Origin of the sequence: Pseudomonas sp. Fl5BN2 (assembly GCF_009908205.1) — a bacterium.
GTDB lineage: Bacteria > Pseudomonadota > Gammaproteobacteria > Pseudomonadales > Pseudomonadaceae > Aquipseudomonas.
The window spans coordinates 57672-115342 of the sequence record NZ_JAAARL010000023.1 but is presented as its reverse complement, the minus strand read 5'-3'; the positions used below and the strand labels follow the sequence as shown (position 1 = coordinate 115342).

At 64.7% G+C, this 57671-nt stretch carries 40 protein-coding genes and 4 pseudogenes (2 of these 44 cut by a window edge); 22 read left to right on the top strand and 22 right to left on the bottom strand.

Annotation, left to right across the window (positions count from 1 at the left end; genetic code table 11):
• Positions 1 to 184, bottom strand: the beginning of a protein-coding gene (locus tag GV819_RS26820) for a zinc-binding dehydrogenase (protein WP_306108859.1). The gene continues 896 nt to the left of window position 1, outside the view; the window shows 184 of its 1080 coding nt (coding positions 1–184); the start codon lies at positions 182 to 184; its stop codon lies off the left edge, out of view.
• Between the two features lie 228 nt (positions 185 to 412).
• Here GV819_RS26820 and mrdA point away from each other — a divergent pair, with 228 nt between their 5' ends.
• Positions 413 to 2305 carry a penicillin-binding protein 2 gene (gene mrdA, locus GV819_RS26815; protein WP_161759061.1) on the top strand — a complete coding sequence of 631 codons (1893 nt, stop codon included), beginning with the start codon at positions 413 to 415 and terminating at the stop codon, positions 2303 to 2305.
• A 1-nt stretch (position 2306) separates the two neighbouring features.
• Here mrdA and GV819_RS26810 read toward each other — a convergent pair.
• Positions 2307 to 2680: pseudogene (locus GV819_RS26810) on the bottom strand (LysR family transcriptional regulator substrate-binding protein); the annotation flags it as partial.
• A 316-nt stretch (positions 2681 to 2996) separates the two neighbouring features.
• Between GV819_RS26810 and GV819_RS26805 the strand changes: the two are divergent.
• The 4 genes from GV819_RS26805 to qhpG are packed head-to-tail and all read left to right on the top strand — an operon-like array spanning position 2997 to position 8599.
• Positions 2997 to 4904 (top strand): sigma-54-dependent Fis family transcriptional regulator, encoded by a 1908-nt coding sequence (locus GV819_RS26805; protein ID WP_161759060.1) that lies wholly within the window; start codon positions 2997 to 2999, stop codon positions 4902 to 4904.
• Positions 4904 to 6622 carry an ABC transporter ATP-binding protein gene (locus tag GV819_RS26800; RefSeq protein WP_161759059.1) on the top strand — a complete coding sequence of 573 codons (1719 nt, stop codon included), beginning with the start codon at positions 4904 to 4906 and terminating at the stop codon, positions 6620 to 6622. The genes GV819_RS26805 and GV819_RS26800 overlap by 1 nt, the downstream gene beginning before the upstream one ends.
• The gene (gene qhpE, locus GV819_RS26795; protein ID WP_161759058.1) at positions 6612 to 7295 is read left to right on the top strand and encodes a subtilisin-like serine protease QhpE; all 684 of its coding nucleotides are present in this window, start codon (positions 6612 to 6614) and stop codon (positions 7293 to 7295) included. Before GV819_RS26800 ends, qhpE begins: the two co-directional genes overlap by 11 nt.
• Positions 7280 to 8599 carry a flavin-dependent monooxygenase QhpG gene (qhpG, locus tag GV819_RS26790; RefSeq protein ID WP_161759057.1) on the top strand — a complete coding sequence of 440 codons (1320 nt, stop codon included), beginning with the start codon at positions 7280 to 7282 and terminating at the stop codon, positions 8597 to 8599. Before qhpE ends, qhpG begins: the two co-directional genes overlap by 16 nt.
• Positions 8600 to 8761: 162 nt before the next feature.
• On the opposite strand, the gene GV819_RS26785 is transcribed toward qhpG, so the two are convergent.
• The 3 genes from GV819_RS26785 to GV819_RS26775 form a co-directional block, all read right to left on the bottom strand.
• Positions 8762 to 10669, bottom strand: coding sequence for an amidohydrolase (locus tag GV819_RS26785; RefSeq protein WP_161759056.1), 1908 nt, complete (start codon positions 10667 to 10669; stop codon positions 8762 to 8764).
• 224 nt (positions 10670 to 10893) lie between these two features.
• Complete coding sequence (locus GV819_RS26780) at positions 10894 to 12384, bottom strand: aldehyde dehydrogenase family protein (protein WP_161759055.1); 1491 nt, start codon at positions 12382 to 12384, stop codon at positions 10894 to 10896.
• A 215-nt stretch (positions 12385 to 12599) separates the two neighbouring features.
• The gene (locus GV819_RS26775; protein ID WP_161759054.1) at positions 12600 to 13178 is read right to left on the bottom strand and encodes a DUF4337 domain-containing protein; all 579 of its coding nucleotides are present in this window, start codon (positions 13176 to 13178) and stop codon (positions 12600 to 12602) included.
• Between the two features lie 559 nt (positions 13179 to 13737).
• Between GV819_RS26775 and GV819_RS26770 the strand changes: the two genes are divergently transcribed.
• Both GV819_RS26770 and GV819_RS26765 read left to right on the top strand, forming a co-directional pair.
• Complete coding sequence (locus GV819_RS26770; protein ID WP_161759053.1) at positions 13738 to 14910, top strand: NAD(P)/FAD-dependent oxidoreductase; 1173 nt, start codon at positions 13738 to 13740, stop codon at positions 14908 to 14910.
• Positions 14907 to 15800: a sigma-70 family RNA polymerase sigma factor gene (locus GV819_RS26765; RefSeq protein ID WP_161759052.1), complete on the top strand. Its 894-nt coding sequence runs from the start codon at positions 14907 to 14909 to the stop codon at positions 15798 to 15800. The genes GV819_RS26770 and GV819_RS26765 overlap by 4 nt, the downstream gene beginning before the upstream one ends.
• On the opposite strand, the gene GV819_RS26760 is transcribed toward GV819_RS26765, so the two are convergent.
• Both GV819_RS26760 and GV819_RS26755 read right to left on the bottom strand, forming a co-directional pair.
• Positions 15784 to 16452 (bottom strand): HAD family hydrolase, encoded by a 669-nt coding sequence (locus GV819_RS26760; protein ID WP_161759051.1) that lies wholly within the window; start codon positions 16450 to 16452, stop codon positions 15784 to 15786. The genes GV819_RS26765 and GV819_RS26760 overlap by 17 nt on opposite strands.
• 101 nt (positions 16453 to 16553) lie before the next feature.
• On the bottom strand, positions 16554 to 18209 hold the full coding sequence (locus GV819_RS26755) for a WG repeat-containing protein (protein WP_161759050.1): 1656 nt from the start codon (positions 18207 to 18209) through the stop codon (positions 16554 to 16556).
• 413 nt (positions 18210 to 18622) lie between these two features.
• On the opposite strand from GV819_RS26755, the gene peaA reads away from it, so the two are divergent.
• The 4 genes from peaA to peaD all read left to right on the top strand — a co-directional run bounded on the left by peaA (position 18623) and on the right by peaD (position 23183).
• Complete coding sequence (gene peaA, locus GV819_RS26750; protein WP_161759049.1) at positions 18623 to 20203, top strand: quinohemoprotein amine dehydrogenase subunit alpha; 1581 nt, start codon at positions 18623 to 18625, stop codon at positions 20201 to 20203.
• A gap of 79 nt (positions 20204 to 20282) precedes the next feature.
• Entirely contained in the window at positions 20283 to 21716 is a 1434-nt protein-coding gene (gene peaB, locus GV819_RS26745) for a quinohemoprotein amine dehydrogenase maturation protein (protein WP_161759048.1), read from the top strand.
• 1 nt (position 21717) lies between these two features.
• Positions 21718 to 22041: a quinohemoprotein amine dehydrogenase subunit gamma gene (qhpC, locus tag GV819_RS26740; RefSeq protein WP_025126299.1), complete on the top strand. Its 324-nt coding sequence runs from the start codon at positions 21718 to 21720 to the stop codon at positions 22039 to 22041.
• A gap of 23 nt (positions 22042 to 22064) precedes the next feature.
• Entirely contained in the window at positions 22065 to 23183 is a 1119-nt protein-coding gene (gene peaD, locus GV819_RS26735) for a quinohemoprotein amine dehydrogenase subunit beta (protein WP_161759047.1), read from the top strand.
• Positions 23184 to 23289: 106 nt separating this feature from the next.
• On the opposite strand, the gene GV819_RS26730 is transcribed toward peaD, so the two are convergent.
• The 3 genes and pseudogenes from GV819_RS26730 to GV819_RS26725 all read right to left on the bottom strand — a co-directional run.
• Positions 23290 to 23691 carry a lysozyme inhibitor LprI family protein gene (locus GV819_RS26730; protein ID WP_161759046.1) on the bottom strand — a complete coding sequence of 134 codons (402 nt, stop codon included), beginning with the start codon at positions 23689 to 23691 and terminating at the stop codon, positions 23290 to 23292.
• A 40-nt stretch (positions 23692 to 23731) separates the two neighbouring features.
• On the bottom strand, positions 23732 to 24181 hold the full coding sequence (locus GV819_RS33335) for a GFA family protein (RefSeq protein WP_306108860.1): 450 nt from the start codon (positions 24179 to 24181) through the stop codon (positions 23732 to 23734).
• A gap of 51 nt (positions 24182 to 24232) precedes the next feature.
• Positions 24233 to 25054: pseudogene (locus tag GV819_RS26725) on the bottom strand (ADP-ribosylglycohydrolase family protein); the annotation flags it as partial.
• Positions 25055 to 25209: 155 nt separating this feature from the next.
• Between GV819_RS26725 and GV819_RS26720 the strand changes: the two are divergent.
• Together GV819_RS26720 and GV819_RS26715 are read left to right on the top strand one after the other, a co-directional pair.
• Complete coding sequence (locus tag GV819_RS26720) at positions 25210 to 25668, top strand: SRPBCC family protein (RefSeq protein ID WP_161759044.1); 459 nt, start codon at positions 25210 to 25212, stop codon at positions 25666 to 25668.
• Between the two features lie 112 nt (positions 25669 to 25780).
• Positions 25781 to 26584: an aminoglycoside phosphotransferase family protein gene (locus GV819_RS26715; protein ID WP_161759043.1), complete on the top strand. Its 804-nt coding sequence runs from the start codon at positions 25781 to 25783 to the stop codon at positions 26582 to 26584.
• Between the two features lie 343 nt (positions 26585 to 26927).
• Here GV819_RS26715 and GV819_RS26710 read toward each other — a convergent pair whose 3' ends face one another.
• Positions 26928 to 28253, bottom strand: a complete 1326-nt coding sequence (locus GV819_RS26710; RefSeq protein ID WP_161759042.1) for a PLP-dependent aminotransferase family protein — start codon at positions 28251 to 28253, stop codon at positions 26928 to 26930.
• A gap of 89 nt (positions 28254 to 28342) precedes the next feature.
• Between GV819_RS26710 and GV819_RS26705 the strand changes: the two genes are divergently transcribed.
• From GV819_RS26705 to GV819_RS26695, 3 genes are all read left to right on the top strand, one after another.
• Positions 28343 to 28972 (top strand): LysE family translocator, encoded by a 630-nt coding sequence (locus tag GV819_RS26705; RefSeq protein ID WP_161759041.1) that lies wholly within the window; start codon positions 28343 to 28345, stop codon positions 28970 to 28972.
• Positions 28973 to 28997: 25 nt separating this feature from the next.
• Entirely contained in the window at positions 28998 to 29342 is a 345-nt protein-coding gene (locus GV819_RS26700; protein ID WP_161759040.1) for an antibiotic biosynthesis monooxygenase family protein, read from the top strand.
• A gap of 61 nt (positions 29343 to 29403) precedes the next feature.
• Complete coding sequence (locus GV819_RS26695) at positions 29404 to 29760, top strand: hypothetical protein (RefSeq protein WP_161759039.1); 357 nt, start codon at positions 29404 to 29406, stop codon at positions 29758 to 29760.
• A gap of 23 nt (positions 29761 to 29783) precedes the next feature.
• Here the strand turns inward: GV819_RS26695 and inhA are convergent, their stop codons facing one another.
• Positions 29784 to 30470, bottom strand: a complete 687-nt coding sequence (gene inhA / locus GV819_RS26690) for an isonitrile hydratase (protein ID WP_161759038.1) — start codon at positions 30468 to 30470, stop codon at positions 29784 to 29786.
• A 92-nt stretch (positions 30471 to 30562) separates the two neighbouring features.
• On the opposite strand from inhA, the gene GV819_RS26685 reads away from it, so the two are divergent.
• Positions 30563 to 31549 (top strand): GlxA family transcriptional regulator, encoded by a 987-nt coding sequence (locus GV819_RS26685; protein ID WP_161759037.1) that lies wholly within the window; start codon positions 30563 to 30565, stop codon positions 31547 to 31549.
• 15 nt (positions 31550 to 31564) lie between these two features.
• Here GV819_RS26685 and GV819_RS26680 read toward each other — a convergent pair whose 3' ends face one another.
• From GV819_RS26680 to GV819_RS26640, 9 genes and pseudogenes are all read right to left on the bottom strand, one after another.
• A complete protein-coding gene (locus GV819_RS26680; protein WP_161759036.1) occupies positions 31565 to 34003 on the bottom strand; it encodes an alpha/beta hydrolase in 2439 nt (812 codons plus the stop codon).
• Positions 34004 to 34012: 9 nt separating this feature from the next.
• Positions 34013 to 35455 carry a TIGR01777 family oxidoreductase gene (locus tag GV819_RS26675; RefSeq protein WP_161759035.1) on the bottom strand — a complete coding sequence of 481 codons (1443 nt, stop codon included), beginning with the start codon at positions 35453 to 35455 and terminating at the stop codon, positions 34013 to 34015.
• A 15-nt stretch (positions 35456 to 35470) separates the two neighbouring features.
• On the bottom strand, positions 35471 to 35944 hold the full coding sequence (locus tag GV819_RS26670) for a hypothetical protein (protein ID WP_161759034.1): 474 nt from the start codon (positions 35942 to 35944) through the stop codon (positions 35471 to 35473).
• A 98-nt stretch (positions 35945 to 36042) separates the two neighbouring features.
• A pseudogene (locus GV819_RS26665) lies at positions 36043 to 36177 on the bottom strand (alpha/beta hydrolase); the annotation flags it as partial.
• Between the two features lie 193 nt (positions 36178 to 36370).
• The gene (locus GV819_RS26660; RefSeq protein WP_161759033.1) at positions 36371 to 36751 is read right to left on the bottom strand and encodes a hypothetical protein; all 381 of its coding nucleotides are present in this window, start codon (positions 36749 to 36751) and stop codon (positions 36371 to 36373) included.
• A 102-nt stretch (positions 36752 to 36853) separates the two neighbouring features.
• On the bottom strand, positions 36854 to 37321 hold the full coding sequence (locus tag GV819_RS26655; RefSeq protein WP_161759032.1) for a cysteine hydrolase family protein: 468 nt from the start codon (positions 37319 to 37321) through the stop codon (positions 36854 to 36856).
• Positions 37322 to 37391: 70 nt separating this feature from the next.
• A complete protein-coding gene (locus tag GV819_RS26650; RefSeq protein WP_161759031.1) occupies positions 37392 to 37760 on the bottom strand; it encodes a VOC family protein in 369 nt (122 codons plus the stop codon).
• 165 nt (positions 37761 to 37925) lie between these two features.
• On the bottom strand, positions 37926 to 38117 hold the full coding sequence (locus GV819_RS26645) for a hypothetical protein (RefSeq protein ID WP_161759030.1): 192 nt from the start codon (positions 38115 to 38117) through the stop codon (positions 37926 to 37928).
• A 382-nt stretch (positions 38118 to 38499) separates the two neighbouring features.
• Entirely contained in the window at positions 38500 to 39114 is a 615-nt protein-coding gene (locus GV819_RS26640; protein ID WP_161759029.1) for a TetR/AcrR family transcriptional regulator, read from the bottom strand.
• A gap of 136 nt (positions 39115 to 39250) precedes the next feature.
• Here GV819_RS26640 and GV819_RS26635 point away from each other — a divergent pair, with 136 nt between their 5' ends.
• Positions 39251 to 40441, top strand: a complete 1191-nt coding sequence (locus GV819_RS26635) for an MFS transporter (protein WP_161759028.1) — start codon at positions 39251 to 39253, stop codon at positions 40439 to 40441.
• Between the two features lie 55 nt (positions 40442 to 40496).
• Positions 40497 to 41240: a thioesterase II family protein gene (locus GV819_RS26630; protein ID WP_161759027.1), complete on the top strand. Its 744-nt coding sequence runs from the start codon at positions 40497 to 40499 to the stop codon at positions 41238 to 41240.
• Positions 41241 to 41277: 37 nt separating this feature from the next.
• Here GV819_RS26630 and GV819_RS26625 read toward each other — a convergent pair whose 3' ends face one another.
• Positions 41278 to 42240 (bottom strand): siderophore-interacting protein, encoded by a 963-nt coding sequence (locus GV819_RS26625; protein ID WP_161759026.1) that lies wholly within the window; start codon positions 42238 to 42240, stop codon positions 41278 to 41280.
• Between the two features lie 173 nt (positions 42241 to 42413).
• Between GV819_RS26625 and GV819_RS26620 the strand changes: the two genes are divergently transcribed.
• The 3 genes and pseudogenes from GV819_RS26620 to GV819_RS26615 all read left to right on the top strand — a co-directional run.
• Positions 42414 to 53453, top strand: coding sequence for a non-ribosomal peptide synthetase (locus GV819_RS26620; RefSeq protein WP_161759025.1), 11040 nt, complete (start codon positions 42414 to 42416; stop codon positions 53451 to 53453).
• Positions 53454 to 53456: 3 nt separating this feature from the next.
• Positions 53457 to 54866 (top strand): annotated as a pseudogene (locus tag GV819_RS33865) (condensation domain-containing protein); the annotation flags it as partial.
• Positions 54852 to 57671, top strand: partial view of an amino acid adenylation domain-containing protein gene (locus GV819_RS26615; protein WP_434738443.1) — the start only. The gene runs 4977 nt beyond the window's last position; the window shows 2820 of its 7797 coding nt (coding positions 1–2820); the start codon lies at positions 54852 to 54854; the stop codon falls past the right edge of the window. The pseudogene GV819_RS33865 and the gene GV819_RS26615, both read left to right, overlap by 15 nt.

The following is a 57671-nucleotide window of genomic DNA, read 5'->3' as shown; positions in this document are numbered from 1 at the left end:
CATGAGCCGCAGGCCGTGGCAGCGGTTTGCGAATCAGTTTCAGGCCTTGCAGTCCTTTGCCCTGGGGCCAGCCCCAGGCCGCGTAGTCAGTGGTCATTGTTGATCCTCGTGATATCGGAAGAAATCGTGCAACGGCCCCGGAGTCTTGTGCCAGCCGGTTTCGGGCTAACAGCCGCAGCAACAACAGCCTTCAGTATCCCCAGCCGAGGAGGTATGAAAAACCCGTGAATCGGAACAAGATTTTTGCGTGGAAATCACCAGTGTCGTAATGCGTGGGCGCCATTGATCAGCCGCGATGGAAATCCCCTCAAAGTCAGTAGATGGTTTTTGGTATGGTGCAGCTCTTTTTTAATGGACTTGAGTTCACCCGCACGGATCAGCGTTGACCTCTATGCAACGAGAAGCCGTAGCAATGCCCGAAGCGATTCCGATCAAGGACCATGAGAAAGAAACCCGCCTGGTCAACAAGCGTTTGCTCGCCTGCGCCGTATTGGTGGTGGGCATTACCTGCGCCCTGGTGGCCCGCATGTATTTCCTGCAGGTGGTGGAGTTCGACTATCACTCCACGGTTTCGGAAAACAACCGGGTGCACGTGCTGCCGATCACGCCGACCCGCGGGCTGATCTACGACCGCAACGGCGTAGTCCTGGCGGATAACCGCCCCAGCTTCAACCTGACCGTCACCCGCGAACGGACCACTGATATCAAGGGTGAATTGGATACTGTGGTCGACCTGCTGCACCTGCCCCCGGAAGATCGCAGCCTGTTCGACAAGGAGATGAAGCAGGCTCGTCATCCCTTTGTTCCTGTGACCCTGTTCTATGAACTCACCGAGGAACAGATCGCTGTACTGGCCGTCAACGAATACCGTCTGCCAGGCCTGGATGTCGAGGCCCAGTTCGTCCGCCACTACCCCATGGGCGCGCATTTCGCCCACTCCATCGGCTACGTCGGGCGGATCAACGAGAAAGAGGCCAAGACCCTGGATTCAGTGGAGTACCGCGGCACCCAGTCCATCGGCAAGACGGGCATCGAGAAGTTTTATGAGTCCGAGCTGCACGGTCGCGTCGGCTATGAAGAGGTAGAGACCAACGCTCAGGGCCGAGTCATGCGGGTACTCAAGCACACCGATCCGGTTCCCGGGAAGAACATCGTCCTGAGCCTCGACGTTAAGCTCCAGGAAGCGGCTGAAGAAGCCCTTGGTGATCGTCGCGGCTCAGTGGTAGCCCTCGATCCCGCCACCGGCGAAGTGCTGGCCATGGTCAGCAAACCGAGTTTCGATCCCAACCTGTTCGTCACCGGCATCAGCTTCAAGGAATACGCGGCGTTGCACGATTCCATCGACCGGCCGCTGTTCAACCGGGTCTTGCGTGGCCTTTACGCACCGGGGTCGACGATCAAGCCGGAAGTGGCGATTGCCGGCCTCGACACCGGGGTCGTTACCGCTTCGACCCGAGTCTTCGATCCGGGTTACTACCAACTGCCGGACTTCGATCACAAATACCGCAACTGGAACCACAGCGGCGACGGCTGGGTGGACATGGACGCGGCGATCATGCGCTCCAACGACACCTACTTCTACGACTTGGCCCACAAGCTTGGGATCGATCGTCTGCACGATTACATGGCAATGTTTGGCCTGGGGGAAAAGGTCTCCCTGGACATGTTCGAAGAGTCGGCAGGTCTGATGCCGTCCCAGGCCTGGAAGCGCGCTACGCGTCGCCAGCCTTGGTTCCCGGGGGAAACGGTAATCCTCGGCATCGGTCAGGGCTACATGCAGGTCACGCCGTTGCAACTGGCCCAGGCCACCGCGCTGATCGCCAACAAGGGGATCTGGAACCGCCCGCACCTGGCCAGGACCATCGATGGCGTAGCGCCAGTGGATGAACACCCAATGCCCAACATCCTGCTGAAGAACCCTCATGATTGGGAGCAGGTCAACCACGGCATGCAAATGGTCATGCACGACCCGCGTGGCATTGCCCGCGCCGCCGCCGCCGGCGCGCAGTACCGGATTGCCGGCAAGAGCGGTACCGCCCAGGTAGTGGCGATCAAGCAGGGCGAGCGTTACGACCGCCTCAAGACTCGCGAGCGCAACCGTGACAACGCCCTGTTCGTTGGTTTTGCCCCGGCCGAGCATCCGCAGATCGTGATCTCGGTGATGATCGAGAACGGCGAAGCCGGCGGCCGGGTTGCCGGCCCTGTGGTGCGGCAGATCATGGATGCCTGGCTATTGGACCAGAGCGGTCACCTCAAACCGCAGTACGCAGCCCCGGCCAAGGTTCCGGGCGATCCCCACGTCTGAATCACTTCAATATCAGGCTGTCCGGCATCTGCTCATGAATACCGAGCATGTGCTGGATGCTTTGCAGCAACAGGGCTTCGGCCTGGCTCATCTTCTGCTCGCGGTTCCACAGCAGCTGAAGGTCGAAATCCACCACGCCGTCCTCTGGTGGCAAACGCCACAGCAAGCCTGGATCGACATCCCGACGCACCAGGTGGATCGGCAGGCCGCCAATGCCGAATCCGGCGCAGATCAGTCGATGAATTTCCTCGAAACGGGTCGAGGAGGCGACGATTTTGCCGGTAAAACCCTGCTGGTCGGGAAACAGCGTCAGCGGTGAAAGGTTGCCCCTCAACTGGTGAATCTGACGAAGTGCTCCGTGGCCAACTGTTGCAGGCATGCTCACCTCTGGTCTTAGCTTGGCTAATGTGGTGCAGGCCAGCGCCTAGAAAAAAGCCTGGCGAGCGCTGAGTGAATCGGGAGTCGTACGGCACTTGCCATTTGCTTGACGCTAACGTCAAGATGCTCGAGCGCCGGTCCAGGCTGGCGCAGGTTTTGCTTGCAGGGTAAGAAATGCAGGGTGGCCCGCTGATCCGGGCGGAGCCCTTTACTGCCCTCTGTACCCGGAGTAGACATTGACCACGGCTTGCGTGCCTCGCGCAATCCAAGGGAGTGGAGCGGGTACAGCGGGCGGACCGATTCGGAGCGCTTGATGACTCTTATAAAAACAATAAAGGGTGAGCAGCAACACGAAGCCCGGCTGGCCCGGGAACGGCTCCACCTGGAAGGCGAGATCCCCGACGGGGTCCTGCGTGCGGAAATCGATGCCTCATGGCGACGCAGCCTCAGTCATGGCGTGCACGTTGGCAGTCAACACCAACTGACCCTGGAATCCAGCGCCAGCCTGGAAGTGCTGCTGGCCAGCAACCGCCTGTTGCTGGACGCAGCGACACCGGCCATCGACTACCTGACCCAGCACCAGGGCCAGGACGGGATGATCATCCTGGCCAACGCCGACGCGACCATCCTGGCGATCGAAGGGCGTGCCGACCGGCTCAAGGACAGTGGCGTGCAGGACATCACCCTTGGCGCCTGCTGGAGCGAGGCCACCCGCGGCACCAATGCCCTGGGCACAGCCCTGGTGGAAGCCCGGCCAACCCTGATCGATTGCGGCGAGCATTACCTGGATCGTCTCAGTCATTTCTCCTGCACTTCGGTGCCCATCCAGTGTCCCCAGGGCGAGATCCTCGGGGTCCTCGACCTGACCCGTGAAGGCCCGCTGGGGCGTGCCCAGGACAGCACCGCGCTGCTGGCCATGGCGGTCAGCCAGATCGAGGCCCGGGTGTTCTATGCCTCCTATCCGCAACAGATCGTCCTGGCTTTCCACAGCCGTCGGCAATACCTGGAGTCGCCGTGGCAAGGGCTGCTGGCCTTGAGCCTGGGAGGGCAGGTCCTGGCGGCCAGCGGCCAGGCCTGCCAATTGCTCAACACTCCGCGCGCCGCGTTGGTCGGACGCCGTTGCGAGGAGTTTCTCGGGGTCGACGGCCTGCAGTTGCTGGCGCGCCTGCAGCAAGGCGCAGTGGGCAGCTTGCAGACCGCCAAGGGCGAGCTGTTCTACAAGGCCCTGCGGGCACCACAGCCTTCGTTGAATCTGCACCGTGGGCCGCGCAGTGCGCCGCCCAAAGCCACACCGATGCCACCAGACCTGGAGGCCCTGGCCGGTGGCAACAGCCGTTACGCACGGACCTTGCGCATGGCCCGCCAAGGCTTGGCCAATGGCTTGCCGGTGTTGCTGTTGGGCGAAACCGGAACCGGCAAAGAAGTCCTGGCCCGGGCCCTGCATCGCTCAGGCAGCCGCGCCGAGAAACCCTTTGTCGCGGTCAACTGCGCGGCGATTCCAGAGGGCCTGATCGAGTCGGAGCTGTTCGGCTACCGCGAAGGCGCCTTCACCGGTTCGCGCCGGGGCGGGATGATCGGACGCCTGCAACAGGCCCACGGCGGCACTCTGTTTCTGGATGAGATCGGCGACATGCCGCTGGCCCTGCAAGCGCGGCTGCTGCGGGTGCTGCAGGACCGCAAGGTGGCGCCCCTGGGCGCGGGCGAAGAGCAGGACATCGACGTCGCGCTGATCTGCGCCACCCACCGCGACCTCAAGCAACAAGTGCAGGACAAGGCCTTTCGCGAAGACCTGTTCTACCGGGTCAACGGCATCAGCGTGCTGCTGCCGGCACTGCGCGAGCGCGAGGATCTCGCGACCCTGCTGGACAGACTGCTGAGCAAGCTTGGCGGCGCCGAAGTGGCGATCGCCGAGGACCTGCGCCGGCTGCTGGTGGACTACCACTGGCCGGGCAACATCCGACAACTGGAGATGGTCTTGCGCACCGCCCTGGCCTTGCGCGAAGAGGGTGAAACCCACATCGGCCTCGAGCATCTGCCGGACAGCATGCTCGACGACCTGAATGCCAGCGAGCGGCCACAGACCGGAAGCATTCGCGAGAACGAGCTGGAGTTGATCCGTAGCGCCCTGGACAACCACCAGGGCAACGTATCGGCCGCGGCGGACGCCCTGGGCATCAGCCGCGCGACCCTGTACCGCAAACTCAAACAGTTGCGCTGCTGATGCAGCGCCTGATCACTCGGCTGGTGGACAGCCGCGATCCCCAGGCGCTGAGCGCCGCCCTGGGCTGGCTCTACAGTTTCGTCCGGCCTCATCGCCTGGCCATCGGCGGCTTGTTGGGCCTGTCGGTGTGCGCGTCGTTGCTGGTGTTGGTGCAACCCTGGCTGACCAAGTTGCTGATCGACGATGGCCTGCTGGCCCGAGACTTTTCCAAGCTGGTGTTGATCGCCGGCCTGATGATTTTCGCCGGGTTGCTCGGCACCTTGCTGTCGGGCGTCAACCGCTACCTGCATACACGCTTGTCCGGGCGCATTCTGTTTGCCCTGCGCGATGACCTGTACCGCCACCTGCAACGCCTGTCGCCGAGCTTCTATGGACAGCGGCGGATCGGTGACCTGATGTCGCGCCTGGACGGCGATGTCGCGGAGATCCAGCGCTTCGCCGTGGACTCGCTGTTCTCCGCGGTGTCCAGCGTGATCGGCCTGGTGGTGGCCCTGGCGATGCTCCTGACCCTGTCCTGGAAACTCTCGTTGCTGGCCCTGGTGCTGATTCCCCTGGACGTGCTCTGGCTGCGCTGGATGCGGCGCAAGGTGGAACGTGACGTGCGCCAGTTGCGCGAGCGTTCGGCGGACATGTCGTCGTTCATGGTGGAAACCCTGCCGGTGATGAAATTCATCCAGAGCGCCGGCCAGCAGCAACGCGAAGCCCAGCGCCTGGATCGCCTCGGCCAGGGCTACATGAGCCAGTTGCTCAAGCTGCAAGTCACCGAGTTCTTCACCCAGGCGGTGCCTGGCACCTTGACCTCGCTGTCTCGGGCTTGCGCGTTCCTGATTGGCGGTTACTGGGTGGTGCAGGGCACCTGGCAACTGGGGGCGCTGATTGCCTTTTCCACTTATCTGGGGATGGCCGTGGGGCCGGTGCAGAGTTTGCTGGGGCTGTACGTGGCAATCCAGCGCATGACCGTGAGCCTGGGCCGGGTCATGGAACTGCGGGGCGAAGAGCCGAGCATCAGCGCACCGCAAACGCCGCGGCCGGTGCCGGACAATGGCGAGTTGCACTTCAAGGCAGTGCACTTCAGTCATCCTGGCCGTGCCGTGACCTTGAGCGGCATCGAGGCGCGGATTCCCTATGGCCGCAAAGTGGCCCTGAGTGGCGCTTCGGGTGCCGGTAAAAGCACCTTGATCGACCTGTTGCAGCGCCACCACGATCCTCAATCCGGGCAGGTGCTGTTGGGGGGGATCGATCTGCGAGAGTTGGACCTGGCGCAACTGCGCCACCGGGTGGCGGTAGTCAGCCAGGACATCGTGCTGTTTCGCGGCAGCCTGGCGGACAACCTGGCCTACAGCGTGCCCGATGCCAGCCGCGAAGCGGTGGCCGAAGTGGCGCGTCTGGCGCAGTTGCAAAGTCTCATCGAGTCTCTGCCCGAAGGCCTGGACAGCCCCCTGGGCGAGCGCGGCCAGCAGCTCTCCGGCGGGCAGAAACAACGCATCGCGATTGCCCGTGCCTTGCTCCAGGACCCGATGATCCTGGTGTTGGACGAAGCCACCTCGGCGGTGGATGAGGCCACTGAGCGCGAGGTGATCGAGGCCATCGACCGGCTGTTTGCCGGGCGCACGCGGATTCTCATCAGCCATCGGCCTTCGACTCTGGCCGATGCCGACCAGCGCTTCGAACTGCTGGACGGCGTACTGCACACCGTGGCGGTGGCCCATGAAGCCTGAGTTGCGCATTGGCGTCATCGACAGTGGCCATGCCGCACATCAGCCGGCCAATGCCGGTCGGCGTTTCTTCCTGACGCCGCGAGGGCTGGAGGAGGGTGAGTTGCAGGAGGACGCTCTGGGCCATGGCAGTGCAGTGGTCGAAGCCATCCGCAAGCGGGCACCGGCGGCACGCCTGTGCGTGGCCCAGGTGTTCGACCAGCGCGGGGTCACCAGTGCCCTGCAAGTGGTCGCTGCGCTGTATTGGTTGCTGGAGCAGGGCGTGTGCCTGATCAACCTCAGCCTGGGCCTGCGCCAGGATCGCCAGCTACTGCGTCTGGCCTGCGCCGAAGCTGCCGCTCGCGGCGTATTGCTCTGCGCCTCCAGCCCGGCCCAGGGTGAGCCGGTGTACCCGGCCAGCTATCCCGGGGTGTTGCGAGTGACCGGTGATGCCCGCTGTAGCGCCGATCAATGGTCCTGGCTGGACACCGCGCAAGCGGATTTTGCCGCCTGTGTGCGAGGTTGCGGCCCGGGGCAAGCCGGTGCCAGCCTGGGATGCGCCGCCTTGAGCGGGCATATCGCCGCCTACTTGCAGACACATCCCGGCGCCAGCCATCCGCAGATTCGCCAGTGGCTGCAAGCGCATGCCGCTTACCATGGTCCTGAACGGCGACACCTGTCATGCCAGCGATCCTGATTCTCGGCGCCGGCCCGGCCGGTGCCGCAGTGGCGCTGGGGCTGCGGCGTCTCGATTACCCCGTGACCCTGGTCAGTGACTGGCGGCGTTTTCCGGCCCTGGAAGGCGTCTCGGTACGGGTGCTGGAGGCCCTGCGCGGCGCCGGCCTGGAACAGGCGCTGGTCCAGGCCCTGCAACCTTCCCAGCGGCAAGTGGCGTGGAACGGCCAGGAGCATGCGCAGAACATTGAATACCTGCTGGACCGCCCGGCCTTCGACCGTGGCCTGCGCGACGCCTTGCGCTTGGCTGGAGTGCGGATGATCGAGGGACGGGTGCTGGGCGTGCAGTCCACCGACACTGGGCATCGGGTCCAGGTGGAGGGGCATGAGCAGATCTTCGGCGAGTTTCTGGTGGAGGCCCGCGGGCGCCAGGCTCCTGCGCTCGGCAAAGTGTTGTGTCAGGGCGAGGGCTCAGGCCTGCGCGGGCCGGAAACCGTCAGCCTGCTCAACCGCTGGCAGGGACCGCAAGGCCGTGCGGCCAGCGCCGTGCACAGCCTGGAGGATGGCTGGGCCTGGATGGCCCGGCGAGCGGATGGCCAATGCTATTGGCAGCTTACGGTGGATGTGGCCAGCGCTGATCTGCCGGGCAAGGCGCAGTTGCTGGAGTATTGTCGCCAGCGCCGTCGGAGTTCGCCCCTGGCCGAGGTTTTTTTTGCCGGGGCAGAGGAGCACGATCTGCACCTGCATGCCCGCAGCAGTACGGCGATCCTCAGTCCCCAGGTGTGTGGCGACAATTGGCTGCGGGTCGGCGATGCGGCCATGGCGGTGGACCCGCTGTCGGGCAATGGGATTTTCCAGTCCCTGTCCTCGGCTTTGCAGGCGCCGGCAGTGATCAACACCCTGTTGCAACGGCCGGAGCGCACGGCCCTGGCGCGGCAGTTTCACCGGCAGCGGGTAGAGCAGCTGTTCCTGCGTTTTGCCCGCATCGGCCGGGACTTCTACGCCGACGAACAGCGTTGGCCCGAGCAGCCTTTTTGGCAGGCCCGCCGGCAATGGCCGGACCAGCGGCCGGCGCACAATACGCTGGATTTCTCTGCCCTGCGCATCGAGCGCGCCCCGGTACTGCGCGATGGCCTGGTGGATGAAGTTGAGGTGGTGATTACCCCTGACCAGCCGTTGGGTGTCTGGCATGTGCAAGGTGTTGAGCTGGCGCCTGTGCTGCGTCGGTTGCAGCAACATTCGTCCCACGCAGCCTTGTCAGGCCTGGACGAAGAACAGGGCAGGGCGGTGCGCGGCTGGTTGCTGGGGCAGGGCTATCGGCCATGAGGGCGCGGGGCGGGTTTAGCGCGAGCAGTCTTGCGTCGATCCTTCTTCACGGCGCCGGTCGGGCTTGTTCGCGATCCGCACAGCGCTCATCCAGAGCGTGTCGTCCCGATTTGAAGCTGCAAGCCGAGGCCCAGACAGGCCCCGGCTTAGGATGGCTAGCGGTCAGCTACCGGGATTGAGGTACACCCGCTGGCCGCCTTTCCAGGTTTCGCAGATCTTGATGTCCCTGATCGAGGTGGCCGGCACTTTTTCGTCCAGCGGATCCTGCTCGAGAATCACGAAGTCCGCGAAGTTTTTGTCCTGCAAGGACCCGGTCCAGCCTTCGGCATGGCACTGCCAGGCCGCGTCATAGGTGATGGCTTTCAAGGCTTGCTTGCGGGTCAGGCACTCGGCCTCGTTGAGGATCGGTTGCTTGCGAGGGTCGCTGATGAACTGCGCAGGCTGCTGTGTATCACGAATGCCTTCCATCTTGCGGGTCACCGCTTGCTCCATGGAGCGCAGGGGCCCCAGTGGCGTTACCGAGCAGTCGCTGTGCAGGGAGATCTTCAGCTGCTGCTCCAGGGCCGATTGGCACAGGTCGAGCATGACTTCGGCCTTTTTATCAAAAATGGCGTGTCTGAAGGAGTAGCCCCAGTACCCGACATGGCCGATCAGGAAGCTGGGTGACAGGCCCAGGCGCTTCATGGTCGTGAGGCTGTTCTCGGTCAGCAGCGAGCAGTGTTCGATGCGATGGCGTTTTTCCAGGCCGCTTTGGCCTTGCAAGGCATCCTCATAGGCTTGCAGGGTGAACTCGATGGCCCGGTCGCCGTTGGCGTGAATCATCAGTGGCCAGCCAGTCTCGACGGCATTGCGCACGAGGTTCTTGTAGGTCTCGGGGATTTTTACCGGTGTCGACTGCGCAGTGTCGCAGAAATTGAAATTGCCCAGCGGGCTTGCCGCATTGCAGCAGTATTTCGTGGCCTGGTAGCCCGTCAGCCCTTGATTGGAACCATCGGACACCAGCTTGACCGAGCCTTGATAGAAACGCTTGGCCTCTTCTCGGCTGACGGGCTGGTAGCGCGGCAGCGCTTTGATGCTATCGGCCGAGCCATCGCAGGCGGCGGCGTAACCGATCCGGAGGTTCCTCGGGTGAGTCAGGAAGTAGGCGGTCAATACCCGCTTCGACATGGGGTCCATCATCGCGTCATACAGCAGGGTAATCCCGCGGCGGGACGCTTTGTCGAAATAGTCGTCGAGGCGCTTGAAGACCTTCAGCATTTCCAGCTTCTGCTTGAGGGGAATGGCTTTGATGGCGGACAACACGTCGCCTTCCTGCAGGACGCCGTTTTTGGCTTGGATGCCAGTCTTTTTAAACACCGCCTCGCTCGCCGCGGTGTTCAGGTAGGCGGTGTGCATGGATGCACTGATGAGCAGCATTGGGTGCTGCTGGTCGATAGTGTCCAGGTTGCCGACGTCGCCGGAGCCACACTGCAAGGTGATGAGTTTGTTCTGGCCGCCAGGGACGACTTCGAAGGGCATCAGTGCCGGATCGACCATGTGCCCGAGGATCCAGCTCGAGTTGTCCTTGGGGAGGTGGCTCTGGATGGTGTCTTTTAACCAGCCCCAGTCATAGACGGGCCGTAGTCGTTGGTTCTTCTTTTCATCAGGGTTTTCGGTATCAATCGCTCCCAGGTTCAGCCAGCCTTCCATGGCACAGCTCTGCACGATATGCGCGTGGGGTTCGACCAGGCCGGGCAACAGGGTTTTGCCGCCCAGGGACTGCTTCTTGTAGGCAATGCCCAGGGCTTTCATGCGGGCTTCGACGACGGCCAGGGTGCCTGATGCGACAACGTCACCGGCATGGATGCCAAGGGCCTCGACGCGTTCGTCCATGTTGCCGTGGCGCATGGGGTAGATGGTGCCGCCGGTAAAGATGATGGATTCGCCGGTCAGTTCCTTTGCCAGATCCTGTGCGCTATGTGGCTGACTCGCGGAGTGGCTGTCCGGGTCGAGAGTGTCCTTCAAAGCGTTCCAGATCGGGTTGTGGCAACCGCACTGGACATAGTCGTGATCATTTCCATTTGATCTCATGATGCTTTCCTCAGGTTTTCGGTGGTTTGAGGCGTTGCAGGTTGATGAGCCGGGCTCCTGTGCCAGGTGGCGGGTCGGCTCGCGCTGAGCGTAGCAGCCGTTTTACCCATGAACCGGGCATTGGTCGGGGGGACGCCGGTCAGCGGCCGGCGCTCCCTGACAGGGGCTGTCTGGGCTGTTGCAGGCGGCGCTCGCGGGGGGCGCGAACGCCTGATTGGCGCGGGTTAGAGCTTGATCAACACCGATTTCAGCTCGGTATAGTGCTCAATCGCCGCATGGCCCATTTCCCGACCAACGCCAGACATCTTGTAACCACCGAATGGCAGTGCCGGGTCCAGTGCACTGTGGCAGTTGACCCATACCGAGCCGGACTTGATCCGGGGAATCATCCGGTGCACCGCCGCCAGATCGTTGGACCAGATGCTTGCCCCCAGCCCGTAGGGACTGTCATTAGCCATGCGCAAGGCATCGGCTTCATCGTCGAAAGGAATTGCCACCAGCACCGGGCCGAAGATCTCTTCCTGGACCAGGGAGTGTTTCTGGTCGACATCGACAATCACCGTTGGCTTGACGAAATACCCCGGCCCGAACTGCTCCCCGCCACAGGCGATGGTGGCGCCGCTTTCCCGGCCCATCTCGATGTAGCGGTAGACCCGCTCCTGTTGCCGCGCGGAAATCAGCGGGCCCATCTCGACACTGGCATCCAGGCCGTTGCCCAGTTTCATGGCATTGGCGATGCCGGCGATGTCGGCCACCACGTTGTCGAAATGCTTGCGCTGCACATAGAGCCGGGAACCGGCGCAGCACACCTGGCCCTGGTTGAAGAAAATCGCGCTGGCGGCACCGGCCGCCGCGTTGCCCAGGTCGGCGTCGGCCATGACGATCGTCGGCGACTTGCCCCCCAGTTCCAGGGTCACCCGGGTCATGGAATCCATGGCGATCTTGCCGATTTCCTTGCCCACGGCGGTCGAGCCGGTGAAGGTCAGTTTGTCCACCAGGGGGTTGTGGGTCAGGGCGCTGCCGGCAGTGATACCGGTACCGGTGACCACGTTGAACACGCCGTCGGGGTAACCGGCTTCCTGCACCAGTTCGGCCAGCTTCAGTGCGCTCAGTGGCGTCTCATCGGCGGGCTTGAGCACCACGGTGCAGCCGGTAGCCAGGGCCGGGCCGATCTTCCAGCAGGCCAGCAACAGGGGGAAGTTCCAGGCGACGATGGCCCCCACCACGCCCACCGCTTCACGGCGGATGAAGCTGTGGAACTGAGCGTCGGGCATCAGCGGCATCGAGACCTCGACGCTGCTGCCTTCGATCTTGGTGGCCCAGCCGGCCATGTAGCGCAGAAAGTCGATGGACAGCTGCACGTCCATGACCTGGGCCACGGCGGCGCTCTTGCCGTTGTTCAGGCATTCCAGCTGGGCCAGCAGTTCTGCGTCGCGCTGCATCAGGTCGGCGAGTTTCCACAGCAGGTTCTGCCGCTCCCGGGGCCGGGTGCGAGTCCAGGGTGAATCATCGAACGCCTGGCGTGCCGCCAATACGGCGCGGTTGACATCGTCCACCGTGGCCCGGGGCACCAGGCACAGCTGTTCGCCGGTGGCCGGGTTGCGCAGGGACATGGTCTGGCCGTCAGCGGCCTCGACCCAGTCGGCGCCGATCAACATGCGCGGGGCGCGCTGGATAAAGGCCGTGGTAGCGGCGAGCAGTGGGGCAATAGCCATGGCGAAGCCTCTTGTTGTAGGTGAGGCAGGGGCTTTCGCAATGGCTATGCCAGTTCCGCGTTGCTGGCTCAGGCCCGGTTTTCAGGGGGCTTGGGAGGAGGGGCCGGCGCCAGGCAGGCGCCGGTTTTTCGCAAACTGCGACAGCTCGTGAGAATCAAGAGACGCACAGGCGCATGGCTATCTGGGTCATGTCGCGCCGGCGAGGGCCGCGGCGGCTAGATATGCAACCAGGCCAGCGAGCCCAGCAGCACGCTGGCTCCGGCGGCGCCATAGGCGAGTTTCTTCAGCCATTCCTTGCGGGTCAGCAAGGTGATTGCCGCCATCGAGATGGCGATCTGAATCGCCATCATCGCCTGGGCCCAGCGATGGTGCTGGTGCAGGGCAGCTTCCGACTGCTCGTCCCATTCCCGCGCCTCGGCTTCGAGGGCCTCGGCCTTCAGGCGCACCGCTTCCTTTTCCTTCTGGTAGCGTTGGGCCTCGATGCTGTAGTGCGCGGCATCGAGCCCGGGAATATGGGTCGCCAGCTCTGCCAGGTTCTGCCGGCTGGACTTGGCCTGGTAGTAGTTCCATTGGTTGGCGGCTTCGGTCTTCTTCATCGCGGCGTTGTTCTTGTCCATCGCCGCCATGCTCTCCGTGGAGCCGGCCTGATAACTCAGGAGTGCCCCCAAGGTGGCCATGATCGCTGTCATCACCGCGATCTTGCTGGCGAAGTTGTCATTGCGCACATGGGCGTGTTCGGCCACGTGTTCCAGGTGCTTTTCGTGGGGGCTGGGCACTTCGAAGTCTTCAGTCATGGCGTCGACCTGGAGGGGGAGGGTGAAGGTTTCAAATTGTAACTAGGGTAGTGGACGACGGCAGGGCTGGCGTGACTTCGTTCAGCTGGCCGACAGCCTGGGGCCAATCCCCCGCGGCGACAGGGCGTGCGGGCAAAAAAAAGCCCGCAGTGTCGCGGGCCAAATGGGATTCATTAAGGAGTGGCTATCAATCTAGGCAGCGCGAGGTGAAAGCCCCGTGAAAAAAAAGTCGTGCCGAGGAAAAACCTTACGAGTGTTAGTTCCAGTCGCACCGCGTTTTAGGATCGGTCCGATAGGCCTGCCCGGGACGCTCACGTATATTCCCTCCTGCTCGCCCAGCCAAAGGGGGTACTTCGGCTTAGGTGCCACTGCCGAAGTGATGGGCGAGCACTTTTTCCTTCCTGCTGTATCCCGCCTGTAGCTTCCTTCCTCTCTGCTCCTCGTTTATCCCGCTGTCCTTTCTGGCTGTTTACACACCTCGATCAATCATTTGCCAATGGCGCGTCACATTCCGCCGTGCTGTTTCGTCTGGATGGACTTACTGCACAAGGAGTTGCTCATGTCCGATCTACCCCTGCTGATTCTCGGCGGCAGCTACGCCGGCCTGTTGGCGGCTGCCCGTCTGCGCCGCAAGGTGCCCAAGGCGCGCATCCTGCTGATTGCCGATCAGGGGCATTTTCAGCAGCGGGTGCGCTGGCATGAAGCGCTGGCGGGCCGGCGGGTCAAGCGTGCAGCCCTGGCGCCGCTGCTGGCCAGGGCCGGGGTGGAGTTTCTCCAGGCGCGGATCAGTGCCTGGGACCCAGCGGCCCGGCAGGTCGAAGTACAGACCTTGCAAGGACCTCGGATCATTGCCTATCGCGGGCTGATCTGCGCCTTGGGCAGTGTCAGTCAAGGCAGCCAACTGCCCGGCGCTGAATACCTGTGGCAGTTGAGTTTCGATCAGCCCCTGGCAGCGCGTCATGCTGAACTCCAGCAACTGGCCGCCCGGGGTGGGCGTTTGTTGGTGATCGGCAACGGCCTGACCGGGGTCGAATGTGCCAGTGAGCTGGCACAACGTTTCCGCGGCTTGCAGGTGAGCCTGCTGGGTAGCCAGGAGCCCTTGCGGGGTTTTTGCCGCGAGGCCCGGGAGCATGCCGAGCGCCGTCTGCGGCAATTGCAGGTGACACTGCTGCGGGGGCGGGTGCGCTGTCTGCAAGCGGACGCTGCACAGTTGGAGGATGGGCGCTTGCTCAGTGCCGACCGGCTGCTGTGGTGCGGTGGTCTGCGGGCCAATCCACTGCTGCTGGAAAGCGGCCTGCCGCTGACCCCAGAGGGGCGCTTGCGGGTCGGCGCGGACCTGCGCGTCGAAGGCTACGACCACCTGTGGGCGGCGGGGGATTGCAGCGCCGCGACCCTGACCGACGGGCAACTGCTGCGCCTGTCCTGCGCCACGGCGTTACCCAGTGGCGGACATGCCGGAGAAGCCATGGGCGACTGGCTGCAAGGGCGCCAGCCGCAACCCTTTGCCTTTGCCTATATGTTGCGTTGCCTGAGCCTGGGGCGCGGTGACGGCATCTGGCAACTGACCGATGCTCGGGATCGTGCGCAATCTCGTTGGTTGGGGGGCTGGCGCGCGGCGCTGATCAAATGGATGCTGTGCACCCTGGTCTGGGTGGCGCCCCGTTGGGAGCTGAGCCTTGGACGGGCGATCTATCATTGGCCGCGTACGGTGCTGGATAAGGAATCGATATGAGTGACCTGGGCTTCTTCCTTGCCGAACGAGCACGGCTGCAAGCCTTGGCCTATCGGCTGCTGGGCAGCCAGAGCGAAGCCGATGATGTGCTGCAGGATCTCTGGTTGCGCTGGCAGGCCCTGGACCTGCAACCGCTCAACCCCCAGGCGTACCTGACGCGAATGCTCAGCAACCTGTGCCTGGACCAACTGCGGGGGCGACGCAAACAGCTCTATATCGGACCCTGGTTGCCGGAGCCGCTGCTGGATGAGGTGCCTGGCAGCGCCCGGCCCGAGGACGTGCATGGCCGTTGGCAGACCCTGTCCCTGGCGTTTCTCCTGGTGCTGGAGCAATTGACCCCGACCCAGCGGGTGGTCTGGGTGCTGCGTGAGCTCTTCGGTTATCCCTTTGCCGAATTGGGTGCTCTGCTGGGGCGCAGTTCGGCGGCCTGTCGCAAGCTGTTCGAACGGGCCCAACTGCGCCTGGCCGAACAAGCGCCGTCAATCACCCAGGAGGCGGATCGACAACTGGCCCAGGACTGCCTGCAAGCCTGCCTCAGTGGCGACACCGAGGCCCTGCTGAAGCTGTTGGCCACGGATGCGCAATTGCTGTCCGACGGTGGTGGCCAGGTATTGGCGGCGTTGCGGCCGATCCAGGGGGCGGCGCCTGTCCAGCGTTTCATTCATGGGCTACGGGGTAAGTTCAGCAACGATTTCAGCCTGCGGGTCGAGTGCTGCAACGGGCTGCCAGCGCTGCTGGTGTTTCACCGGGAACGGCTGGATATGCTGCTGACCTGCGAGGTGCGCGGGCAACGGGTGGTGCGCCTGCTGCTGGTGCGCAACCCACAGAAACTGCGAGCGCTGGTCCGGGCCTTGGCGCCTCGGGCCCAGGTGTTTAGCCCGGCAGATTGAGCCGGCGCTGGATCTCGGCCCAGAGCTGCGGGTCGTCGAAGTCGTGGATCACCTGATGGGCGCCGGCGTCGAGCAGGGTCTGTGGCGGCTGGCTGGTGGCCAGGCCGAAGGTGCAGATACCGGCCTTGACTGCGGCAGTCAGCCCGGGGATCGAATCTTCAAAGGCCAGGGCCTGATCGGCGCTGGCCTGCAGGCATTCCAGGCCGCTGAGGTAGGGCAGCGGGTCGGGCTTGGCCCGCGGCAGCTCTTCGGCCACCAACACGTGGGCGAAGCGCTCCTGCAGGCCCAGCACCTTGAGCATGTGCTCGGCGTTGGCCCGAGGGGCATTGGTCACGACGCAGACACCTATCCTATGCGCCTCGGCAAAATCCAGCAGGCGCAGCAGGCCGGGCACGGGCTTGAGTTGCGGGGAGAGTTGGCGAAAGCGCACTTCCTTGCGTTCGGCAAAGGCTTCATGTTGCGCCACGCTGCGCTCGGGGAACAGGTAGCGGCACATATTGGCGTTGGCCTGGCCGCTGACATGGGCTTCGAACTCTTCCTGGCTGAAGGTCCGGCCGTCCTCTTCCAGCAGCAGTTGCTGAAGGGCCAGCAGGTGCAGGGCGTCGGTGTCGGTCAGGGTGCCATCGAGGTCGAAGAGCAGAGCTTTGAGCATGGGACAGTTCCTGTCGGGCCCGATCCGGGCCCCTTGGCTGAAACGATCAAGCCCGCATCCTAACAGGCTTGATCGCAACCGTGACCGGTTCGCTCAGGGCCTCAGCCCTGGGCGTTGTCGCCTTCGCCCTGGTCTTCCACTTCGTCGGGTTGCGGGCAGTAGTCCTGAGGGTTGGCTGGCCACAGCACCTGGTCATGGCCGTCGTGCACCTGTTCGGCGCCGCAATCTACTTGGCTGACCTGGAAGCTCGGGGTGCCGTCCAGGCGATACAGGGCCTTGAGGCTGCGGGACTGGTCGTCGCCCATGCCTTCCACGGCATAACCGAAGATCGCGCCGCGGGCTTCGTCCACCACCAGTTCCTGCCACTTGCCGGGGATCAGCCGCTTGCCCTTGAGGTCGTACAGCGCCGAGGTGGCCAGGGCCGAGGTGTCATCGGTGGCCAGCAGGTAATGGCCGCTGTTATCCAGGCGGATGTCGACGTACTGGCCGGGCTCCAGCAGCACCTTGCCGCTGGCGTCCATCAGGCCCACGGTGCGCACTTGGGTGGCCTGGCCGAACAGGGTGGCCTGCTTGGTCGGGCTGTTGGCGGTGCTGAAGACGAACAGGTCGGCGTTGATCGCGCCGATCTGGGCGTAGGTGGGCTTGAACAGCTCGACGCCCTTGTCCACATCGAAGATGCCGAAGGTGGCGCTGAACACGTTCTGCAGCACCGCGACCTGGTTCAGCCCCGGCACCTGTCGGAACATGCCCAGGGGGCTGAAGCCGGCCGGGTCCGCCGAGTCATAGACTGGTTGCACCTTCCATTGGCCCTGGCGATCGATCACCCCGGCCTTGCCGGAGGTGCCGTCGGCATTCTTGGCGGTGACCAGCGCGCCCTGTTTGCCGAACACCTGGCAGCTGCCGAACTGGGCCTGGATCACCGTCTTGCCCTGGAAGTCCATGTAGCCGCAGGGGCTGTCGTATTTTTCCCGGAAGGCCACCAGGCCGTCTCCGGGTTCGCCCATCCAGTTGTAGGTGGCGGCGCTGATCAGCTGGGCCTTGGCATCGGCCAGGGCCTTGCCCTGTTCGGTGCTGACCACCAGATGCTGGTTGGCAAAGGAGTCGATGCTGTCGAAGTCGATCTTTTTCTGCTCGCCGGTCTTGAGGTTCAGCGCCCACTTTTCCTCGCCGCGCTCGGCAAGCATCCACCAGCCGCGCTTGGCGAAGTTATCGCGCACCATGCTGCTGTCATACACGGCGTCGGTCACCACCTCGCCCTTGGCGCTGAGGATGCCGCGCTTGCCGCCGATCTCGTAGACGATGAAATCGTCGTTGCCGCCCACGTACAGATCGTCGAAGCGCGGTGGCTGAATCTGCTTGCCGCTCTGGTCGAGGATGCCCAGCTTGCCGTCCTGGCCGTAGCCGAAATAGCCCGGGGTCAGCAGGCGCAGGTCGTCGGTGAAGGCCGCCTTGAGGGTCTGCTTGCCGTCGGCGCTGCTGAGGTTCCAGGTACCGTCCTTGGCGAACAGGAACGTCTTGTCCAGGGGCAGGGCGACCACGGCGTCGTAGTCGTTGTCGGCGCTGATCAGCACCTTGCCGTCCTGGTCCAGCACCGCGCATTCGCCATTGGCGCAAATCGGCATGACCATGGCCGCCGGCGCGGCGGCCGCAGCGACGGCTGCGGTCTTGGGACTGGTTTCTTCCTTGCATCCGACCAGGGCCAGAGCAGACAACGAGAGGATCAGCGAGCCGAGACGGGCACTGGCGCTTCTATCCATGAACTTCAAGTTCCTTGTGATGAGGGGAGTACAGCGCGCCCCGTATGGCGGGGCGGGCAAAAACGCGGGTGATTCTGCGGTGCCGCCGGATAAATGCAAGAGCCAATTGCAAAGAAAACCATCGGTACAGCCGCACCGCCGGCCTGACGGGCAGTCTTGGCGCTCGGTAATCGCTGTCTCAGACTGAGACGTTTGTCGCGAAATAGAACGTCGGGTAACACCCGGCCGTCCGCCATTGCTCGGCGTCGTCGCCCAAGTCATTGAATCCGGAGTTTTTTATAAGCTGGCACGCTCCGTGTATTGCATACCTGCAGACGTTTCTCTTGCCTCCATGTCCGAGCGTGCCGGGCATGGCAGAAACCATAAAAACGACTCGCTAAAAATAAGAAAGCACCGTGGGAGGTTCGACGTTGATGAAGAGAAGACTGCGCCTGAGGCTGAGCGCCAGCCTGCTGGCCATTGCCACCTGTAGCGCCTTGCATGCCCCTTCGAGTTTCGCCGCGCGCGATGCGCAGAGCATCCTCAAGGAAACCTGCCAGGGCTGTCACACCCCCGAGGCCGGGGAAGCCCTGAGCCGCATCAGCCATCAGCGCAAGACCCCGGAAGGCTGGCTGATGAGCATTGCCCGCATGCAGACCATGCATGGCCTGAAAATCAGCGATGACGATCGTCGCACCCTGGTCAAGTACCTGGCCGACACCCAGGGTCTGGCCCCCAGTGAGACCGACGGCGTGCGCTACGCCCTGGAGCGGCGGCTGAATACCGTCGAGCACTTCGACGAGCAGACCACGCAGATGTGTGCCCGCTGCCACTCCGGCGCGCGGATCGCCCTGCAGCGGCGCCCGGCCCAGGAGTGGGAGCGCCTGGTGAACTTCCACCTCGGCCAGTGGCCGTCCCTGGAGTACCAGGCGCTGTCCCGGGACCGCGAGTGGTTGCCTAGCGCCCTCAAGGAAATGGTGCCCTTGCTGGCCAAGCGTTATCCCCTCGACAACCCGGCCTGGAAGGCCTGGCAACAGGCCCGTCCGCAAGCGGCGGCGCTGGCCGGGGACTGGAGCTTCAGCGGCCATCTGCCGGGCAAGAGTGAGCTGGCTGGGGTGATGAGCGTCAGCGCCGGGGACGGCGATCAGTTCAAGGTCAGCGTCAAGGGCCAGTACGCCGACGGCAGCCCGTTCAATGGCGAGGGCAGCGCGATCCTCTACAACGGTTATGAATGGCGTGGCAATGTCACCGTCGATGGTGTGGTCATGCGTCAGGTGCTGGCGGCCCAGGGCAGCGCGCTGCAAGGGCGGATGTTCGAGGCCGAGCACGACGAGCGCGGCCTCGACTTCATCGCCGCCAAGCAGGACAGCAACCGCCTCCTGGCAGTGCAACCGGGTTATCTGAAGGCCGGTGAAGAGGCCGAGGTGACCCTGGTGGGCGCGGGCCTCGCGGGCACTCCGAGCTTCGGCAAGGGGGTCGAGGTGGTGCAGGTGCTGGAGCAGAGCCCCGGGCGCATCCGCCTCAAGCTCAAGGCTGCCGCTGATGCCCAGCCGGGTGTGCGGCAGGTCAGTGTCGGCAACCTCAAGGGCGTGACGCTGGCGGTCTACAAACATATCGCCGAGGTCAAGGTGGTGCCGGCATTCTCCGTGGCGCGGATCGGTGAAGGCGGCGGTTCGACGCCCAAGGTCCAGGGCCGCTTTGATGCCGAAGCCTGGGGCAAGGGCGTCGATGGCAAGCCGTACCGCATCGGCGTGGTGCCGGCGCAGTGGAAGGTCGAGGCCTTCGATGAGCAGGCGGCCAAGGATGAGGACGTGCGGTTCGCCGGCACCATGCAGGCGGACAGCGGCGTGTTCACCCCCGGGGATGCCGGGCCCAACCCGCAGCGCAAGATGTCCACCAACAACGCCGGCAACCTCAAGGTGATCGCCGCCGTGGATGACGCCGGCAAGGCCCTGACCGGCGAAGGCCACCTGATCGTCACCGTGCAACGCTGGAACAATCCACCCATTCCCTGAGTGCTGTTGAGTGCTACCGACCGATATTTTCAGGTAATCACCGCAGGCCCCGCAGCCGGGGCCGGCACAGGAGGTTGTAATGGGCGCCATTCTGAACCTGGTAGAGCGCAACCTGCACGAAGTGCAGGTGGACGCCAACCGCATGCTGTTCCACATCCCCAGCAGTTCGCTGTTCGCCAGCGATGCCCTGACCGGCAGCATCATCGATGCCTTGCGCGGGCCCGGCTGTAGCCCGCAAGACCTGATCCAGCGACTGGCGGGCGACTATGACGGCGCGGACGTCAGCGACACCCTGCGTGAACTGATCGCCCTGGAGCTGGTCAGCGACGGCTCGCCACTGACCCCGGAGATCGGCGTCAAACGGGTCGAACGCACCGCGATCAACACCGTGGTGCTCAACGTCAATACCGGCTGCAACCTGAGTTGCACCTATTGCTATAAGGAGGACCTGGACAAGCCCTCGGCGGGCAAGAAGATGGCCCTGGAAACCGCCATCGCCTCGGTGGAGATGCTGCTCAAGGAATCACCGGACGAGGAGCGTTTCACCGTGGTGTTCTTTGGTGGCGAGCCGCTGAGCAACCGCAAGCTGATCGAGGCCATGGTCGATTACTGCGAGCAGCGTTTTCGCGCGGCGGGCAAGTTCGTCGAGTTCGTCATGACCACCAATGCCACCCTGCTTACCGAGGAAGTGGTGGACTACCTCAATGCCCACCGTTTCGGGCTCTCGGTGAGCATCGACGGGCCCAAGACCGTGCACGACCGCAACCGCATCACCGTGGGCGGGCAGGGCACCTACGACGTGGTGCGACGCAAGGCGCAAATGCTCCTGTCACGCTACAACAGCCGCCCGGTGGGGGCGCGAGTGACCCTGACCACCGGGGTCACCGATGTCGAGACCATCTGGGACCACCTGTTCAACGAGCTGGGGTTTGCCGAAGTCGGTTTCGCCCCGGTGACCTCGGGGGACATCAGCAGCTTCAACCTCAGCAGCGAAGAGCTGATCGAGGTCTTCGCCAGCATGAAGCGCTTGGGGCAGCGTTACCTGGATGCGGCCCTGGAGCACCGCAATATCGGCTTCTCCAACCTGCACCAGTTGATCACCGACATCCATGAGGGCCACAAGAAAGCCCTGCCTTGCGGCGCCGGGCTGAAGATGCTGGCGGTGGATCACAAGGGCGAGCTGAACCTGTGCCATCGCTTCACCGGCTCGTCGTTGCCGACCTTCGGCAATGTGCTGGAGGGCGGGGTGAAACAGATGGAGCTCAACGACTTCCTGTCCCAGCGCCTGGACCGTACCAACACCGGCTGCGACAGCTGCCGGATCCGCAACCTGTGCTCTGGCGGTTGCTACCACGAGAGCTATGCGCGCTACGGCGACCCGGCGCACCCGACCTATCACTACTGCGATCTGATGCGTGACTGGGTGGATTTCGGCATCGAAGTCTACAGCCGGATCATGGCTCACAACCCTGCGTTCATCAGCAGCTACATCACTCCGCGCAAGGCTCACTGACATGAAGCATCTCAAGCCGATCAATAACAAAGCCCAGAAACTGGCCGAGGCCGCCGCCGAGGACCGTATCGAAGAAGTGCTGGCGATGAACTCCGTGGCCGGTTGCGCCTCGACCACCGACCCGGGCTGGGAAATCGATGCCTTTGGCGGTGTCTCGTCGCTTTGCCAGCCGATGGAGGCCGACCTTTACGGCTGCTCCGACCCTTGCTGGTGGCCGGCCCAGGTGCCGGACATGATGAGCACCTACCCCGACTGGAACAAGGACGCCCAGGCCTCCAACGACAACTGGCGCAACCTCGGCACCGTCTTCCCCAAAGACAAGTAACCGGACAGCACAAGGATTACAGCATGCGAGCTATCACAGTGTGCGGCCTGGCCGCCGGCGCGGTTCTCAGCGCCTGTTCTTTCACCGCCCTGGCCGATGAGGCCCTGGCCCTGAACAGTGGTCATGAATACATGGTGACCACCAATTATCCGAACAACCTGCACGTCCTCGACCTGGCCACCGACAGCCTCTACAAGACCTGCAAGATGCCCGACGCCTTTGGCCCCGGCACCGTGCAGCTGTCGCCGGACCGCAAGATTGCCTACGTGCTGAACAACCACTATGCGGATGTCTACGGCGTCGAGCTGGACAGCTGCAAGCAGGTGTTCCACGCCAGCATCACCCAGCAGCCGGGAGAGAAGGCGCGCTCGATGTTCGCCTTCACCGTCAGCCACGACGGCAAGGAGTTGTACACCGTGGCCAACCCGACCGTGCTGCTCAATGATCGCTACGAGGTCAAGGAGCCGCGGCTGGATGTCTACGCCACCGATGCCGGGCTCGACGCCAAGCCTGTGCGCAGCTTCCCCGCACCACGGCAACTGACCATCATGCAGAGCGGCGACGACGGCACCCTGTATGTGGCCGGACCGGACCTGTACAAGGTTGACGTGAAGACCGGCAAGTTCGAGGTGCTGATCCCCAGCCGGCACTGGAAACGTCCGAACTACAGCGCTCCGGACGTGCTCTACATCTGGAACCAGCAGACCTACCGCCACGATTTCTCGCTGCTCTACACCGCGGCGAAATTCAAGGACAAGCAGCAGGACCCGGCGACCGCCGAGCCGCTGTACGGGCTGTTCAGCATTGACTTGAAGACCGGCAAGACGGAAACCACCGACTTCGGCCCCTTGACCGAGATCTACTTCAGCGGCATGCGCTCGCCCACGGACCCGAACCTGATGTACGGCGTGCTCAACCGCCTGGCCAAGTACGACATCAAGCAGAAGAAACTGCTCCAGGCCGCGACCCTGGAACACTCCTACTACTGCCTGTCGTTCAACAAGGCCGGGAGCAAGATCTACCTGACGGGGACCTTCAACGACGTGGCGATCTTCGACGCCGAGAGCCTGGCGCAGGTGGGCAAGATCACCTTGCCCGGTGGCGACATGGCGGCCACCACGACGCAGATCTTCGTGCGCTGACCTTGTCTGCAGCTACCGGCTCCTGCTGTAGGAGCCGGCTTGCCGGCGAACAGGCCCGCGCAAGCTGAGGGGGGCCTTACCGGTGCTTTCGCGGGCAAGCCCGCTCCTACTGGGCGGGTACCGGGCAGCTCAAGTCGCCTTCCTGGCACTTGAGGTAAGTCTTGAACGATGCCACCCGGGCTTTGGTCAAGGCCGTGGTGCAGTTGCTGTAGACCAGTGGATAAACACTGCCGCCTTCCACTCCTGACGCAGAGAAACTGCACTCGGCATCCCTGAATGCCACCCAGGCACGCTGGGCGCTGACCAGCAGTTTCTTGGTTTGCGGCTGGTCTTGCAGGCGTTGGTTGATCTGCTGGTACAGGCTGTTGAGCTCCTTGTCCGCGGCCTGGAACTGCCGGCCGGCGCACTGGTTCATATCGGTCTGGGTATTGGCGCTGTCGCACTCGTCGGCCTGGGCCAGCGGGGCGAGCAGCAGCGGCGCAAGGGCCAGGAACAGGATCGGACGCATAGGAAGTCTCGCTATTGGGCAATGAGCGTGGGAGGCAAGTCTAGCCGCGGCTTGGCGGCCACTCGGGCCAGCTGTCCAGGGTATCGTGGGCCAGCCACGGCACGTCGTGGGAGGTCCAGATATGCACCTGCGGGGTCAGCCCCGGATCATCATCCAGGGTGGCGACCCGCAGGATCACGTGGGGTTGCCCCGGCCGCTCCGCCAGCAGATGAGAACCGCAGACCGAGCAGAAGTGCCGCAGCTTGCCGGGTGATGATTCATAAGTGCTCAGCCGCTCCTGGCCCTGGGTCCACTGGAAGTGCTCGCGCATGACCCCGGCGGTGGAGGCGAAGGCTGCCGCGTGGGCTTTGCGGCAGGTCTGGCAGTGACAGTGGCCGATGGGCATGTCCAGGCACGCGACCCGATATTGCACGGCCTTGCACAGGCAACTGCCGTGCAGTCGCCGGGGTTGCCCGTGGCGTTGCGCGGCCAGCAGCAGGTCGTCGGCCATGGCTTGAATCTCCTCGCCCATGTGCAGTTTCGCCAGCCAGTGCGGCGGTATCCCTTGAACCCCGTAGAAGGCCCCGGCCAATTGGCCGACGATGGCGGCCGTGGTGTCCGCGTCGTCGCCCAGGTTGGCGGCGGCGAGCACCGCTTCGGCGTAGCTGTCGCTGTGCTGGAAGCACCACAACGCGGCTTCCAGGGAGTCGACGCAATAGCCGTTGCCACGAATCTGTTCGCGGGTCTTGTCCAGGTAGCGGCCCTGGGCCAGGGCGATGACCTTGGCTTCGCCAAAGCCCGGGTCAGCGAGCTGTTGCAGTTGGGTTTTATCCGCGCCGCTCAAGGCCTTGGCGATCAACCCGGCGAACAGCTGGCAGCACTCCACGGCTTCGGCCGCGCCATGGGTGGTGCGCGAGCTGGCGCCGGCAAATTCGCGGACCCGGGCCAGGTCGGGGTAGTGAAACAGCACCACCGGTGCCAGGCGCATCAGCGAGCCGTTGCCGGCGGTCTGCGGGTCGCTTGAGCCGGCAAAGGGCTGGCCATGTTCCTGGAAATCGCTGAGGGCCTGGCGCACGGTCATGCCAATGTCGAAGCACTCGCCGGTGGCGCTGAGGTAGCCCCATTGCCACCAGTTGAGGTAGCGGCCCATCTGGTCGGCGGCGTCGAAGCCGTCCTTGCGCAACAGGCTTTCAGCCAGGCACAGGGCCATGGAGGTGTCGTCGGTCCACTGTCCCGGCGCCAGGTTGAAGGGGCCGCCACCCTGCATGTCGGTCACCGCCGGGAACGAGCCCCGCGGCTTGAATTCCGCCGTGGTGCCCACGGCATCGCCACAGGCCAGGCCCAGCAGGCTGCCACGGTAGCGATCGGAAAGGGTTGGGGGCATGGCTCGTCCTTGAGAAGGAATTGACGGGCGACATTAGCATTTTTTTCTGTCCGCCCGGGCGTCCCTGGTGCTTGACGCAGAGCCCTGGTCGATCGTGCAACTTGCCGGTTGCGATAGCGCTCAAGCGGTCTAGTGTTGATCACTGGAGGTGTCCTATGAACTCATCAGATCGCATCGAAAGAAAGATTCTGCTCAAGGCCAGCCGGGCTCAGGTCTGGGCTGCGCTGAGCCAGGCCGAAGCCTTTGGCGAATGGTTCGGGGTGGCCCTGCAAGGCCAGCGTTTCACACCTGGCCAGCGGGTCCGCGGGGCCATTACCTATCCCGGGTATGAGCACCTGACCTGGGACGTCTTGGTCGAACAACTGCTGGTGGACGAATTGTTCTCCTTCAGCTGGCATCCCTACGCCATTGATCCACAACAGGACTACTCGACGGAGCCCACGACCCTGGTGCGATTCGAACTGGAGGAGCGCGGCGACAGCACCCTGCTGCGGGTGACCGAATCGGGGTTCGATGGCGTTCCCGCAGAGCGCCGGCTCAAGGCCTTTCGCATGAACAGCCGGGGCTGGGAAGAGCAGATGAGCCATATAGAAAACTACTTGCAGTTGCGCTGAGGGCGTCAGTGGCTAGCGCCAATCTACAAGCGGCAAGTGGCAGATAGAGCTTGAAGCCGCCAGCGTGTAGCTCGAAACTTGCCGCTTGCCGTCGCTTCTCACGAGCCTTTGAATGTTTGAACCCTATGTACAACGTTGGTGCCTGGTGCCCGATGGCGATGCCATTGTCACGCCGGGCAGTCGCTTGTTGCCGGTGCGCCTGGAAGATGGCGCGCCGGCGATGTTGAAGATCGCCCTGAATGAGGATGAACAGGCCGGCAACCGGCTGATGGCCTGGTGGGCCGGGGAGGGTGCTGCGCGAGTCTACGCCCAGGAGGATCGGGCTTTGTTGATGGAGCGTGCCCAGGGCCCGCGCTCGTTGATGCGCATGGCTCTGGCTGGCCAGCACGATGAGGTCAGCCATATCGTCTGCGCCACCCTGGAGCGCCTGCACGCCCCGCGTCCGCAACCCTTGCCACCGCTGGTGCCTCTGGATCATTGGTTCAAGGATCTGCATGAGGCCGCGCGGCAGCAGGGCGGCCTGTTCCTCGAGAGCCAGGCGGTGGCGGAGCAATTGCTGGCCGCGCCGCAGGATGAAGTGGTGCTGCACGGTGATGTGCACCACGACAACCTGTTGGACTTTGGCCCGCGCGGCTGGCAGGTGATCGACCCGAAGCGGGTGCGAGGCGAGCGCGGTTTTGATTTCGCCAACCTGATCTGCAACCCGCAACTGCCCAGTGCCACCGACCCGGCGCGTTTCACTCGGCAGGTGCAGATCATTGCCAAGGCCGCCGATCTGCAACCGCGACGCTTGGTGCAATGGGTGCTGGCCTTCAGCGGTTTGTCCGCCGCCTGGTTTCTCCAGGACCAGCACCCGCCTGGCGCTCGTCACCAGCTCAAGGTCGCGGCTTTGGCGGTTCAAGCGCTGCAGAGCTGAGATCAGGGTTTTCGGAAGTGATGCATGGCGAATGTCTTACACGCAGTGCTAGCTAATGCGTCTTTTTGTCCGATGACTTTGTGTTTAATCTTCTTTCCCACAACTGCAGCGCAGGAAGCGCTCAGGATCAAGGAAGGTCGACCATTAGCACGGATGCTGCAGACAGGAAGTCATAATGGTCTTGGAAAAAACCCGCTTCGGCGGGTTTTTTTTCGTCTGCTGTTTGCGCAGGCGGGTGGCGCTGCAGGGCATTGTTGCAGGTGCGGCCCGGCGGTGTGCCGCTGTCGGCAAAAGGGTGCGGACGATGGCCTTCACCGACAAGCCGGCGCCTGCACCAGGGCACTCAGCGGGTGACTTCGTTGCGTACCTTCTCCAGGGCCTGCTGCAGCAGCGTCAGGCTGATGGAGCCCAGGGCCACCCGCAGGGCCTGGGGCACATGCACGGTGGTGGCAAAGGGTTCGGCAGAGGTGACGGTCACCCCTTGGCGCTCCAGGGCCGCGACCACCTCGTCGGCGCGCAGGCCTTCCGGCAGTTTCAGCCAGAGAAAATAGGACGAAGGGTGGGCGAGGAACTCGCAGCCTTGCAGTACCCGACGCGCTAGCGCCTGACGGGCCCGGGCATCGATGCGTTTCTGTTCCTCCAGGCTGTCCACCAGCCCCGACTCGATCCAGCGACAGCCCAGGGTCACGGTCAGCGACGGGGTGCTCCAGGTGGACACGCGAATCGCCCGTTCCAGGGCCGGAATCATTTCCAGGGGCGCGACGATAAACCCCAGGCGCAGCCCGGAAGCGACGCTTTTCGACAACCCGGAAATATACAGGGTGCGCTCCGGGGCCAAGGTCTGCAGTGGCTTGGGTGCAGGTTCGGCAAGAAAGGCGTAGGCACCGTCTTCGATCAGCAACAGGTCGTGATCACGGGCCAACTGCGCCAGGCGCTGGCGTTCGCCCAGGGGCATCACCGTGCCCAGCGGGTTGTGCAGGGTCGGCATGCAATACACCGCCCGCACCGGGCGCCGACGACACAGGGCCTGCAGCGCATCCAGGTCCATCTGGCCATGGCTTTGTGGCAGCGCTTCGAGGTCCAGGCGATGGACCTGGGCCAGGGTTTTCAGCCCCGGGTAGGTGAGGGCATCCACCGCCAGGATGTCCCCCGGTTGCAGCAGCGCCAGCAGGCTCACCGCCAAGCCTTGTTGGGCGCCGTTGACGATCAGCACCTGCTCGGCGCCGACCCGGATCTCGCGGTTGCGCAGGTGCCGGGCCGCGGTCTGGCGCTCATGGGGGCGGCCGCCTTGAGGCGCGGAGTGCAGCAGGGCATCGAGGTCGCCGGAGGCGGCTATCGCACGCAAGCCTTCGCGCAGGCTTTCTGCCTGGCCGGGCAGGGACGGGTAGTTGAACGCCAGGTCCACCGAGGAGGCACTGCCGGGGTGCTGTTCCAGGCCCATGCCCCGGGGCAGGCTGGTGTCGCGCACGAAGGTCCCGCGACCTGCTTCGCCCACCACCAGGCCGATGGCTTCCAGTTCGTGGTAGACCCGCAAAGCGGTGGCCAGGGCCACGTGCTCCTGGCTCATCAGGGCCCGCACCGTGGGCAATTGCGTGCCGGGCGCGAGCTGCCCGGCGCGGATGCGTTGGGCGAAGTGATCGACGATGGTCTTGTAGCGAGTCCGGCGCATGAGGGCAGCCCTGTGTATCTAGAACACTTTTTTGTTTGTATCAGGTCAGCGCCCTAATCTAGCGTCTTTCCTGCTGGAGCGCTGCCGCTATGTTGGACCTGGCCACCCTGACGATTTATATCGGTGCGGTACTGCTGTTGTTGCTGTCGCCGGGGCCGAACATGGCGTTCGTCATCAGCCACGGCGTGGCCTATGGCTGGCGCGGCGGCGTGGCCTCGGGGTTAGGCATCGGCGTGGCGGACATCTGCCTGACCCTGCTGACCGCCACCGGTGTCACCGCGCTGGTCGCCAGCTGGCCGCTGTCCTTCGAGCTGATCCGCTACGCCGGGGTTGTCTATCTGCTATGGCTGGCGTGGAAAGCCCTGCGCACTGGGGCAGGCCCGAGCCTCGCCGAGGCCGCGCGGGTGCCGCTGGCCACGGTATTCGTGCGGGCCCTGTGCAACAGCTTGCTGAACCCCAAGGCGCTGCTGTTCTTCATGGTGTTCCTGCCGCAGTTCGTCCAGCCCGCGCACGGCAGCATCGCCCTGCAATTGATTCTGCTGGGGCTGGTGCTGACCCTAGTCAGCGGCATCTTCCACACCACCCTCGGGGTGTTCGGTGCAGCCCTGAGCCGTGGCTTATCCACCACCTCTCGCTTTGCCCGGCTGCAATCCTGGCTGTTGGCGGCGGTATTGCTGTTGCTGGCCTTGCGCCTGGCGTTATTGACCCAGCCGGTCTGAATCCTTACCCCAACGGAGTTCGAGCATGTACATCGCCGCCTTTATCTATAAACCGGGCCAGCGCGACGAAGAGTTCCACCGTCTGAGCGCGATCATCGATGAAATCGCGATCAGCCTGCCAGGCTTTGTCGGCACGCAATCCTGGACCTCGGCCGATCAGCAGTTGATCAACGCCAGCTACTACTGGGAGGACGAGGCGTCGATCCAGGCGTTTGCCCGGCACCCGGCGCACCTTGAGGCCAAGCGCCAATACCAGCGCTGGTACGCCGGTTACCAGGTGGTGATTTCCAAGGTCGAGCGGGCTTATGGCGACGGGGCGATTACTCAATTGCTGGCGAACAACCGTCATGGCGAGGTGGCTCGGGCCTGATCGGTGTGGGCAAGAGGCGGCCACTGTGGTGCAATGGCCGACTTTTTTCAGGCTCTAGATCATGGACGAGACTCGTTTTTCCTCTGCCGCAAGCTTCGGCGCCGTTCCATGCTTGCTGCGGACCAGCAGGGCCAAGGCGAAGTCATTGAGTCGGCCAGCCAGCTTATGGTTCGTGGTGCTGGGCATGGCGTCGTTCCCTGCATGGGGACTGGGCGGCCACTCCTCCTGCCAGGGCCCCAACTGCCCAGGCCTGGTGGAGACCTTGGGCTTTTTGGTCGCGGCCTTTGTCCTGCTCAACGTGTTGGGCGCGCTGTGGATGATAGGGCGGAAAATCAACTCGATATGGCGGCGTTGGCGTTATCCACAGGCCAGCGTTGCTGCAGAGCAACCCACCCCGGACGACTCGCCGTCCCATTGAGCCGGACGGCGGTGCTCGTCTTGTCAGGTCTGTTGCAGGCGTTGCGCTGCACGCAAGGTAATCTCTCGGCGTTTTTGCAGTGACTGCGCGCTGCTCGCCCGGACTTGCTGGACCACGCTGGCGGGCGCGGTGTCGGGGCTGCCGGCGTTGAACGGTGGCGCCGGGGCGTACTCCAGTTGCAGTTGCACGCGCTGCGCGCTGGCGCTGTCGAACAGTTCGCCGGCCAGGGTCAGGGCGAAGTCGATCCCTGCGGTGATACCGCCGCCCGTCAGCAGATTGCCGTCACGCACCACACGCTCACGCACCGGGGTGGCTCCCAGCAGCCCGAGCAACTCGTGATAGGCCCAGTGCGTGGTGGCGCGCTTGCCCTGCAGCAGGCCGGCGGCACCGAGCACCAGGGCACCGGTGCAGACCGAGGTCACATAGCGCGCCTGGGCCGCATGCTGGCGGATGAAGTCCAGGGTCTGTGGATCCTCCATCAGCGCCCCGACCCCGGCACCGCCGGGGATGCAGATCACCTCCAGGGGCGGGCAGTCATCGAAGGTGGTGGTGGGTTGCAGGATCAGGCCGGAGCTGGCGCGGATGGGCGCAAGGTCCTTCCACACCAGGTGCACTTGCACCTCCGGCAACGCGGCCAGCACATCGTGGGGGCCGGTCAGGTCCAGTTGCTGAACCTCGGGAAACAATAGAAAACCGATCTGCAGTGCCATTGCCTGTTCCTTGTGTCGATGAGGTGGACGGCTTGACTCTAGCGTTCTAGGATTTGGCGCATACGCCAACCTGCCCTCGGTTTACGCCAATCATGCCCGGCACTGCAAAAAACCTGTTTGTCCTGGCCTTTGCCAATGCCCAGTTGCTCGATGTCACCGGGCCGCTGCAGGTGTTCGCCTCGGCCAATGATCGGGCCCGCGGCCTGGGCCTGCCCTTGCCCTACCAGCCGCGGGTGATTGCCAGCCCGGGCGGGGCAACGCTGACCTCATCGGGGTTGGCGTTGTTGGCCGATCCACTGCCGGCAGCGGAGGAGGCCTGCGACACCTTGATCATCTCCGGTGGCTGGGGGGTCTACAAAGCGGCCAAGGACCCAGAGCTGGTGGCCTGGATTGCCGCCCGGGCGAAGGCCTCGCGGCGCGTGGCGTCGGTGTGCACCGGGGCTTTTCTGCTGGCGGCCAGCGGTTGCCTGGACGGGCGCCGGGTGGCGACCCACTGGACCCGTTGCGAGCAACTGGCTGAGGCCTATCCGCAGCTGCGAGTGGAGGCCAATCCGATCTTCATCAACGATGGCCCGGTGTGGACTTCGGCCGGGGTCACCGCCGGCATCGACCTGGCCCTGGCCCTGGTGGAGGCTGACCTGGGTCGTGAAGCGGCGCTGGACGTGGCCCGGCAACTGGTGGTGTTTCTCAAGCGTCCGGGGGGCCAGTCACAGTTCAGCGTGACCTTGTCGCTGCAGAACAGCGGCGGGCGTTTCGATGCGCTGCACAGCTGGATCGCCGAGCACCTCAACCATGCACTGACGGTGCCGGTGCTCGCCCAGCAGGCGGCCATGAGCGAGCGCAGTTTCGTCCGTCATTATCGCGCTGACACCGGCCAGACCCCGGCCCGGGCGATTGAACTGATCCGCGTGGAAACCGCGCGACGGCTGTTGGCCGACACGGGTTTGCCGATCAAGCGCATCGCCGTGCAATGCGGTTTCGGCAGCGAGGAAACCTTGCGCCGCAGTGTGCTGCGGGCCCTGGGCGTAACCCCGCAGGCCTACCGCGAACGTTTCGCCACGGCCCCGCAACCTGGTTGATCCCGCGGGCCGCGTTCACTCTTCCAGCAGGCTCAGCCGGCCATCCTCATAGCGCACTTCACGGCCGAGCCAGGCCGGGTCCACCTGGGGCAAAACCGCCGACGGCTTGCGCAACTCGCGCAGCAGGGTCGAGCCGTGTGACAGGCGCCCGCCCATGCGGGCGATCACCGCCCGGGCCTGCTGGTAATGGGCGTAGCGCCCAGGATCGAGGGTGTCCTCCAGCAGAATGTCGACCCCCAATCGGCCTTGGGCCTGCCCCGGATAAATCATGAAACCGCTGGCCTGTTCACTGCCTTCGCGACCGTCCTGCCAGAAGCTGCCGCCACGGTTGCGCACATGCTCATGGGGGGCGAACCAGTAATCGCGATCAGCCTCGGGCAGTGCATGGTGCAGGCGAAAGAAAATCCGCATCAGGTTGTCCCGGTACCACTCGCGCACTTGCAGGTAGTAACCACGCAGGCCCGGCAAACCCAGGCGGTGGGCCAGGGCGATGCTCGGGCTCCAGCGGGGGAAGGCTTGCAATGGCAGGTCTGCGCAGTGCGGGCGCGGGGTGCCGGGGTCGGTTTCCCAAGGCAGGCGATGGGGGCTGTTTTCCAGGTTGTCGTAGGCCGTCGGCGGACGCCCCAGCAGCGCGCCACCGCTGCTGGCCAGGGCGGTGGCGATGCACAGGTTGCCCTGGACCACGAACACGTAGAAACGGCTGAACCAGTCCGCCAGTTGCTGGCCGTCGGCGCCTGCGTTGTGCAACTGCGCCAGTTCCTCATCGAAGCGCCGCAGGCCGCGCTCCAGAGTCAGCAGGTGGCCCCGGGCGATGTGCTGCATGCGTAAGAAACGCGGCAGTGAACGTAGCAGGCGCAGTGGGCGCAAGGGCAGTGCCGGGGTCGCTCCGCCGACTTCGCCGGCATAGCTGGAGGAGGGCAGGCCCCAGTCGGCGAGGCGCGCCAGGAACAGATCATTGTTGATGTAGGAGGCGCCGTCGAACACCGCGGTGAACGGCTCGTTGTCCTGCAGCACCCGGGCGTCCCAGCGTGCCATGATCGCCGGAATGCTCGCCGCCGCCCGGCGCTGGCCGTACTCGACAAAGCGGCTGGGCTGCGGCGGCAGGATCTCGGCGATGTTGGCTGCGGTCAGGTGCCGGCGCCAGCCGTAGTCGCTGATGGGGCGGTATTGCAGCAGCCACAATTGCTGGCCGTCCCAGGCCCATTCGATGTCCCCGGGGACGTAATGGAAGACCTTCAGCACCCCTTGCAGGAAGTCCCACAAGGCACTGGCGCTCAAGCCCTGGGTGGTGGCGAACGTACCGCTTTGCCAGGCTGCACCCAGGCGCGAAAGCACTGCCCGCTGCGGGCTGACCTGGCCGTCGGCGAGGCTTTCCAGATGGCCTTCGACCCACTCCAGCTCGACTGCCAGGTGACGTACGAAGGCGATCCCCGACAGGCTCGGCTGGATGAAGCGCTGCACCACCACTTCCTCGACCCCGGCGTCCCGCAGTTCAGTGATCCGCGCCGCGACATCAACGCTGGCGACCCGCAGATAGGTGGTGCTCAAGCCGGCATTGGCCGAGTCGGCCTGGTCTTCGCCGTAGCTCGACGAGCGCACGGCCCACAAGGCGTGCGGCTGGCTGCCGAGCAAGGCCGGCAGGCGCGAGTCGCTGGCGCTGTCCAGGGACAGGGCACTGGGCACCGGCTGGCCCGCCAGCTCGGCCAGGCGCAGGCGCCCGCCCTTGGTGTGGGCGACAAAACCGCTTGCAGCGGACTCCAGCCAGGCAACGAATTCGCCGGGCTCATCGATCCACGGGTAATGGCCCCAGCCCGGCTTGAGGCTGATTTTCAGGTCGGCGCGAGCGAGGATCGCCGACCAGGCGGCGGCCTGGGCAATCCCCAGCATCCGGTCCTGATCACCCCAGACCAGTTCCACCGGGTCCTTGATCCACTCCAGCAGCGGCAGCGCGGTGTCGGCCCGCAGCTGATCCCACAAAGGCACGAACGCCCGGCAGCGGGCATAACCCGAGCCCATGCGCTGGTAGTGCTCCTGGGTCCAGCGCTGACGGGAAAACTTGTGCGCGAACCACTTCGGCTTATGGCTGAGCAAGCCATGGATCAACAGGCGCGCCGGCAGCGGCGACATCAGCGCCGGCAAGCGCCGCTGCCAGAGAAAGGCCCCCACCGGCGCCAGCAATACACTGCGCGAGAAATGCCCGGGGCGGCGTTGCAAGGCGTGCAGCACGAGCAACGCGCTGACCCCTACCGCGACGATCGCGTTGCCCGGTTTGGTCATGCCCAGCAGTGCTTCGGCGTATTCGCCCAGATCGTTGCAGGGCGCTTGCGGATTGTCGCCAAACCCCGGCAGCTCCAGGGCTTGCACCTGGTAGCGGTGGAAATGCAACACGGCGTCGTCCCACCAGTCGGCGGCGCTGCCATTGCCCGCCAGCAGGTACAACAGGGGCTTGCTCATCGACAATCCTCAGGTCAGGTCGCGCAGGGCGGCGTCCAGGGTCGGGTAGCGGAAGCGGTAGCCGGATTGCAGCAGGCGCGCCGGCACCACGTGCTGGCCGTCGAAGAACAGCTCGGCCATTTCCCCCGCCAGGGCGCGCACCGGGGCGGCCGGCACATGCAGCCACACCGGGCGCTTGAGCACCTTGCCGGCGGTCTTGGCAAAGGTGCCCTGGCTCACCGCTTCCGGCGCCACCATGTTGTACGTGCCGGCCAGGGACGAGTCGTTCATGGCCCGGGCGATCACTTGCAGCACATCGTCGCGATGCACCCAGCTCATGATCTGCCGGCCGTCGCCCATGCGCCCGCCAAAGCCGAAGTGGAAGGGCATCAGCAGCGGCTTCAGGGCGCCGCCGGGACCGAACACGATGCCTAAGCGTAGGACCACCTGACGCACGCCGAAGCGGGTCGCCGGTTCCGCCGAGGACTCCCAGCGGGCACACAGGTCGGCCATGAAGCCTTCACCGCGCTCGGCGTTTTCATCCAGGGTCTGGCTGGCGTCGCGCACGCCGTAGAAGCCGATGGCCGAGGCTTGGATCCACAGTTCCGGCTTGTGCTGGGCGTGTTGCAGCCAATTGAGCAGGGCCTCGGTGGTCCCCACCCGGCTGGCCAGCAGTTGCGCCTGGCGCTTGGCCGACCAGCGCGGTCCGGCCACTGGCGCACCGGCCAGGTTGATGATCACGTCGAAGACCTCGCCGTGGCCGAGCTTGCTCAGGCTGCGCAGGCAGCGCGCGCGCCCATCGAACAGGTAGGCGGCGCGCAATGGGTCGCGGGCCAGCACGCTGACGGTGTGCCCGGCATCCAGCAGTTGGTTGACCAGGGTTTCACCGATGAAGCCGGTGCCGCCGGTGACCAGCACCCGCTTGCCGCTGCCACCGGTAAAGGGGTTGGCGCCCTGGCCCTGGCGTTGCAGGCGCAGGGCGGCCAGGCCGTCGCGAATCCCCGAAGCCGTCACGCCGACGGCGAACAGGCTCAGCGCCCAGCCTTGCCAGCCCAGGTCAAGCGGGTTCAAGGCGCTGGGCAGGCGTGACCATTCCAGCAGCTGCAAGCCGTACAGGGCGAAGAATGCCCCGGCGTTGATCGCCAGCACGGTGTGCATGATGCGCTCGATGGCCGGCAGCTTGCGGCTGCGATCCTCGACCACGAAGTCCCACAGGGTCAGGCCGATTTCCAGGGCGAACAGCACGGCGATCACCAGGGCCCAGATGCCCTGGAACGCCAGGTGGGCGATGCCCATGAACAGCACCCCGTAGAAGCACGAGCGCAGGGCATGGATGCTCAGTTCCTTGCGGGCGCTGTGGCGTTGCGGCAGGGCCACGGTGAGTTCGTGATGGTAGATGGTATCCAGGGCGCCGAGCACGCCCTGGGCGAGCAACAGGGCGATAGCCCACTGCAGGATTGGCAAATCAGCCACGATGGTGAAGTCCTTTTACGAGGGAAGGCGAGAAGTACGGCGGTCGTTGCGGTACAGCCACAGCAAGGGCGGCAGCAAGACCAGCAGGGCGAAACTGTCGACCCACAGGTGGGCGGTCATGTGCATCTGCCAGGACAGCCACATGTCCTGGGGAGCCCACAGCAGGATGCCGGCCATCAGCCAGGCCCAGGCTGCCGGGCTGCGCAGGCGGTCGCCCAGGTGCACCAGGGCCAGCAGATACAAGGCGTAGCTTTGCAGCGTGGCGCCGAACAAACCCAGCCACCAGATCTGCTGGGCCCGGGCCGGGGCAGGCGCGGCGGCGCCCCAGAAGGCCTGTTCGATGCTGCTGAGGTAGTCGTTGAACAGTGCGCTGTGGCCGGCCCAGGCCAGCAGCAGGCCGGCCAGCAAATGGCCGACGCCGGCGGCGTACAGCCAGAGCACCAGGGCTCGGCGCAGGCCGGGCCGGGAAGAAGGGGCGGCAGATAACATTCCATGTCCTGTGGGGGGTCGAGGCCGCGAAGTGTACCGATTTTTCCCTGCTTACAGTGCGCTTGTTGCTCGGTTTGTGGGCGGCCTCAGCCGTCTTGCAGCATCTCCAGCCGGTCCTGGACCAGGGCCGCCTGCTGCCCGGAGCGCATGACCTGCTCGCGGACAAAACACGTCGGCCCGTAGCCGCGCAGATAGGGCACGATCACCCGATAGCCGCGTGCGGCCAGGGGCGGATCGGACCGAGAAACCCTCGCTGCAACTCGCCGCCAGGGGGCAGCGAATCGTACTGGGTATCCTGATCGACATAGAACACCTCGCTGATGGCTGAACACCGGGCGGTAGTGATCGTCGGCGGCGAAACCCCGCACGGGATTGAGGGCGCGAGTCTTGGCCGGGGCGCCACCGGCAGGGGATGAAAACCGATGCTCAGGCTTGCTGCAGACCTTGAGCATCACGCCAGTAGAGGGTGCTCTCGTACTGGAAAGAGAGGATGAATCGCGCCTCGCAAGTGTCGGCGATCTGGCTCAGCAACCGCTGGATTTCATCCAGCGAAGAGTGCCCGTCAGGCTCCGGCCCCTTGATTCTCAGGTAGCAGCGCAGGCCCACGGCGAAGCTGCAGCCTTTACGGTCCTCAGCGTAGATTTGGTTGTCCCCGGAGCTGTCTTTGCAACTTAGGGTCATCCCCGAAGGGAAGCGTGCCTCGATGCCATTGGCTGGATCCGCTTCCAGGGTGCCGTTGCAGTGTTCGATGGCTTGCCTGAGAAGTGCGCTGTCCAGGTGCCTGTCGGCTTCAAGATGCAGATCCATTCCCATGATTTTTCCTGTGTGCGATCGGCTCTTCAGCGTCAAGATTCTATCTTTGGTTCTCGGCCGTGGCAGCGTGCATGTGCCCGCAAGCCGGCAGGGGCGCTAGCGCAGCAACTCGTCAGTGGTGGTCAGGTGCTTGAAATGATGGCGCCACAGATCGACCCCCAACTGGCCGCTGCGATCCAGGGACGAACCCACGGTCAGGTCGGTGATCAGGGTCGGCTGCAAGCCGGCATCGAACAGGGCAAAACCTGCCGCCAGGACGCAGGTGTCGGTCTGGATGCCGCACACCAGCACTCGCTCAGGACTCAGGCTTTTCAGGTAGTCGAGGATCTCCGGCGTCGGTCCATAGCCGTGCTTGATAAAGACTTGTTCGGCGGCCACCAGGCTGTGATCGTCTGCCGCCGGTTGCCAGCCCAGTTGGCGGGCGAACGGCGTGCGGCTTTCGTCATGGCGCTCCACGGTGGCCACTGAGGGCATGCGCCCGAGCAGTCGGTTGATGCCCTCCACCAGCCATTGCGGCGGGTTGAAGCACGGTTGCACATCAATGATCAGCAAGACCTGCTGCATGGTGTTCTCCTGGTAACGACAGCTTTGACCGCAGAGCGAAACGCGCGCCAGTTTGCCGGGGAAATCTACTTCAAGCGAGCGTTGCCGGTTGGCGCAGACCGATGCAGTTGCCCCACGGATCCTGCACCTGGCAGATCAACTCGCCGTCGCCAATAGCCATCGGTCCACGGTAGAGGCGCCCTCCTAGGGCCGTCAGGCGCTGCAACTGCGCCGGCAGGTCGGTTACCCGCCAATACACCACCGAGCCTGCCGGGCCCTGGCCGACCTTGGCATCGGCCGCGACGATCTCGATGGCGATGCCGTCGATCTGCAGATGGCCGAAGTCATCGGGCGCGTGGACGATGCGCCGCGCCTGGGGGAACGCTTGGGCGTACCAGTCGGTGGCGGCGCGCCAGTCGGAGGCGTGAATCATCACCGCGATAATTGGCGAGTCGGGCATGGCGGGAATTCCATTTCGGGCCGCAACGGGGGCCGGCGGCGCTCAAGGTTGCCAGACACTCTTGTCGCCGCTCAAGCGCCGGTCGAGAAAGCTCGCGGCGCTGATCAGCGCCACTTGTTGGGCGAAGGATAGCTGCATGGGGCGTTCCTTTATCAGGGCGCGTGTTCAGCCTTTCAGAGCAACGCAGGTGTCCATCGGCGAGCGCAGCTTCAGCGGCCTGATAAAAGCACAGGCCTGGTTGGTCAGGCCGGCGATGTGCATGTTCATCTGGTGGAAATGGTTGCTCAGGTCCTGTTCCTGGCGCTGTTCGATAAAATGCACCGATAGTAGGTCGGCGAACTGGCTGTGAATGATCACCGAGTCGGTGACCTCGACCAGCAGGTTGCAGCGGTCAAGATCCCCGGGGTGATCAGCTAGGCGGCTTGCTCACTCAGGGGCAGAACGCACTGGGCGAAATTGGAGACGATCAGCTGCGAACAGAAGAGCCGGTCCTCATCAATGGTCTGCCCCGGTCTTGATGGCCTCGATCAGCCCCCGCCATCATCCACCAACAGCGCCGCGTGGCTGTAGCCGGAGCCGGAGCCGGACTGGAGCAGGCTGTGCCGGGCAGCGTTGCGGCTGAGCAGAATGTCGCCCACCTGAAGTCTTGAACCATCGAGTGAAAAACAGGTGGCTGCCGGTTGGGGAGCGCGCCTGGCAAAGCGGTCCATGGAGTTTTCACGTTGAGGCAGGGGGTATTTCAGTGGTTGGCCCTGGCGTGTGGAGCGTCGTTACGGCGTAAACCGCGCAGGAGCAGTTGCAAGCCGACCAGGCTCTCTTCAAGTTTCTGTGCCGGTTGCGGTGCATTGGCAATCCACAGGGCGGCCTCCACCAGGGCGCCGTTGATCAGGCGCGCCATGGCCCGTGGCGCGACCGGTTCGATCACTTGGGCCTGGATCAGCTGGCTCAGGAGGGCGCCAAGGGTGTCGATGCACTGCTCCTCGCTCGCCTGGCTGGTATCACTCAGTAGCGCCCGTGCATCCTGCAACACGATGCGCTGGATTTCCGGTTCCAGGGCCATCTGCAGGTAGGCCTGACAACGCTGGCAGAACGCTTCCCATGGATCTTCAACCTGGCTGGAAATCGCCTCCAGGCGCTGATCCATCTCGGTATCGATCTGTTGCACCACGGCCGCCAACAACCCCAGCTTGTCACCGAAATGGTGATACAGCGCGCCCCGGGTCAGGCCGGCTTCGGCGGTCAGTTCGTCCATCGATGCCTTGGCGTACCCCTGTCGGGCAAACGCCTGGCGGGCGCTGGCAATCAACTTGGCGCGGGTTGCTTCGATCATTTCGGCGCGTGGGCGGCTGCTCATGAGGTTCGGATCTCCACTCGATGAAGGGTTGACATACGCTGCGTATGTTCGCATGATTTTTCACATACGAGGCGTATGTATTTTTACTGCAGGGCCACTTTGTGGCAAGTTGCAGCCCCCCAAGGAGTCGTTGTAAATGGCCAACCCCTATCGTGAATTGTTCAACGCCCCCGGCAGCCGGGCGTTTGTCCTGGCCGGGATGGTCGCGCGCATGCCGATCTCCATGACCGGTATCGGTCTGATCACCATGCTGGCGCAACTGCATGGCGGTTACGCCCTGGCCGGTGGCGTAGCGGCGACCTTTGCCCTGGCCACGGCCCTTTGCGCGCCCCAGGTCTCGCGGCTGGTGGACCGCTTCGGCCAGGGCCGGGTGCTGCCCCTGGCTGCCGGCCTGGGGGGCGGAGCGCTGCTGGCACTGCTGTTGTGCACGCGCTTGCAGGCGCCGTACTGGACGCTGTTCGTGTTTGCCGCCCTGGCCGGTTGCATGCCCAGCATGTCGGCCATGGTCCGGGCCCGCTGGACCGAGCTGTACCGTGGCCAGCCGCAGTTGCAGACCGCCTATGCCCTGGAATCGGTGCTCGACGAGGTTTGCTTCATCATCGGCCCGCCCTTGTCGGTGGGGCTGTGCGTGGTGCTGTTTCCCGAGGCCGGGCCGCTAGCGGCGCTGCTGATGCTGGCCATCGGGGTCAGTGTGTTCGTCCTGCAAAAGGCCACCGAGCCGCCGGTGCATCCCCACGCAGAGGGGCAGGGTGGCTCGATCATCCGTTCCGGGGAGATTCGCCTGCTGGTGCTGCTGATGTTGGCCATGGGCATCATTGTCGGGGTCGTCGATGTGGTCAGCGTGGCCTTTGCCCAGCAACAGGGACAGCCGGCGGCAGCGAGTATCGTGCTCTCGGTGTACGCCATCGGTTCGTGCCTGGCCGGCATCGTCTTCGGTGCGCTGAAACTCTCGATCCCGTTGCCACGGCTGTTCATGTACGGCGGCATCGCCACCGCGGTCACCACCCTGCCGTTGCTGCTGGCGAGCAACATCCTCGGCCTGGCCCTGGCGGTGTTCGTTGCCGGGCTGTTTTTTGCCCCGACGCTGATTGTCGCCATGGCCCTGGTAGAGCGCATCGTACCGGCGGCCAAGCTCACCGAGGGCCTGACCTGGCTGGTCACCGGCTTGAGCATCGGGGTGGCCCTGGGGGCCGCCGGGTCCGGGGTGCTGGTGGACCATTTTGGCGCACGCAGCGGGTTCTGGCTGGCCTTGGTCGGCGGTGTGGTGGTGCTCGGTGCGGCGTTGCAGAGCTATCGACACCTGAGCCGGGGTGAGCCGGCGGACTAATTTGTCCGGCCCGTGCCGCGTTTTCCTTAACAGATGATTTGTCGAGGGCAATACCGTGACCAAGTTGAGTTTGCTGTGCCTGCCGTATTCCGGCGCCAGCGCCATGGTGTACAGCCGCTGGCGGCGCAAGCTGCCGCAGTGGCTGCAACTGCAACCGTTGGAGTTGCCTGGGCGCGGTGCCCGTTACGCCGAGCCATTGCACACCGACATGCGCCAATTGGCCATGCAACTGGCCCGGGAAATCCAGGGCACGTTGCGTGCGCCGTATGCCTTGTTCGGGCACAGCCTGGGGGCGTTGCTGGCGTGTGAACTGGCCCATGCCCTGCGTGCCCTGGGTTGCCCGGAGCCGGTGGCGCTGTTCGCTTCGGGCACTGCGGCGCCGACCCTGCGTGCTGAGTACGACCGGGGTTTTGCCGAACCCAAGACCGATGAGCAACTGATCGATCAGTTGCGCACTCTCAATGGCACCAGCGAAGAGGTATTGGCCAATCGGGAACTGATGGACCTGACCTTGCCGATCCTGCGCGCCGACTTCCTCCTGTGCGGGCGCTTTCGCCCCATGCAGCGCGAACTGCTGAGCTGTCCGGTGCATGTGTTGGGTGGCAAGACCGATCGCGCCACCACCGAGCAACTGATTGGCTGGAGCAAGGAAACCTGCGGCAGTTTCTCGGTGGACATGCTGGCGGGCGGGCACTTTTTCATCCATGCACATGAAGCCCGGGTGCTGAGCCTGATCAAGGGGCACCTGGACGTGCATCGGCGGCGCCACCAGATACCGCTGGCTGCGGCAACCTGGTAGTCGCTGCCGCAGGTTCGGAGCGTGTTGCGTAGCCCTTTCAGCCCAGGGAGGTGCCCAGGCGCCAGTAGCCCATCAGGGTCAGGTTGCGGCGCTCCTGGCCGCGTTCGTTGATCAGGTAGCGGCGGATGCTCATCACCGTGGCGGATTCGCCGGCGACCCAGGCATAGAAGCTGTTGTCCGCAGGTTTGGCGGTTTCCCACGGGCGCTGTTCCTCATGGCGTTCGGAGACCTTGATCGGCCGGCGTTCGGTGTTGGCCGGCGGCAGTTCCGCCAGCTCCCGGGCGGCATGGATCAGGGTTTCGCCGTGGCGCGCATTGAGCACGTCACGTGGCAGCCAGTTGACCCGGGTCTGCGGGTGGCAGCGCAGGTCGATACAGTCGCTTTCGTGGGGCACTTCGATGAACACCTGCACATCCGGATGGTCCGGGTATTCCTGCAGGTCTTCGAGAATCCCGGCAATTGCCGGCAAGGCGGTTTCGTCGCCGATCAACAGCACTTTGCGAATCCCCGCCGGCGGCAGCCATTCATAACCGCCCGGGTCGCCGCTGAAGGCCTTGTTCGGCACCACTATCTGCAATCGATCGCCGGGTTGCGCGTGGGTGGCCCAGGACGAGGCGGGGCCATTGACCCCATGCAGCACGAAATCCACGTCCAGTTCCGCCGGCTGCATGCGCAGGGCGCGGATGGTGTAGGTACGCATCGGCGGTTGCTGCTGCGTCGGCAATTTGCGCCGGGCGGCGTGCCAGTCGCCTTCCACCGGCAGTTGCGGCGGTGTGCCGTCGGCGCCGGGGAACAACAATTTGATGCGCTGGTCCGGGGCCAGGGTGCGGGCCTGGGCGATGTCCTCGCCGCCGAACACCAAGCGCACCATGGACGGGCTGAGGTCGATGCGTTGCTTGAGTTCGACGTTGATCACCCGGTAGGCCCGCGGCTTGTCCGCGCCCACCAGCTTGCGTAGGCCGTTGGCCAGGGAGAGGGTCAGGGATGTGGCTGATGACATGATCGCGACCTTATAAAAAAGCAGGTTCTGATTTGACGAGTCGCCACCCCGGGAATTTACCGTTGCGGCCCTGATCCGCGGCGCTGCGCGCAGTTAATTTTTCTCCTGGCCCATCCGTTTCGTAGGGATAGCCGAGCCAAAGCTCGATACCCAACATGTACGGATGAACCCAGATGAACGCTGAAAAGTCCCTGAAACTTGCTCGTCGGTTTATCGAGCTGCCGCTGGAAAAACGGCGGCTGTTCCTCGATAGCCTGCGGGCGGAAAACATCGACTTTGGGTTATTTCCGATTCCTCTCGACGTGGCTGCCGATGACCGTCAGGCCCTGTCGTATGCCCAGCGCCGCATGTGGTTTCTCTGGCAGCTCGACCCCCAGAGCGGTGCCTACAACCTGCCGGGAGCGGTGCGCCTGACGGGGGCGCTGGACTGTGTTGCACTGGAACAGGCCTTCGCCGCCCTGGTGGCGCGCCATGAAACCCTGCGCACGGTGTTCAAGCGCCATGCCGACGACCGCCTCGAGCAGGCGGCGGCGCAGGCCGCGCTGGCGGTGGAACACCAGGATCTCAGCCAGCTGGCCGCACCGGCGCGCGAGCAAGCGGTGGCCGACGAGGCCCAGCGCCAGTCGTTGCTGCCATTCGACCTGGGCACGGGCCCACTGTTGCGGGTCAAGCTGCTCAAGCTCGATGCCCAGGAACACGTACTGCTGCTGACCCTGCACCACATCGTCTCCGATGGCTGGTCGATGAACGTGCTGATCGACGAATTCATTCGCTGCTACGACGCTTTCGAACGGGGCGAGGCGCCGCAGCTGGCGGCATTGCCGATCCAGTACAGCGACTACGCCTTGTGGCAGCGGCGCTGGCTGGAAGCCGGCGAGCAGGCGCGGCAGCTGGAGTACTGGCAGGCACGCCTGGGCGATGAGCACCCGGTGCTGGAGTTGCCCACCGATCATTCGCGCCCGGCTATGCCCAGCTACCGTGGCCGCCGTCATGAGTTCGCCGTAGAGCCGGCCCTGGCCGAACAACTGCGGAGCTTGGCGAAAGCCCACAACGTTACCCTGTTCATGCTCTTGCTCGGTGCTTTCAATGTGCTGCTGCATCGCTATACCGGGCAGGGCGATATCCGCGTCGGCGTGCCCATCGCCAACCGCAACCGCGCGGAAGTCGAAGGGCTGATCGGCTTCTTCGTCAACACCCAGGTGCTGCGTACCGAGCTCACCGGCCAGACCCGGATCAGCGAGTTGTTGCAGGCGGTCAAGGAGGCGGCCCTGGGCGCCCAGGCCCATCAGGACCTGCCGTTCGAGCAACTGGTGGAAGCCTTCAAGCTGGAACGCAGCCTGAGCCACACGCCACTGTTCCAGGTGATGTACAACCACCAGCCCCAGGTCGCCGACATCAGTTCGGTGAAGACCGCATCGGGGCTGGAGCTGGGCATGGTCGAGTGGCAGAGCCGCACCACCCAGTTCGACCTGACCCTGGACACCTACGAGAAGTCCGGCAAGCTGCATGCCGCGCTGACCTACGCGGTCGACTTGTTCGATGCCCAGACCATCGCCCGCATGGCCCGGCACTGGACTGCGCTGTTGCAGGGAATGATCAGTGACCCGCAGCAGCGTCTCGGCGAATTGCCGATGCTCGATGCCCAGGAGCAGCAGACCCTGGTTCACCGCTGGAACCAGACTCAGGTGCAGACCTACCCGACCCAGCAGTGCATGCATCAGTTGATCGAGGCCCAGGCCTTGCGTACGCCGCAAGCCAGTGCCCTGGTGTTCGGCGAGCAGGTCCTCAGCTACCGCGTGCTGGATGCCCGGGCCAACCAGCTGGCGCGCCTGCTGCGTGAGCAGGGTGTCGGGCCGGACGTGTTGGTGGGCATCTGCATCGAGCGCTCCGTCGAAATGGTGGTCGGCCTGTTGGCGATCCTCAAGGCCGGCGGTGCCTATGTGCCGCTGGACCCGGAATACCCCCTGGACCGCCTGGCTTACATGATCGAAGACAGCGGCATCGGGCTGCTGCTCAGCCAGCGTTCGCTGTTGCCATTGCTGCCGGCCGATGCGGTCAAGGTCATCACCCTGGATCAGCCGCCGGGCTGGCTCGACGCCTACAGCGACAGCCCGCTGGCGCTGTTGGGCGGGCCGTTGAACCTGGCCTATGTGATCTACACCTCGGGCTCCACTGGCAAGCCCAAGGGCGCCGGCAACAGTCATGCGGCGCTGGTCAACCGCCTGTGCTGGATGCAGGAGGCCTATGGCCTGGAGGCCAGCGACGCGGTGCTGCAGAAAACCCCCTTCAGCTTCGACGTCTCGGTCTGGGAGTTCTTCTGGCCGCTGATGACCGGTGCCCGCCTGGTGGTGGCCGCGCCCGGGGCACACCGTGAACCGGCACAACTGATCGCCACCATCACTGCGCAGCAGGTCAGTACCTTGCACTTCGTGCCGTCCATGCTCCAGGCGTTTATCCGCGACAGCGGCGTCGCTGCCTGCACCAGCCTCAAGCGCATTGTCTGCAGTGGCGAGGCCTTGCCGCTGGATGCACAGCAGCAGGTGTTCGCCCAACTGCCGGGCGCCGGCCTGTACAACCTCTACGGGCCGACCGAAGCGGCCATCGATGTCACTCACTGGACCTGCGTCGACGAAGGCGCCGACAGCGTGCCTATCGGCCGACCGATCGCCAACCTGCGCACCCATGTCCTGGATGCCCAGTTGCTGCCCGTGCCGGCCGGGGTCGCCGGCGAGCTGTACCTGGGCGGTGCCGGCCTGGCGCGCAGTTACCACCGCCGTCCGGCACTGACCGCCGAGCGTTTCGTGCCGTGCCCGTTTCATCATGGCGAACGCCTTTACCGCACCGGTGACCGTGTGCGCCAGCGTGCCGACGGGGTCATCGAATACCTCGGGCGCCTCGATCACCAGGTCAAGCTGCGCGGCCTGCGTATCGAGTTGGGCGAGATCGAGACGCGCCTGCTGGAGCATCCGCAGGTCCGCGAAGCCACGGTGCTGGTGATCGACGGCAAGCAACTGGTGGCGTACCTGGTGCTGCAGGACGCCGCCGATGACTGGTCGGACGTGCTGATGGCGCATCTGGGTCGCAGCCTGCCGGAGTACATGGTGCCGGCGCAGTGGGTGCCGCTGCAGCGCATGCCGCTGACGCCCAACGGCAAGCTCGACCGCAAGGCTCTGCTGAGCCAGGTCGGTGAAGTCCAGCAAGCGCCTTACAGCGCACCCCGTGAGGGCGTCGAGCAAACCCTGGCCGAGATCTGGCGCGGGGTGCTGACGGTGGAGCAGGTGGGGCTGGACGACAACTTCTTTGCCCTGGGCGGTGACTCGATCATTTCCATCCAGGTGGTCAGTCGCGCGCGGCAGGCCGGCCTGCTGCTGAACCCGCGGGACCTGTTCCAGCATCAGACCCTGCGCAGCCTGGCCCAGGTGGCCAAGGCAGTGGCCGCCGAGCGTGTGGACAGCGGCCCGGCCAGCGGTGAGGTGGCGCTGACTCCGGTGCAGCACTGGTTCATGGAGCAGCCGGTGCCCCAGCGTCACCACTGGAACCAGTCATTGTTGCTGCAGGCCCGCCAGCCTCTGGATGCTGAGCGCCTGGGCCTGGCCCTGAGCCGCCTGGCGGCCCATCACGATGCCCTGCGCTTGCGGGTCCGGCAGACCAGCGACGGTTGGCAGCAGGCTTACAGCGAGGACATCGGCGAGTTGCTGTGGTTGCGCAACGCCGAGAATGCACAGCAACTGGGCGAGCTCTGTGAAGCCGCGCAACGCAGCCTGGACCTGCAACACGGCCCATTGCTGCGCGGCCTGCTGGTCAACCTGGCGGATGGCAGCCAGCGCCTGCTGCTGGTGATCCATCACTGGGCGGTGGACGGCGTGTCCTGGCGCGTGCTGCTGGAGGACCTGCAACAGCTCTACACCCAGCCGCAAGCGCCATTGGCGCCGCGCACCAGTTCCTACCAGGCCTGGTCCGAGCACTTGCAACTGGTAGCGGGCGAACGTGCTGCCGAGCTGGAGTATTGGCTGGCACAGATTCCGGCCCAATTGGCCGACCTGCCGGCTGACCGTCCGGCGGGCGCCTTGGAAAACCGTCATGAGCAAAAGATCACCCTGACCCTGGATGCCCAGCGCACCGGGCAGTTGCTGCAGCAGGCCGCTGGTGCCTATCGCACGCAGATCAACGACCTGCTGCTCACCGCCCTGGCGCGCACCCTGGGCCGCTGGACCGGCACCGAAGGCACTCTGCTGCAGTTGGAAGGCCACGGCCGTGAAACCCTGGGCAGCGACCTTGACCTGAGCCGCAGCGTCGGCTGGTTCACCAGCCTGTTCCCGGTGTACCTGCGTCCGGCCGGCGAGCCCGGCGCGGCGATCAAGGCGATCAAGGAACAACTGCGCGCCGTACCGGACAAGGGCCTGGGCTATGGCCTGTTGCGCTACCTGGGCGCTGACGCCACGCGCCAGGCCCTGGCGCATCTGGCGCAGCCCCGGGTCACCTTCAACTACCTGGGCCAGTTCGATCGTCAGTTCGATGCCGAGGCCCTGCTGGTGCCGGCGACCGAGAAGGCCGGGCAGACCCAGGACCCGCTGGCGCCACTGGCCAACTGGCTGGTGATCGAAGGCCAGGTCTACGGCGGCGAGCTGAGCCTGAGCTGGGGCTTCAGCCGCGAGATGTTCGATAGCGCGACCATCCAGCGCCTGGTGGATGATTACCAACAGGAACTGCTGGCGCTGATCGAGCATTGCATCGATACGCAGCACGGTGGCTTCACGCCTTCCGATGTGACCCTGGCACGCCTGAGCCAACAGCAACTGGATGACCTGGCGCTGCCGTCCCGGCAGGTGCAGGACCTGTATCCACTGTCGCCGATGCAGCAGGGCATGCTGTTCCACAGCCTGTACCAGCAAGGCCAGGACGAGGTCTATGTCAGCCAGTTGCGCGCGGACGTGCAAGGCCTGGACGTGGTGCAGTTCCAGCGGGCCTGGGAGCAGGTGCTGGCGCGCCACGACATGCTGCGTACCGGGTTTGTCTGGCAGGACGAGCAGGGTCAGGCCCTGCAAGTGGTCTATCGCCAGGTCACGCTGCCGTTGATCGAACACGACTGGCGCGGTCGCCAAGATCTCGAGGCGGCGCTCGACAGCCTGGCCGAAGAACAGCATCGACAGGGCTTCGAACTGGCCCGGCCGCCGCTGCTGCGGGTGGCCCTGGTACGCACCGGCGAAGACCGTTGGCACTTGCTCTACACCAGCCACCACATCCTGATGGACGGCTGGAGCAATGCGCTGGTCCTCAACGAGGTCCTGCAAGCCAGCAAAGGCCAGCCTTTGGGGCCGGTGGGCGCCGGCTTCGCCCAGCACATCGCCTGGCTGCAACAGCAGGACCCGGTGGTTGGCGAACGCTTCTGGCGCGAGCGTCTGGGGCAGCTGGACGAGCCGTCGTACCTGGCTCGCAGCGTTGCCAAGGCGGCGCAGTCCGTGGGGCAGGGCGAATACGGCGAGCTGCTGTGCCAGCTTGATGAAGCCCAGACCCGGGACTTGAGTGCCTTCGCCCGGGCCCATCAGGTGACTCTCAACACCCTGGTGCAATCGGCATGGCTGTTGCTGTTGCAGCGCTACACCGGGCAAGCCGCAGTCGCCTGCGGGGTGACTGTTTCCGGGCGGCCGGCGGAGTTGGCGGACGTCGAGCAGCAGGTCGGTCTGTTCATCAACACCTTGCCGCTGATTGTCGGCGCTGAACCGGCACAAAGTGTCAGCGACTGGGTCCGCACGGTGCAGGCGCTGAACCTGGAAATGCGCGAGCATGAACACACCCCGCTGTTCGATATCCAGCGCTGGGCCGGTTCGGCTGGCGAGGCATTGTTCGACACCCTGGTGGTGTTCGAGAACTTCCCGGTGGCGCAGAGCCTGGAGCAGGCCGGCGGTGCCGGGCTGCAGTTCAGCAACGTGCGCAGCCAGGAACGCACCAACTACCCGCTGACCCTGACCGTCCACGGCGGGCAGCGCTTGAGCCTGAACCTGGAATACCTGCAGGCGGATTTCGATGCCGTCACGGTGCAGCGCCTGGGTGCCTACCTGCAGGCGCTGCTGCAGCGTTTCGTCGAGTCCCCCGAGTCGGCGCTGGGCGCCTTGCCGTTGCTCCTGGAGCCAGAACAGCAACGCTTGCTCAGCGATTGGAATCCGGCCCATGCCACGCAACCGGCCAAGGCCAGTGTGCTGAGCCGCTTCGAGCAGCAGGTGCTGGCGCAGCCGGACCAGGTGGCGCTGATTCTCGATCAGCGGCGCATGAGTTATGCCGAACTCAACCGCCGGGCCAACCGCCTGGCCCATCACCTGATGGAGCAGGGCGTTACTGCCGACACCCTGGTGGGGGTCGCGGTGGACCGCTCGCTGGAAATGATTGTTGGCCTGTTGGCGGTGCTCAAGGCCGGGGGCGCCTATGTGCCGCTGGACCCGCAATACCCTCAGGACCGCCTGCAATGCATGATTGAAGACAGCGGGCTGCAGCTGTTGCTGACCCAGCATGCGCTGCTGGAGCGCCTGTCGATCGCGCCCGGGTTGCCGCGCATCTGCCTGGACGACGATCCACAGTGGCTGGCCGGATACTCGGCGCAGAACCCCGTAGCCCGTGCGCAACCGGGCAACCTGGCCTATGTGATGTTTACCTCCGGTTCCACCGGCCGGCCCAAGGGCGTGGGCATCGACCACGCCGCGCTGGCCCGTCACGTCGAGGTGTTCACCGAGCTGTTCGAACTGACCGCCAGTGACCGGGTGCTGCAGTTCGGCACCTTCAACTTCGACGGTTTCGTCGAGCAGCTGTACCCGGCCCTGTGCTGCGGTGCCGGGGTGGTGGTGCGCGGTGGCGAGCTGTGGGACAGCGACACCTTCTATGAGCAACTGATCGAGCACCAGATCTCGGTGGTGGACCTGACCACCGCCTACTGGTACCTGCTGGTGCGCGACTTTGCCGACCGTGGCCCGCGTGACTACGGGCGCCTGCGCCAGGTGCATGCCGGTGGCGAGGCGATGCCGCCCGAGGGCTTGAGTGCCTGGCGTGAAGCCGGCCTGGCGCATGTGCGCCTGCTCAATACCTATGGCCCCACCGAAGCCACGGTGACCGCCACGGCATTGGACTGCGGCGGCTACGTCGACGGCAGCGAGGCGGTGCCGGCGATCATGCCGATTGGCCGGGTCCTCGATGGCCGTGCCATCTACCTGCTGGACGCCAGCCTCAACCCGGTACCGGTCGGTGTCGCCGGTGAGCTGGTGATCGGTGGGCCGCTGCTGGCCCGGGGTTACTTCAACCGTCCCGAACTGACCGCCGAGCGTTTCATTCCCGATCCGTTCGCGGTGGCTGGCCCGGGCCGCCTGTACCGCACCGGTGACCTGGCGCGCTACCGCGCCGATGGGGTGATCGAGTACATCGGGCGCATCGACCATCAGGTCAAGGTCCGTGGTTTCCGCATCGAGCTGGGGGAAATCGAAGCCCGCCTGCTGGCCCAGGCCAGCCTGCGCGAAGCCTTGGTGATTGCCGCCGACAACCAGTTGCTCAGCTACGTGGTGGCCAACGAGCCGCTGACGCCAGCCGGGCAGCTGGCATTGCGCGAGCAAATCAAGTCGGCCCTGCGCGACGCGCTGCCGGACTACATGGTGCCGGCGCATATCCTGTTCCTTGAACACCTGCCGCTGAGCCCCAACGGCAAGCTGGACCGCTCGGCGCTGCCCAAGCCCGATGCCAGCCAGTCCCTGGACAGCTGGATCGCCCCGGTCACCGAGCGTGAGCAGCAGATCGCGGACATCTGGTCCCAGGTGCTGGGGGCTGAACGCGTGGGCCTCAGCGACCAGTTCTTCGAGATGGGCGGGCATTCGCTGCTGGCCACCCAGATGGTCTCCCGGGTGCGCCACAAGCTGGGCATCGACGTGAGCCTCAGGACCCTGTTCGAGCACCCGGTGCTGGGCGATTTCGTCCAGGCCCTGGGCCAGTCCGGGATACCGGCCCCGGTGATCCAGCCGGTCGATCGGCAACAGCCGTTGAGCCTGTCCTACGCCCAGGAGCGGCAGTGGTTCCTCTGGCAACTGGACCCTGAAAGCGCCGCCTACCATGTGCCCAGCGCCCTGCGCCTGAAGGGCCGGTTGGATGTGACGGCGCTGCAACGCAGCTTCGACACCCTGGTGGCGCGCCACGAAAGCCTGCGCACGCACCTGCTGCAGGACGGTGAGCGCACGCTGCAAGTGATCAGTGCCCAGGCGCGGATCGAGGTGGTCCTGGCCGAGGCCGACGAGGCGCGGCTCAAGACCCTTGTGGAAGCCGAAATCGCCCAGCCGTTCGATCTCAAGCAAGGGCCGCTGTTGCGGGTCAAGCTGCTGCGCCTGTCGGAGGATGAGCACGTGCTGGTGCTGGTGCAGCACCACATTGTTTCCGATGGCTGGTCGATGCAGGTGATGGTCGATGAGCTGGTGCAACTCTATGCCGCCTACAGCCAGGGCCAGACGCTGCAACTGCCGGCCATGCCGATCCAGTACGCCGACTATGCCCTGTGGCAGCGTGACTGGATGGAGGCCGGGGAGAAGGTGCGTCAGCTGCACTATTGGTGCGGCCTGCTGGGCGGCGAACAGCCCGTACTGGAGCTGCCGTTCGACCATCAACGCCCGGCCCTGCAAAGTCACCGCGGTGCTCGCCTGAACATCGATCTGGCACCGTCCCTGGTGGCAGACCTCAAGGCCTTGGCCCAGCGCCAGGGCGTGACCCTGTTCATGCTGTTGCTGGCCTCCTACCAGACCCTGTTGCACCGCTACAGCGGCCAGCAGGACATCCGCGTCGGGGTGCCGATCGCCAACCGCAACCGGGTCGAGACCGAGCGCCTGATCGGCTTCTTCGTCAACACCCAGGTGCTCAAGGCCGACATCGACGGGCAGATGAACGTGGCCCAGCTGTTGCAACAGGTCAAGCAGCGGGCCCTGGAGGCCCAGGCTCATCAGGACCTGCCGTTCGAACAGTTGGTCGAGGCCTTGCAGCCCGAGCGCAGCCTGAGCCTGAGCCCGTTGTTCCAAGTGGTGTTCAACCACCACATCACCTTGGCCGACAGCCATCTGCAGCGCTTGGCGCAGTTGGACATGGCGCTGGTGACCTGGGATGAAGGGGTGGCGCAGTTCGACCTGACCCTGGATATCGAGGAGTCGGCCGCCGCAGTGCGTGCGTCCCTGAGCTATGCCACCGATCTGTTCCAGGCCTCGACCATCGAGCGCATGGCCCGGCATTGGCAGAACTTGCTGCGCGGCATGGTTGCCGACCCGCAGCAGAGCATCGGCCAGCTGAACCTGCTGGATGTCGACGAACAGCAGCACATCCGCCAGCTGTGGAACCGTACGGATTCGGGTTTTTCTGCCCAGCGCCTGGTACATGAGCGGGTGGCCGACCGTGCAAGGGAAACCCCCGAGGCCGTGGCGGTGATCTTCGACGATCAGCAGCTGACCTATGGCGAGCTGGAGCGCAGTGCCAATCGCCTGGCCCGGGCCTTGATCGCCCGTGGCGTGGGCCCGGAAGTGCGGGTGGCGATTGCCATGCCGCGCAGCGCCGAAATCATGGTGGCGTTCCTGGCGGTGCTCAAGGCCGGCGGCGTGTATGTGCCGCTGGACGTGGAGTATCCACAGGACCGCCTGCTGTACATGATGCAGGACAGCCGCGCCAAGCTGCTGCTGACCCACAGTGCGGTCCAGCAACAACTGCCGATCCCCGCTGGCCTGGATAGCCTGGCAGTCGACCAGGCCCAGGAGTGGGCCGGCTACGCAGAGACGGCGCCACCGGTGACCCTGGACGGCGACAACCTGGCCTACGTGATCTACACCTCGGGTTCCACGGGCATGCCCAAGGGCGTGGCGGTGTCCCACGGGCCGTTGGTGGCGCACATCATCGCCACCGGCGAGCGCTATGAAATGACCGCGGCCGATTGCGAACTGCACTTCATGTCCTTCGCTTTCGACGGCTCTCACGAAGGCTGGATGCACCCGCTGATCAACGGCGCCCGAGTGCTGATCCGCGACGACAACCTGTGGTTGCCGGAATACACCTACGCACAGATGCACCGCCATGGCGTAACCGTCGGGGTGTTCCCGCCGGTGTACCTGCAACAGTTGGCCGAGCATGCCGAGCGCGACGGCAATCCGCCGCCGGTGCGGGTGTATTGCTTCGGCGGCGATGCGGTGGCCCAGTCCAGCTACGATCTGGCCTGGCGTGCGTTGCGTCCGACCTATCTGTTCAACGGTTATGGCCCGACCGAAACCGTGGTCACGCCATTGTTGTGGAAAGCCGCTAAAGGCACTCCGTGTGGCGCGGCGTATATGCCCATCGGCACCTTGCTGGGCAACCGCAGCGGCTACGTGCTGGACGCCGAACTCAACCTGCAACCAATTGGCGTGGCCGGTGAGCTGTACCTGGGCGGCGAGGGCGTGGCCCGCGGTTATCTGGAGCGTCCGGCGCTGACTGCCGAACGTTTTGTGCCCGATCCTTACGGCGCCCCGGGCAGCCGTGCCTACCGCAGTGGCGACCTGACCCGTGGCCGCCCCGACGGCGTGGTGGATTACCTGGGGCGGGTTGACCATCAGGTGAAGATCCGTGGTTTCCGCATCGAACTGGGCGAGATCGAAGCCCGCCTGCGTGAGCAGGATTCGGTGCGCGAAGCGGTGGTGGTGGCCCAGGAAGGGCCGACCGGCAAACAGCTGGTGGGTTACCTGGTGATGCTCGATCCGAGCGTGGCCGGCGACCTGGCGCAGCAAGCGAGCTACCGCGACACCCTGCGCCGTGCCCTGCGCAGCCACCTGCCGGATTACATGGTGCCGGCGCACGTGCTGTTCCTCGAACAGATGCCGCTGACTCCCAACGGCAAGCTCGATCGCAAGGGCTTGCCGCAACCGGACGCGAGCCAGATGCAGCAAGCCTATGTGGCGCCCGAGAGCGAGCTGGAGCAACAGATCGCGGCCATCTGGGCCGAGGTGCTGCGCCTGCCGCGGGTGGGTTTGAACGACAACTTCTTCGAGGTGGGCGGCCATTCCCTGCTGGCGATCCAGATCACTTCCCGGGTTCAGGCCGAACTGGGGCTGGAAGTACCGCTGGCGGAGCTGTTCCAGACCGATTCGCTGCAGACCTATGCCCAGGCCGCAAGCGCTTGCCATGTCGGCACGGCGGCTGATTTTGATGATCTTCGTGAATTCATGAGCGAACTAGAGGCGATTTGAATAATGCTTTCCAACCCTAATATCGATCTGGTCTCGCGCTTTCTCCGACTGCCTCTGGAGCAGCGCCAGCAGTTCTATCAGCGCCTGCAAGCGCGGGGCATGAGTTTCGCTCAACTGCCCATCGCCCCGACCCGGCAAGACGCGCCAAGCCTGCCGTTGTCCTACGCCCAGGAGCGTCAGTGGTTTCTCTGGCAACTGGATCCGGACAGTGCTGCCTACCACGTGCCGGCGGCGCTGCGCCTGAGCGGGCGCCTGGACAAGGGCGCCCTGCAGCGCAGTTTCGACACCCTGGTGGCCCGCCATGAAAGCCTGCGCACCCACCTGCATCTGGATGGCGAGCGCATGTCCCAGGTGGTGCTGGCCGAGACCGAGACCCGGATCAGCGAAGCGCAGATCGATGAGCCACAGCTGATGGCCCGGGTGGAGGAAGAAATTGCCCGGCCTTTCGATCTGCAGCGCGGTCCGCTGCTACGGGTCAGCCTGTTGCAACTCGATGCCGACGAGCACGTGCTGGTGCTGGTTCAGCACCACATCGTGTCTGACGGCTGGTCGATGCAAGTGATGGTCGAAGAGTTGGTGCAACTGTATGGCGCCTATAGCCAGGGGCAGGCGTTGCAACTGCCGGCCCTGCCGATCCAGTACGCCGACTACGCCCTCTGGCAGCGCAGCTGGATGGAAGCCGGAGAGAAGGCGCGTCAGCTGGGGTATTGGCGTGAACTGCTGGCCGGTGAGCAGCCGGTGCTGGAGTTGCCGCTCGATCATCCACGCCCGGCAGTCCAGAGCTTTCGCGGGGCGCGCCTGGACATGGCCCTGGAGCCGGCCCTGGTGTCGGGGCTCAAGGCTCTGGCCCAGCGCGAAGGCGCGACCCTGTTCATGGTGCTGCTGGCGTCTTTCCAGGCCTTTGTGTATCGCTACAGTGGCCAGCAGGACCTGCGGATCGGAGTGCCGATTGCCAACCGCAACCGGGTCGAGACCGAGCGCCTGATCGGCTTCTTCGTCAACACTCAGGTGTTCAAGGCCGATCTCGACGGGCAGATGACCTTCGCCCAGCTGTTGCAACAAGCCAAGCGCCGTTCCCTGGAAGCCCAGGCTCACCAGGACTTGCCCTTCGAGCAATTGGTGGAGGCCTTGCAGCCCGAGCGCAGCCTGAGCCACAACCCGTTGTTCCAGGTGATGTTCAACCACCAGGCCAATGCCTCGCCAGGTGGCGCAGAGAAGCAGTTGCCCGGCCTGCGGGTCGCCGGCCTGGAATGGGAGAACCAAACCGCCCAGTTCGACTTGAGCCTGGATACCCAGGAAGCCGGCGAAGGGATCTGGGCGTCCCTGACCTACGCCACCGACTTGTTCAGTGCCGCGACTGCGCAGCGCATGACCCGTCACTGGCTGAACCTGTTGCGGGTGGCGGTCGGGGACAGCGCCCTGGCACTGGATGACCTGCCGCTGCTGGATGCCCAGGAGCGGCAGCAGATCGTCTATCAATGGAACGCCACCGAACGCGATTACCCACTGCACGCCAGCGTGCAGCAGTTGATCGAAGCGCAGGTGATACGGGCTCCGGATGCACCGGCCCTGGTCTTTGCCGGGCAGTGCCTGAGCTATGCCGAGCTGAACCGTCGGGCCAACCGCCTGGCCCATCGCCTGATCGCGGCCGGAGTCGGCCCGGATGTGCTGGTGGGGCTGGCAGTTGAGCGCTCCATCGAAATGGTCGTGGGCCTGCTGGCGGTGCTCAAGGCCGGCGGCGCTTATGTACCGCTGGACCCTGAGTACCCTCGCGAACGCCTGGCCTACATGCTTGAGGACAGCGGCGTGAAACTGTTGCTGACCCAGGCGCACTTGCTGGAGCAACTGCCGATTCCCCAAGGGCTGCAAAGCCTGGTGCTGGAGCCGGGCGAGTCCTGGCTGCAAGGCCATGGCGAGCACAACCCTGGGGTCGAGGTGGTCGGCGAGAACCTGGCTTATGTGATCTACACCTCAGGTTCCACCGGGCAACCCAAGGGTGCCGGTAACCGCCATTCGGCCCTGAGCAACCGCCTGTGCTGGATGCAGGAGGCTTACCGGTTGGATGCCAGCGACACCGTATTGCAGAAGACCCCGTTCAGTTTCGACGTATCGGTGTGGGAATTCTTCTGGCCGCTGATGACCGGCTCGCGCCTGGTAGTCGCGGCGCCGGGGGATCATCGTGAGCCGGCCAAACTGGTGAGCCTGATCAATGCCGAGCAGGTCACCACGCTGCACTTTGTGCCATCGATGCTGCAGGTGTTCCTGCAGGATTCGAACGTGTCTTCCTGCCAGAGCCTGAAGCGAATCGTCTGCAGTGGCGAGGCGTTGCCGGTGGATGCCCAGCAGCAAGTGTTCGCCAAGCTGCCCCAGGCGGGTTTGTACAATCTCTACGGACCCACTGAGGCGGCCATCGACGTCACCCATTGGACCTGTATCGACGAAGGGCGCGATGCGGTGCCGATCGGCGAACCGATCGCCAACCTGGGCTGCTACATCCTCGACCGCAACTTCGAGCCGGTACCGGTAGGTGTGCTGGGCGAGCTGTATCTGGGGGGCGAGGGCCTGGCCCGTGGTTATCACCGTCGCCCGGCCCTCACGGCCGAGCGTTTCGTGGCCCATCCATTCGTGGCCGGGGAGCGCCTGTACCGTACCGGCGACCTGGCGCGCTATCGCGAAAACGGCGTGATCGAGTACGCCGGGCGTATCGACCATCAGGTCAAGCTGCGCGGCCTGCGGGTCGAGCTGGGAGAAATCGAGGCTCGTCTGCTGGAGCATGACTGGGTATGCGAGACCGCGGTCCTGGCCGTGGATGGCCAATACCTGGTGGGCTACCTGGTGCTGCAAGGCCAGGGCGATGACTGGCGCGATGTGCTGAGTGCACACCTGGCGGCTCATTTGCCGGACTACATGGTCCCGGCGCTGTGGCGGGTGCTGGAGCAGATGCCCTTGAGCCCCAATGGCAAGCTGGACCGCAGGGCCCTGCCCAAACCGGATGCCAGCCAGTTGCAGGCGCAGTGGGTGGCGCCGGTCAGTGCCATCGAGCAACAGGTGGCGGCTATCTGGGCTGACATTCTCGGGGTCGAGCGGATCGGCCTGACGGATCATTTCTTTGAATTGGGTGGCCACTCGCTGTTGGCCATGCAGGTGGTCTCACGCCTGCGCCAGGGCCTGGAGCTGGAGGTGCCGTTACGCGTCCTCTTCGAGCAACCGCGACTGGGCGGTTTCGCTGCGGCCTTGCAGGCGCTGGACGCCAGTGCCGGCCAAGCGGTGCCGGAGATTGTCGCGGTGTCCCGGGACCAGCCCCTGGCCTTGTCCTACGCCCAGGAGCGGCAATGGTTTCTCTGGCAACTGGAGCCCGAAAGCACGGCCTATCACGTACCGGGTGCCTTGCGCTTGAAGGGAAACCTGGACCAGGCGGCCCTGCAGCGCAGTTTCGACACCCTGGTGGCGCGCCACGAAAGCCTGCGCACCCATCTGCGGCAGGACGCCGAGCGCGCGGTCCAGGTGATCTGTGGGCCTCAGGCATTGCCGATCCCGTGTGTCGACATTACCGAGGACCGGCTCAAGGCCGAGGTGCAAGCGCAGATCGGCCGTCCTTTCAACCTGGAGCAAGGGCCGTTGTTGCGGGTCCAACTGCTGCGCCTGGCGGCCGATGATCACGTGTTGGTGCTGGTGCAGCACCACATCGTTTCCGATGGCTGGTCGATGCGGGTGATGGTCGATGAGCTGGTGCAGTTGTATGTCGCCTACAGCCAGGGCCAGGACCTGCAATTGCCGGCCCTGGCGATTCAGTATGCCGACTACGCCTTGTGGCAGCGCAACTGGATGGAGGCTGGGGAAAAACAGCGTCAGCTCGATTATTGGGTGCAACTGCTGGGCGGTGAACAGCCGGTGCTGGAGTTGCCCCTGGACCACTTGCGTCCGGCCGCGCAAAGCCATCGCGGGGCGCGTTTGAATGTGCCACTGCCAGCGCCGCTGACCGAGGATCTCAAGGCCCTGGCCCAGGCTCAGGGCATGACTCTGTTCATGCTGTTGCTGGCTTCGTTCCAGACCCTGTTGCACCGCTACAGTGGCCAGCAGGACGTGCGGGTCGGGGTGCCGGTGGCCAACCGCAACCGCATGGAAACCGAGCGTCTGATCGGCTTCTTCGTCAATACCCAGGTGTTCAAGGCCGATATCGACGGGCAGATGACCGTGGCCCAGTTGCTGGCCCAGGTG

What these genes read in the sequence shown, in the direction of transcription:
- mrdA (WP_161759061.1), top strand. Translation starts at nt 413, where the DNA reads ATGCCCGAAGCGATTCCGATCAAGGACCATGAGAAAGAAACCCGCCTG.
- GV819_RS26805 (WP_161759060.1), top strand. Translation starts at nt 2,997, where the DNA reads ATGACTCTTATAAAAACAATAAAGGGTGAGCAGCAACACGAAGCCCGG.
- GV819_RS26800 (WP_161759059.1), top strand. Translation starts at nt 4,904, where the DNA reads ATGCAGCGCCTGATCACTCGGCTGGTGGACAGCCGCGATCCCCAGGCG.
- qhpE (WP_161759058.1), top strand. Translation starts at nt 6,612, where the DNA reads ATGAAGCCTGAGTTGCGCATTGGCGTCATCGACAGTGGCCATGCCGCA.
- qhpG (WP_161759057.1), top strand. Translation starts at nt 7,280, where the DNA reads ATGCCAGCGATCCTGATTCTCGGCGCCGGCCCGGCCGGTGCCGCAGTG.
- GV819_RS26785 (WP_161759056.1), bottom strand. Translation starts at nt 10,669, where the DNA reads ATGAGATCAAATGGAAATGATCACGACTATGTCCAGTGCGGTTGCCAC.
- GV819_RS26780 (WP_161759055.1), bottom strand. Translation starts at nt 12,384, where the DNA reads ATGGCTATTGCCCCACTGCTCGCCGCTACCACGGCCTTTATCCAGCGC.
- GV819_RS26775 (WP_161759054.1), bottom strand. Translation starts at nt 13,178, where the DNA reads ATGACTGAAGACTTCGAAGTGCCCAGCCCCCACGAAAAGCACCTGGAA.
- GV819_RS26770 (WP_161759053.1), top strand. Translation starts at nt 13,738, where the DNA reads ATGTCCGATCTACCCCTGCTGATTCTCGGCGGCAGCTACGCCGGCCTG.
- GV819_RS26765 (WP_161759052.1), top strand. Translation starts at nt 14,907, where the DNA reads ATGAGTGACCTGGGCTTCTTCCTTGCCGAACGAGCACGGCTGCAAGCC.
- GV819_RS26760 (WP_161759051.1), bottom strand. Translation starts at nt 16,452, where the DNA reads ATGCTCAAAGCTCTGCTCTTCGACCTCGATGGCACCCTGACCGACACC.
- GV819_RS26755 (WP_161759050.1), bottom strand. Translation starts at nt 18,209, where the DNA reads ATGGATAGAAGCGCCAGTGCCCGTCTCGGCTCGCTGATCCTCTCGTTG.
- peaA (WP_161759049.1), top strand. Translation starts at nt 18,623, where the DNA reads ATGAAGAGAAGACTGCGCCTGAGGCTGAGCGCCAGCCTGCTGGCCATT.
- peaB (WP_161759048.1), top strand. Translation starts at nt 20,283, where the DNA reads ATGGGCGCCATTCTGAACCTGGTAGAGCGCAACCTGCACGAAGTGCAG.
- qhpC (WP_025126299.1), top strand. Translation starts at nt 21,718, where the DNA reads ATGAAGCATCTCAAGCCGATCAATAACAAAGCCCAGAAACTGGCCGAG.
- peaD (WP_161759047.1), top strand. Translation starts at nt 22,065, where the DNA reads ATGCGAGCTATCACAGTGTGCGGCCTGGCCGCCGGCGCGGTTCTCAGC.
- GV819_RS26730 (WP_161759046.1), bottom strand. Translation starts at nt 23,691, where the DNA reads ATGCGTCCGATCCTGTTCCTGGCCCTTGCGCCGCTGCTGCTCGCCCCG.
- GV819_RS33335 (WP_306108860.1), bottom strand. Translation starts at nt 24,181, where the DNA reads ATGGCCGACGACCTGCTGCTGGCCGCGCAACGCCACGGGCAACCCCGG.
- GV819_RS26720 (WP_161759044.1), top strand. Translation starts at nt 25,210, where the DNA reads ATGAACTCATCAGATCGCATCGAAAGAAAGATTCTGCTCAAGGCCAGC.
- GV819_RS26715 (WP_161759043.1), top strand. Translation starts at nt 25,781, where the DNA reads ATGTTTGAACCCTATGTACAACGTTGGTGCCTGGTGCCCGATGGCGAT.
- GV819_RS26710 (WP_161759042.1), bottom strand. Translation starts at nt 28,253, where the DNA reads ATGCGCCGGACTCGCTACAAGACCATCGTCGATCACTTCGCCCAACGC.
- GV819_RS26705 (WP_161759041.1), top strand. Translation starts at nt 28,343, where the DNA reads ATGTTGGACCTGGCCACCCTGACGATTTATATCGGTGCGGTACTGCTG.
- GV819_RS26700 (WP_161759040.1), top strand. Translation starts at nt 28,998, where the DNA reads ATGTACATCGCCGCCTTTATCTATAAACCGGGCCAGCGCGACGAAGAG.
- GV819_RS26695 (WP_161759039.1), top strand. Translation starts at nt 29,404, where the DNA reads ATGGACGAGACTCGTTTTTCCTCTGCCGCAAGCTTCGGCGCCGTTCCA.
- inhA (WP_161759038.1), bottom strand. Translation starts at nt 30,470, where the DNA reads ATGGCACTGCAGATCGGTTTTCTATTGTTTCCCGAGGTTCAGCAACTG.
- GV819_RS26685 (WP_161759037.1), top strand. Translation starts at nt 30,563, where the DNA reads ATGCCCGGCACTGCAAAAAACCTGTTTGTCCTGGCCTTTGCCAATGCC.
- GV819_RS26680 (WP_161759036.1), bottom strand. Translation starts at nt 34,003, where the DNA reads ATGAGCAAGCCCCTGTTGTACCTGCTGGCGGGCAATGGCAGCGCCGCC.
- GV819_RS26670 (WP_161759034.1), bottom strand. Translation starts at nt 35,944, where the DNA reads ATGTTATCTGCCGCCCCTTCTTCCCGGCCCGGCCTGCGCCGAGCCCTG.
- GV819_RS26660 (WP_161759033.1), bottom strand. Translation starts at nt 36,751, where the DNA reads ATGGATCTGCATCTTGAAGCCGACAGGCACCTGGACAGCGCACTTCTC.
- GV819_RS26655 (WP_161759032.1), bottom strand. Translation starts at nt 37,321, where the DNA reads ATGCAGCAGGTCTTGCTGATCATTGATGTGCAACCGTGCTTCAACCCG.
- GV819_RS26650 (WP_161759031.1), bottom strand. Translation starts at nt 37,760, where the DNA reads ATGCCCGACTCGCCAATTATCGCGGTGATGATTCACGCCTCCGACTGG.
- GV819_RS26640 (WP_161759029.1), bottom strand. Translation starts at nt 39,114, where the DNA reads ATGAGCAGCCGCCCACGCGCCGAAATGATCGAAGCAACCCGCGCCAAG.
- GV819_RS26635 (WP_161759028.1), top strand. Translation starts at nt 39,251, where the DNA reads ATGGCCAACCCCTATCGTGAATTGTTCAACGCCCCCGGCAGCCGGGCG.
- GV819_RS26625 (WP_161759026.1), bottom strand. Translation starts at nt 42,240, where the DNA reads ATGTCATCAGCCACATCCCTGACCCTCTCCCTGGCCAACGGCCTACGC.
- GV819_RS26620 (WP_161759025.1), top strand. Translation starts at nt 42,414, where the DNA reads ATGAACGCTGAAAAGTCCCTGAAACTTGCTCGTCGGTTTATCGAGCTG.